52 protein-coding genes, 2 rRNA genes and 1 riboswitch (2 of these 55 only partly in view) are annotated in these 57,671 nt (G+C 36.6%); of the genes, 31 read left to right on the forward strand and 23 right to left on the reverse strand.

The genetic code is table 11. The features are described 5' to 3' along the window. Positions 1-593 (reverse strand): 23S ribosomal RNA (locus UFO1_RS22150) (it extends 2,339 nt beyond the left edge of the window). Positions 594-900: 307 nt separating this feature from the next. Then, a 16S ribosomal RNA gene (locus UFO1_RS22155) occupies positions 901-2,459 on the reverse strand. Together the 16S and 23S rRNA genes form the textbook arrangement of a ribosomal RNA operon. Before the next feature lie 468 nt (positions 2,460-2,927). Here UFO1_RS22155 and phnD point away from each other — a divergent pair. The 5 genes from phnD (at position 2,928) to UFO1_RS22180 (ending at position 8,737) form a co-directional block, all read left to right on the forward strand. Beyond that, a complete protein-coding gene (gene phnD, locus UFO1_RS22160) occupies positions 2,928-3,854 on the forward strand; it encodes a phosphate/phosphite/phosphonate ABC transporter substrate-binding protein (protein ID WP_038674282.1) in 927 nt (308 codons plus the stop codon). Then, positions 3,851-5,278, forward strand: coding sequence for an ATP-binding protein (locus UFO1_RS22165; RefSeq protein WP_038674284.1), 1,428 nt, complete (start codon positions 3,851-3,853; stop codon positions 5,276-5,278). The genes phnD and UFO1_RS22165 overlap by 4 nt, the downstream gene beginning before the upstream one ends. Before the next feature lie 6 nt (positions 5,279-5,284). After that, positions 5,285-5,950: a response regulator transcription factor gene (locus UFO1_RS22170; RefSeq protein WP_038674285.1), complete on the forward strand. Its 666-nt coding sequence runs from the start codon at positions 5,285-5,287 to the stop codon at positions 5,948-5,950. A 247-nt stretch (positions 5,951-6,197) separates the two neighbouring features. Then, positions 6,198-7,328: a glycerophosphodiester phosphodiesterase gene (locus UFO1_RS22175; RefSeq protein WP_038674286.1), complete on the forward strand. Its 1,131-nt coding sequence runs from the start codon at positions 6,198-6,200 to the stop codon at positions 7,326-7,328. 65 nt (positions 7,329-7,393) lie between these two features. Then, positions 7,394-8,737, forward strand: coding sequence for an MFS transporter (locus tag UFO1_RS22180; protein ID WP_038674288.1), 1,344 nt, complete (start codon positions 7,394-7,396; stop codon positions 8,735-8,737). 170 nt (positions 8,738-8,907) lie between these two features. On the opposite strand, the gene gyrA is transcribed toward UFO1_RS22180, so the two are convergent. After that, positions 8,908-11,343, reverse strand: coding sequence for a DNA gyrase subunit A (gene gyrA / locus UFO1_RS22185; protein WP_038674290.1), 2,436 nt, complete (start codon positions 11,341-11,343; stop codon positions 8,908-8,910). Positions 11,344-11,811: 468 nt separating this feature from the next. Between gyrA and UFO1_RS22190 the strand changes: the two genes are divergently transcribed. Both UFO1_RS22190 and UFO1_RS22195 read left to right on the forward strand, forming a co-directional pair. After that, positions 11,812-12,456 carry a manganese efflux pump gene (locus UFO1_RS22190; protein WP_038674292.1) on the forward strand — a complete coding sequence of 215 codons (645 nt, stop codon included), beginning with the start codon at positions 11,812-11,814 and terminating at the stop codon, positions 12,454-12,456. Between the two features lie 151 nt (positions 12,457-12,607). Further along, positions 12,608-14,167, forward strand: a complete 1,560-nt coding sequence (locus UFO1_RS22195; protein ID WP_038674293.1) for an ATP-binding protein — start codon at positions 12,608-12,610, stop codon at positions 14,165-14,167. On the opposite strand, the gene UFO1_RS22200 is transcribed toward UFO1_RS22195, so the two are convergent. Beyond that, positions 14,161-14,925 (reverse strand): TSUP family transporter, encoded by a 765-nt coding sequence (locus UFO1_RS22200; RefSeq protein ID WP_038674295.1) that lies wholly within the window; start codon positions 14,923-14,925, stop codon positions 14,161-14,163. The two genes, UFO1_RS22195 and UFO1_RS22200, sit on opposite strands and share 7 nt — an antisense overlap. A 107-nt stretch (positions 14,926-15,032) precedes the next feature. Beyond that, positions 15,033-15,464 carry a peptidylprolyl isomerase gene (locus UFO1_RS22205; protein ID WP_038674296.1) on the reverse strand — a complete coding sequence of 144 codons (432 nt, stop codon included), beginning with the start codon at positions 15,462-15,464 and terminating at the stop codon, positions 15,033-15,035. 225 nt (positions 15,465-15,689) lie between these two features. Between UFO1_RS22205 and UFO1_RS22210 the strand changes: the two genes are divergently transcribed. Continuing rightward, positions 15,690-16,589, forward strand: a complete 900-nt coding sequence (locus UFO1_RS22210; RefSeq protein ID WP_038674297.1) for a LysR family transcriptional regulator — start codon at positions 15,690-15,692, stop codon at positions 16,587-16,589. A 172-nt stretch (positions 16,590-16,761) separates the two neighbouring features. On the opposite strand, the gene corA is transcribed toward UFO1_RS22210, so the two are convergent. From corA to UFO1_RS22220, 3 genes are read right to left on the reverse strand one after another with little or no spacing between them, the layout of a single operon-like run. Next, positions 16,762-17,454: a magnesium/cobalt transporter CorA gene (gene corA / locus UFO1_RS25890; protein ID WP_371256736.1), complete on the reverse strand. Its 693-nt coding sequence runs from the start codon at positions 17,452-17,454 to the stop codon at positions 16,762-16,764. Then, the gene (locus tag UFO1_RS25895) at positions 17,451-17,819 is read right to left on the reverse strand and encodes a hypothetical protein (RefSeq protein WP_236639280.1); all 369 of its coding nucleotides are present in this window, start codon (positions 17,817-17,819) and stop codon (positions 17,451-17,453) included. Before UFO1_RS25895 ends, corA begins: the two co-directional genes overlap by 4 nt. Before the next feature lie 7 nt (positions 17,820-17,826). Beyond that, positions 17,827-20,172 carry a DNA translocase FtsK gene (locus UFO1_RS22220; RefSeq protein WP_038674299.1) on the reverse strand — a complete coding sequence of 782 codons (2,346 nt, stop codon included), beginning with the start codon at positions 20,170-20,172 and terminating at the stop codon, positions 17,827-17,829. A 187-nt stretch (positions 20,173-20,359) separates the two neighbouring features. Between UFO1_RS22220 and UFO1_RS22225 the strand changes: the two genes are divergently transcribed. Continuing rightward, positions 20,360-20,809 carry a QueT transporter family protein gene (locus UFO1_RS22225; protein WP_038674301.1) on the forward strand — a complete coding sequence of 150 codons (450 nt, stop codon included), beginning with the start codon at positions 20,360-20,362 and terminating at the stop codon, positions 20,807-20,809. Between the two features lie 59 nt (positions 20,810-20,868). Here UFO1_RS22225 and UFO1_RS25015 read toward each other — a convergent pair whose 3' ends face one another. From UFO1_RS25015 to dnaA, 11 genes are all read right to left on the reverse strand, one after another. After that, on the reverse strand, positions 20,869-21,186 hold the full coding sequence (locus UFO1_RS25015) for a PDGLE domain-containing protein (RefSeq protein WP_038674302.1): 318 nt from the start codon (positions 21,184-21,186) through the stop codon (positions 20,869-20,871). Between the two features lie 10 nt (positions 21,187-21,196). After that, on the reverse strand, positions 21,197-21,871 hold the full coding sequence (gene cbiM / locus UFO1_RS22235; protein ID WP_038674304.1) for a cobalt transporter CbiM: 675 nt from the start codon (positions 21,869-21,871) through the stop codon (positions 21,197-21,199). 265 nt (positions 21,872-22,136) lie between these two features. Further along, positions 22,137-22,328 (reverse strand): CooT family nickel-binding protein, encoded by a 192-nt coding sequence (locus tag UFO1_RS22240; RefSeq protein ID WP_038674306.1) that lies wholly within the window; start codon positions 22,326-22,328, stop codon positions 22,137-22,139. Continuing rightward, positions 22,321-22,746, reverse strand: a complete 426-nt coding sequence (locus UFO1_RS22245) for a DUF3842 family protein (protein ID WP_038674308.1) — start codon at positions 22,744-22,746, stop codon at positions 22,321-22,323. Before UFO1_RS22245 ends, UFO1_RS22240 begins: the two co-directional genes overlap by 8 nt. Before the next feature lie 109 nt (positions 22,747-22,855). Beyond that, complete coding sequence (gene gyrB / locus UFO1_RS22250) at positions 22,856-24,772, reverse strand: DNA topoisomerase (ATP-hydrolyzing) subunit B (protein WP_038674310.1); 1,917 nt, start codon at positions 24,770-24,772, stop codon at positions 22,856-22,858. Positions 24,773-24,837: 65 nt separating this feature from the next. Continuing rightward, complete coding sequence (remB, locus tag UFO1_RS22255; protein WP_038674311.1) at positions 24,838-25,092, reverse strand: extracellular matrix regulator RemB; 255 nt, start codon at positions 25,090-25,092, stop codon at positions 24,838-24,840. After that, on the reverse strand, positions 25,092-25,928 hold the full coding sequence (locus UFO1_RS22260) for a DUF721 domain-containing protein (protein WP_038674313.1): 837 nt from the start codon (positions 25,926-25,928) through the stop codon (positions 25,092-25,094). Before UFO1_RS22260 ends, remB begins: the two co-directional genes overlap by 1 nt. A gap of 5 nt (positions 25,929-25,933) precedes the next feature. After that, positions 25,934-27,031, reverse strand: a complete 1,098-nt coding sequence (recF, locus tag UFO1_RS22265; protein WP_038674315.1) for a DNA replication/repair protein RecF — start codon at positions 27,029-27,031, stop codon at positions 25,934-25,936. Positions 27,032-27,042: 11 nt separating this feature from the next. Further along, positions 27,043-27,258 (reverse strand): RNA-binding S4 domain-containing protein, encoded by a 216-nt coding sequence (locus UFO1_RS22270; protein ID WP_038674317.1) that lies wholly within the window; start codon positions 27,256-27,258, stop codon positions 27,043-27,045. After that, a complete protein-coding gene (dnaN, locus tag UFO1_RS22275) occupies positions 27,258-28,367 on the reverse strand; it encodes a DNA polymerase III subunit beta (protein ID WP_038674318.1) in 1,110 nt (369 codons plus the stop codon). The genes UFO1_RS22270 and dnaN overlap by 1 nt, the downstream gene beginning before the upstream one ends. Positions 28,368-28,687: 320 nt before the next feature. Then, entirely contained in the window at positions 28,688-30,184 is a 1,497-nt protein-coding gene (gene dnaA / locus UFO1_RS22280) for a chromosomal replication initiator protein DnaA (protein WP_038674320.1), read from the reverse strand. Positions 30,185-30,792: 608 nt separating this feature from the next. Here dnaA and rpmH point away from each other — a divergent pair. The 9 genes from rpmH to noc all read left to right on the forward strand — a co-directional run bounded on the left by rpmH (position 30,793) and on the right by noc (position 37,967). Continuing rightward, positions 30,793-30,927, forward strand: a complete 135-nt coding sequence (gene rpmH / locus UFO1_RS22285; protein WP_038674322.1) for a 50S ribosomal protein L34 — start codon at positions 30,793-30,795, stop codon at positions 30,925-30,927. A gap of 49 nt (positions 30,928-30,976) precedes the next feature. Next, the gene (rnpA, locus tag UFO1_RS22290) at positions 30,977-31,327 is read left to right on the forward strand and encodes a ribonuclease P protein component (RefSeq protein WP_038674324.1); all 351 of its coding nucleotides are present in this window, start codon (positions 30,977-30,979) and stop codon (positions 31,325-31,327) included. Between the two features lie 9 nt (positions 31,328-31,336). Continuing rightward, a complete protein-coding gene (gene yidD / locus UFO1_RS22295; RefSeq protein WP_038674326.1) occupies positions 31,337-31,543 on the forward strand; it encodes a membrane protein insertion efficiency factor YidD in 207 nt (68 codons plus the stop codon). 64 nt (positions 31,544-31,607) lie between these two features. Continuing rightward, positions 31,608-32,246: a YidC/Oxa1 family membrane protein insertase gene (locus UFO1_RS22300; RefSeq protein ID WP_038674327.1), complete on the forward strand. Its 639-nt coding sequence runs from the start codon at positions 31,608-31,610 to the stop codon at positions 32,244-32,246. Positions 32,247-32,263: 17 nt separating this feature from the next. After that, positions 32,264-32,887 (forward strand): RNA-binding cell elongation regulator Jag/EloR, encoded by a 624-nt coding sequence (gene jag, locus UFO1_RS22305; RefSeq protein ID WP_038674328.1) that lies wholly within the window; start codon positions 32,264-32,266, stop codon positions 32,885-32,887. 76 nt (positions 32,888-32,963) lie between these two features. Beyond that, the gene (mnmE, locus tag UFO1_RS22310; protein ID WP_038674329.1) at positions 32,964-34,349 is read left to right on the forward strand and encodes a tRNA uridine-5-carboxymethylaminomethyl(34) synthesis GTPase MnmE; all 1,386 of its coding nucleotides are present in this window, start codon (positions 32,964-32,966) and stop codon (positions 34,347-34,349) included. A gap of 14 nt (positions 34,350-34,363) precedes the next feature. Then, positions 34,364-36,244, forward strand: coding sequence for a tRNA uridine-5-carboxymethylaminomethyl(34) synthesis enzyme MnmG (mnmG, locus tag UFO1_RS22315; protein WP_038674331.1), 1,881 nt, complete (start codon positions 34,364-34,366; stop codon positions 36,242-36,244). After that, positions 36,241-36,957 (forward strand): 16S rRNA (guanine(527)-N(7))-methyltransferase RsmG, encoded by a 717-nt coding sequence (gene rsmG, locus UFO1_RS22320; RefSeq protein ID WP_038674333.1) that lies wholly within the window; start codon positions 36,241-36,243, stop codon positions 36,955-36,957. The genes mnmG and rsmG overlap by 4 nt, the downstream gene beginning before the upstream one ends. An 83-nt stretch (positions 36,958-37,040) precedes the next feature. Continuing rightward, on the forward strand, positions 37,041-37,967 hold the full coding sequence (noc, locus tag UFO1_RS22325) for a nucleoid occlusion protein (protein WP_084159896.1): 927 nt from the start codon (positions 37,041-37,043) through the stop codon (positions 37,965-37,967). A gap of 130 nt (positions 37,968-38,097) precedes the next feature. On the opposite strand, the gene UFO1_RS22330 is transcribed toward noc, so the two are convergent. The 4 genes from UFO1_RS22330 to metF all read right to left on the reverse strand — a co-directional run bounded on the left by UFO1_RS22330 (position 38,098) and on the right by metF (position 43,518). Continuing rightward, positions 38,098-39,402, reverse strand: a complete 1,305-nt coding sequence (locus tag UFO1_RS22330; RefSeq protein WP_038674335.1) for an ankyrin repeat domain-containing protein — start codon at positions 39,400-39,402, stop codon at positions 38,098-38,100. 152 nt (positions 39,403-39,554) lie between these two features. After that, the gene (locus UFO1_RS22335; RefSeq protein ID WP_038674337.1) at positions 39,555-41,936 is read right to left on the reverse strand and encodes a homocysteine S-methyltransferase family protein; all 2,382 of its coding nucleotides are present in this window, start codon (positions 41,934-41,936) and stop codon (positions 39,555-39,557) included. Positions 41,937-41,943: 7 nt separating this feature from the next. Beyond that, positions 41,944-42,624, reverse strand: a complete 681-nt coding sequence (locus UFO1_RS22340; protein WP_038674338.1) for a methionine synthase — start codon at positions 42,622-42,624, stop codon at positions 41,944-41,946. Positions 42,625-42,651: 27 nt separating this feature from the next. Then, positions 42,652-43,518 carry a methylenetetrahydrofolate reductase [NAD(P)H] gene (gene metF / locus UFO1_RS22345; protein WP_038674340.1) on the reverse strand — a complete coding sequence of 289 codons (867 nt, stop codon included), beginning with the start codon at positions 43,516-43,518 and terminating at the stop codon, positions 42,652-42,654. 170 nt (positions 43,519-43,688) lie between these two features. Beyond that, positions 43,689-43,791: riboswitch (SAM riboswitch) on the reverse strand. 314 nt (positions 43,792-44,105) lie between these two features. Between metF and UFO1_RS22350 the strand changes: the two genes are divergently transcribed. The 13 genes from UFO1_RS22350 to UFO1_RS22410 all read left to right on the forward strand — a co-directional run. Next, on the forward strand, positions 44,106-44,876 hold the full coding sequence (locus UFO1_RS22350; protein WP_038674342.1) for a ParA family protein: 771 nt from the start codon (positions 44,106-44,108) through the stop codon (positions 44,874-44,876). Continuing rightward, the gene (locus tag UFO1_RS22355) at positions 44,866-45,777 is read left to right on the forward strand and encodes a ParB/RepB/Spo0J family partition protein (protein ID WP_038674344.1); all 912 of its coding nucleotides are present in this window, start codon (positions 44,866-44,868) and stop codon (positions 45,775-45,777) included. The genes UFO1_RS22350 and UFO1_RS22355 overlap by 11 nt, the downstream gene beginning before the upstream one ends. A 221-nt stretch (positions 45,778-45,998) precedes the next feature. Next, entirely contained in the window at positions 45,999-47,222 is a 1,224-nt protein-coding gene (gene hydF, locus UFO1_RS22360) for a [FeFe] hydrogenase H-cluster maturation GTPase HydF (RefSeq protein WP_038674346.1), read from the forward strand. A gap of 181 nt (positions 47,223-47,403) precedes the next feature. Next, positions 47,404-48,084 carry a DUF554 domain-containing protein gene (locus tag UFO1_RS22365; protein ID WP_038674347.1) on the forward strand — a complete coding sequence of 227 codons (681 nt, stop codon included), beginning with the start codon at positions 47,404-47,406 and terminating at the stop codon, positions 48,082-48,084. 35 nt (positions 48,085-48,119) lie between these two features. Beyond that, complete coding sequence (locus UFO1_RS22370; RefSeq protein ID WP_038674349.1) at positions 48,120-48,626, forward strand: DUF4446 family protein; 507 nt, start codon at positions 48,120-48,122, stop codon at positions 48,624-48,626. 89 nt (positions 48,627-48,715) lie between these two features. Continuing rightward, the gene (locus UFO1_RS22375; protein ID WP_038674350.1) at positions 48,716-49,642 is read left to right on the forward strand and encodes a M23 family metallopeptidase; all 927 of its coding nucleotides are present in this window, start codon (positions 48,716-48,718) and stop codon (positions 49,640-49,642) included. A gap of 62 nt (positions 49,643-49,704) precedes the next feature. Continuing rightward, a complete protein-coding gene (locus UFO1_RS22380) occupies positions 49,705-50,094 on the forward strand; it encodes a polymer-forming cytoskeletal protein (protein WP_038674352.1) in 390 nt (129 codons plus the stop codon). Positions 50,095-50,439: 345 nt separating this feature from the next. After that, positions 50,440-53,322 carry a sigma 54-interacting transcriptional regulator gene (locus tag UFO1_RS22385; RefSeq protein ID WP_038674353.1) on the forward strand — a complete coding sequence of 961 codons (2,883 nt, stop codon included), beginning with the start codon at positions 50,440-50,442 and terminating at the stop codon, positions 53,320-53,322. A gap of 42 nt (positions 53,323-53,364) precedes the next feature. Then, complete coding sequence (locus UFO1_RS22390; protein WP_038674355.1) at positions 53,365-53,814, forward strand: PTS sugar transporter subunit IIA; 450 nt, start codon at positions 53,365-53,367, stop codon at positions 53,812-53,814. A 39-nt stretch (positions 53,815-53,853) separates the two neighbouring features. Then, positions 53,854-54,168, forward strand: coding sequence for a PTS sugar transporter subunit IIB (locus UFO1_RS22395; protein ID WP_038674356.1), 315 nt, complete (start codon positions 53,854-53,856; stop codon positions 54,166-54,168). A gap of 27 nt (positions 54,169-54,195) precedes the next feature. Beyond that, positions 54,196-55,620 carry a PTS galactitol transporter subunit IIC gene (locus UFO1_RS22400; protein ID WP_038674357.1) on the forward strand — a complete coding sequence of 475 codons (1,425 nt, stop codon included), beginning with the start codon at positions 54,196-54,198 and terminating at the stop codon, positions 55,618-55,620. Between the two features lie 183 nt (positions 55,621-55,803). Beyond that, on the forward strand, positions 55,804-57,159 hold the full coding sequence (locus UFO1_RS22405) for a sn-glycerol-1-phosphate dehydrogenase (protein WP_038674359.1): 1,356 nt from the start codon (positions 55,804-55,806) through the stop codon (positions 57,157-57,159). A gap of 58 nt (positions 57,160-57,217) precedes the next feature. Beyond that, on the forward strand, positions 57,218-57,671 hold the 5' portion of the coding sequence (locus UFO1_RS22410; protein ID WP_038674360.1) for an L-ribulose-5-phosphate 4-epimerase. Its footprint extends 245 nt past the window's final position; only the first 454 of its 699 coding nucleotides appear in the window; the start codon lies at positions 57,218-57,220; its stop codon lies off the right edge, out of view.

Consider the following 57,671-nt stretch of genomic DNA (forward strand, 5'->3'; position numbering starts at 1 on the left):
GGCACGCTGTTGACCACATAAGGGTCTTCAACTGCTTGTAGACATACGGTTTCAGGTTCTTTTTCACTCCCCTCCCGGGGTGCTTTTCACCTTTCCCTCACGGTACTATACGCTATCGGTCGCCAAGGAGTATTTTGCCTTGGAGGGTGGTCCCCCCTGCTTCCCACAAGGTTTCACGTGTCTCGTGGTACTCTGGAACTCGGCCATCTTGCTCTGCTTTTCGTCTACGGGACTGTTACCCCCTATGGTCTACCTTTCCAGGTAGTTCGACTAAGCCTGACTCGAATTATGCCGGTCCTCAACCCCGAATCAGTAAACTGACTCGGTTTGGGCTCTTCCCCGTTCGCTCGCCGCTACTTAGGGAATCTCACTTGATTACTTTTCCTCTGGGTACTTAGATGTTTCAGTTCCCCAGGTGCCCTCCTCATACTCTCAGGTATGGGTAACAGTGCATTACCACTGTTGGGTTTCCCCATTCGGAAATCTAGGGATCAAAACCTGCTTGCGATTCCCCCTAGCTTATCGGAGCTTACCCCGTCCTTCATCGGCTCTTGGCGCCAAGGCATCCACCGTATGCCCTTATTAGCTTGACTTATGTCTTGCTAATCGACTGCTCATAAATGAACAATCATTAGTGGTGTACAATCCCAAAGGATCATACGTTTTTTAAAAAATCCTAACATGCTCGGTAATCACCCTAATATTGCTATTAGAATTATTACTTTGCTTTCTTCTGTGCAGTTTTCAAAGAACATATAAGGTACTACATTTCTTATCACTACAATTTCTTGTAGCAACAAGGACGTATTCCCTCAAAACTAAGCAATGTAAGTAGATGAACAACCAGATGTGTCGACCTTGGATTAGAACCATGTATTTCAATGATTCAAATCTCCATAGAAAGGAGGTGATCCAGCCGCACCTTCCGATACGGCTACCTTGTTACGACTTCACCCCAATCACTGATCTCACCTTCGACGGCTGGTTCCATTGCTGGTTACCTCACCGGCTTCGGGTGCTCTCAACTTTCGTGGTGTGACGGGCGGTGTGTACAAGGCCCGGGAACGTATTCACCGCAGCATGCTGATCTGCGATTACTAGCGATTCCGACTTCATGCAGGCGAGTTGCAGCCTGCAATCCGAACTGAGAGCTTGTTTTTGGGTTTGGCTTCACCTCGCGGCTTCGCTACCCTCTATTAAAGCCCATTGTAGTACGTGTGTAGCCCAAGACATAAGGGGCATGATGACTTGACGTCATCCCCACCTTCCTCCGTGTTATCCACGGCAGTCTCCCATGAGTTCCCACCATTACGTGCTGGCAACATAGGATAAGGGTTGCGCTCGTTGCGGGACTTAACCCAACATCTCACGACACGAGCTGACGACAGCCATGCACCACCTGTCTATCTGTCTCCCGAAGGAGAACTCTCTATCTCTAGAGTCATCAGACGATGTCAAGCCTTGGTAAGGTTCTTCGCGTTGCGTCGAATTAAACCACATACTCCACCGCTTGTGCGGGCCCCCGTCAATTCCTTTGAGTTTCAACCTTGCGGCCGTACTCCCCAGGCGGGGTACTTATTGCGTTAACTCCGGCACTGGAGGGGTCGATACCCCCAACACCTAGTACCCATCGTTTACGGCCAGGATTACCGGGGTATCTAATCCCGTTCACTACCCTGGCTTTCGCGCCTCAGTGTCAGACACAGTCCAGAAAGTCGCCTTCGCCACTGGTGTTCCTCCTAATATCTACGCATTTCACCGCTACACTAGGAATTCCACTTTCCTCTCCTGCACTCAAGAATAACAGTATCCAAATGCTTCACGGGGTTGAGCCCCGAACTTTAACATCAGACTTATTATCCCACCTGCGCGCGCTTTACGCCCAATAATTCCGGACAACGCTTGCCACCTACGTATTACCGCGGCTGCTGGCACGTAGTTAGCCGTGGCTTTCTTGTCAGGTACCGTCATTACAACACATTATTCACATATCGCACATTCGTCCCTGAAAACAGAGTTTTACGATCCGAAAACCTTCTTCACTCACGCGGCGTTGCTCCGTCAGACTTTCGTCCATTGCGGAAGATTCCCCACTGCTGCCTCCCGTAGGAGTCTGGGCCGTGTCTCAGTCCCAGTGTGGCCGTTCATCCTCTCAGACCGGCTACTGATCGTCGCCTTGGTGAGCCATTACCTCACCAACTAGCTAATCAGACGCAGACCCATCTTCTAGTGGTAGCTTATAAATAGAGGCCACCTTTAGTATCTTAAATATGCATCTAAAATACAACATTCGGTATTAGCACCACTTTCGCAGTGTTGTCCCCATCTAGAAGGTAGGTTGTCTACGCGTTACTCACCCGTTCGCCACTAAGATTCCATTGCTGAAATCTCCGTTCGACTTGCATGTGTTAGGCACGCCGCCAGCGTTCGTCCTGAGCCAGGATCAAACTCTCCAATAAATTATATTAGAGAACCTTGATGGCTCTTTAAAAAACTAGCTTTTTGTCAATCTCACCGAAGTGGATTAACTTTGTTTTGTACTCAAACGAGTACCGCACATCTGGCTTATTTTAACCTTACTTACATTGTTTAGTTTTCAAGGAACACATTGCCGCTGTTTAAGGCGGATCTTTATGTTAACACGTTTCTAGCATCGTGTCAACATTTAGTTTTAATTACTTTCAATCAGTTGCTCTCGTGAGCTACTTAAAGTAGTATATCATAAACTAGTAGCTCCGTCAACCATCTTATTTAGCTATTGTTATCTATTGATTATAGACTCATGACTATTCTCTATAGAATAATAACCTTACTTTTCTACTACTGGAAAAATATCTATGTTATAATATTGACAATAAAAAAAATATTATACACAAAATTATTCATACTTTTATAAATAATCCCAAATAAGATAAAAGGTGATATATATGAAGCTAAATTTTCTAACGTCAAGTCTAATATGTATTTTACTGTTCTTTATAAGTGGCTGTAAAAGTAGTTCTACTCCCTATATCGACTTTAGCCAACCATCTGAGAATATCGCTCTACAGAATCATGCTAATTCAGATCAGCGTCCGATCCTTATTGCTTTAGCTTCGGTTGTATCTCCTCATGAAACAATTGGTGATTATCGTAAAATAGCTGACTATGTTTCTAAACAAACGGGGCGTCAGGCTATACTTATACAACGCAAAACTTATGCGGAGGTCAATATGCTATTGGCTAATGGTGACGTTGATATTGCGTTCTTATCTACAGGTGCATATAGCTCTTACCGAGGAATGAATGAAATTGAGTTATTTGTTATGGCAGAGCATGCCGGAAATTCCTTATATACTCCAGAAATAATTGTACATAAGGACAGTTCTATTTATAATATGAATGATCTTAAGGGTAAGGTTTTTGCCTTTACTGATCCCCTTAGTTATTCTGGTCATATGGTTATTGAGGAATACTTACTGCAAAAAAATACAATCCCCGAAAAATTCTTCAAACGTTATTTTTACACCTATAGTCATGACAAATCACTGTGGGCCGTAGCCACACAAGTTACAGATGCTGCTAGCTTTGACAGTCAAATTTATGAGTATGCGAAAGAAAAGACTCCTGAGATTGCAGCAAAAGTACGTATTATTGCTTCTATGGAACCTGCACCTACAGGTCCTGTTGTGATTAGTAAGAAACTCAAAGCTGAGCAAAAAGAACAATTACGTCATATTTTTCTTACTATGCATGAAGATTCTGAGGTAGCACCAGCTTTACAACATTTAGTTATTGATCGATTTATTCTTCCTACACCAGCCCTCTATGAGCCACTGCGCAAACTTTATGATAGGACGAGTACCCTCTTATGAAATGGTTAAGACAAGCAAGTATTTATTACAAAATTAATGGCATTATTATTAGTATGTTATTGTTGTTAAGTATTATTATTGGCATCATAGTTTTTGATACGACTACAAAACTGCTCGATCGGCAAATTGAAAAGCGTGGAGCCGAAATGGCTACGTATATTGCAGCCCTTAGTAGTAATGATATTTTATTAGATGATAACTATGCTTTGTTCGACCGAATTAATAAAACTAAAAATAATACAGAGGACGTTAGGTATATTATTATTACAGATTCTGCCGGTCGTATCTTAGCTCATACCTTCGCTGGTAATTTACCAAAAGGTTTACCAGTAGAATTGGTGTATAAAGCGAAGGAAGAAGATGGATATCAAACTATCAAATTTAATAGTAACGAAGGACCAATCCGGGAGATAATCGTTCCAATAGAAAATGGTGCAATCGGTTTCGTCCGGGTAGGTATGTCCGAGAAAAGCACCCAAGAGCTACTAAATACTAAGCTGCATGAATTTTTCCTTACTACTTTACTAGTGTGTTTATTGGCTGCCGTCGGATCTACCTATTTAGCCTATCTTATTATTCATCCCATGCGCAGCCTTACAAAAGCAGCCCAGCAAATCCAACAAGGTAATTTTTATGTTCAAACTGAAATAAAGACAGAAGATGAGGTAGGTCGCTTAGCCGGAGTATTTAATGAAATGATTACAAGTCTGCAGGAGAAAGATTTCGAAAATAATCGTTTACTGAAGGAACTAAGGGCGAAAGAAGACCTAAGAACTGTATTACTAAATAAGCTTTTTACAATTCAGGAGGAAGAAAGAAAACGTATTTCTCGTGAACTTCATGATGAAACCAGTCAATCCCTAGCATCATTGCTAGCGTATATGAAGGTTTTGCTATCAAAATTGACAGATGACAAACAAAAAGATTTGCTACTTAATGCCAGAGATGTAGCAATTAATGTCTTAGGCGGCTTACGGAAGATGGCAGTTGAACTTAGGCCCCCAGTATTAGATGACTTAGGAATCGTCGCAGCTATGGCTAAATATATTAATAATTTTAGTAATCAGCAACATCTTTCTGTAGCTTTCTCTTCTCCGGATGAAAAATTAATAGTTAATAATCAAATTTCCCTAACCTTATATCGTATTTTGCAGGAAAGTCTAACTAATATTTCTAAGCATGCCTGTGCTACAGAGGTAAATATTACACTTAGTCAAGACATAGGTAATATAACCTTAATTATTTACGATAATGGTTTAGGTATTCGTTCGGGAGCTTTAGAGGCAGCTCGTCAGAAAAACCGTCTAGGTATCTACGGAATGAAAGAACGTGTTGAGTTATTAGGTGGTACCTTTACCTTTCATTCCATTAGCGGGCAAGGAACAACCATTACAGTAATAATCCCTATAACATGTTTGGAGTGAGTGCACATGAAATCAAAAATTAAAATTATCCTGGCTGATGATCATTCGGTACTAAGGGCTGGTTTAAAATTACTCCTTAATAATGAAGCTGAATTTGTGGTAATTGGCGAGGCATCTGATGGTGAAAAAGTCCTCGGTTTACTTGAAAAGATAACTGCCGATGTTCTTATTATTGATTTATCAATGCCTAATATGGGTGGCCTTGAATGTATAAAGGAGATTAAAAGCCGAGGTTACCCTATTCGAATTTTGGTGCTTACCATGTATGAAGATGAACAGTATGTTAAGGAAGTAATGCGCTCTGGCGCTCTAGGTTATGTAGAAAAACACGCAGTTGATACTGAATTATTTGATGCTGTTAAAACAGTTTATATGGGTCAGCGTTACTTAAACCCTCGCAATTCACAACAATTATTGAATAGTCTCTTAACAGACACCCCAAAAGAAAATATTGATAATCCCTATACTCTTCTAAGCTCTCGCGAGCGTGAAGTGTTAAAATATATAGTTAGAGGATACTCGATGAGTCAAACGGGTAAAATACTATGTCTCAGCGTAAAAACTGTTGATACCTATAAAACACGTATGATGGAAAAACTAGGGGTAACTAAAAAAAGTCAATTAGTTGAATATGCACTCAAATATGATTTACTGCCAGTAAAAAGTGAGTAGGGAAAAACCCTACTCACTTTTTATATTCTCTCCTATTTATCAGGTAACAATTTAACTTTAGTTGTATACAAAAGCATGTAATTCCTCATATCTATTGAAAGATAATTTAGGTGTAAGAATTAATCTTACATGAATTTTCTGTATTTTTCTTACTACATAATCAGATGTTTTACTGATACAAAAATTGTCATTATAATGTGATAATTTAGATAAGATTTTTCCCTACAAAAGAGAAGGAGAGTGTAGTATGGAAAAGAAAAAAAAATGTTGGAAACGGTTTTTAATCGCAGGAGCGGCAGCAGCCGTTCTAGTATCTGGTCTGAACATGCCTGACGTATCTGCAAAGGCAACTGTAAGTGGCTTTGATCTACAAGCTCACCGTGGTGGTCGAGATGCTCGTCCAGAAAATACTCTTGCCGCATTTGCCTATGCTATGAACCTAGGGGTAAGTACATTGGAAATGGACCTCCAAATAACAAAAGATGGTTATCTGGTAATCAGCCACAATCCAAAATTGGAAACTCACCTTGCCAAAGATATTCATGGTAATTATGTAAAGCAAGGTCAACAACCTGACATGCGCAGTATGTCATTAGCAGAAATAAAATCTTATGACATGGGTACTATGAATCCGGAAGCTGGTGACTATTATGAAGGTCATGGGCGTACTCAGCTATCAGTACCTGGAACTCATGTTCCAACATTAGATGAAGTTTTTGAATTAGCAATTGCTTATGGCAATAAAGATGTAAAATTCAATATTGAAACGAAATCTTATGTAGACCCAGTTGATCCATTAAATCCTTCGCCCCAATATTTTGCTAAAAAAGTAATAGACGTAGTTAAAAAATATCATATGGAAGATCGTGTAACCGTGCAATCCTTCGACTGGAAGACACTTCAAGAAGTACGTAAACTCGATAAAGATATTACTCTAGTCGCGTTGACCTGCGAACAAGAGTCTTGGGGACCTGATGGATTATACAGGCAAGTTGGTAAACCTGGTGCTTCACCTTGGATGGGCGGCCTAGATATTGATACTTATAACGGTGACTATGTCAAAGCAGCAAAAGCCATAAACGCAGATGTTGTTTCCCCTTATTGGGAAGAGCTTACCCCTGAACTGGTAGCTGAAGCACATAAACTTGGTATGAAAGTAGTACCTTGGACAGTTAATAATGAAGCCGCCATGGAAAAATTGTTAACCATGGGTGTTGATGGTATGATTTCAGACAAACCTGAAGTACTTCGCAATTTCTTAATTAAAAAAGGCCTCAAGGTACCTGCTCCTACTCCAGGAATGTTATATTACACAGGTACTAAAATGGTTGATGCATCAACCAAAACATTATCAAATGGTGGAGATTCTGCCTATTAATTATCTCTAATAAATATCCATGTAAGAGCCTAATACTTAGGTAATAAATAAATAAGAGGTGCAATATGTTCGAAGAAGTCATTAAGTTTTTCATGACAGGAAAGGATCAGCCTTTAATGAAGGGTGATCAAAGTCAAATCGCATCAGCCTTTAATAAAATTCGCTGGCAAGTTTTTACGTCAATTACCTTAGGTTACGCATTATTTTATGTTATACGCCTTAGTTTCTCCGTTATCAAAAAACCTTTGATGGCAACAGGAGTGCTAGATGCTCAGCAACTTGGTGTAATGGGCTCTGTATTTTTTATCACCTACGGACTAGGTAAATTTACCAATAGCTTTTTAGCTGACAGATTAAATATTAAGCGTTTCTTTGCTCTCGGTCTTTTTCTATCATCTATTATTACCGTATTAATGGGTTTTACTAATGAATTTTTACCCCTAGTCGTATTATGGGGCATAAATGGTTGGTTCCAATCTTTTGGTGCAGGTCCTTGTATTGTTGCTTTAAACCAATGGTTTAGTAATAGAGAACGGGGTACTTTCTATGGTATTTGGTTCACCAGTCATAATCTAGGTGCAGCCTTCACTTACATGGCAACTGCAGCTGTCGTAGGAGCTTACAGCTGGAAGATGGGTTTCATTATGGCAGGTGTTGTTTGTACCATCGGTTCCATCCTAATTTATTTCTTTATGTCCGATCGGCCTGAAACTCGCGGTTTACCAAATGTTGCTGACTTTAAAAATGACCATGCCGCTATCGTTGAAAAAGATAAATCTGTTGGTAGTCTGCAGTGGGAAGTCGTAAAACGTCCTGCAGTCTGGATACTCGGTATGTCTAGCCTTTTCTGTTATATTACCCGCTATGCCGTAGAAAGCTGGGGAATTATCTACTTAACAGAAGCTAAAGGTTATACAACAATGGGTGCGAGTGGTGTTTTGTCTGTTATGCAGTTTGCAGGAATTTTTGGTGCTCTTACTTGCGGTCTTGTATCAGATAAGTTTTTTAACCACAAACGTAATATGCCTGCATTGATATATGGTTTATTATACGCTGCTGCCACCGCTGCATTTGTTTGGGCGCCTGCTAGTTATTGGATCGATATGGGCAGTATGGTCGTGTATGGTTTTACAATGGGAGCACTTGTTTGCTACCTTGGAGGTTTAATGGCTGTTGATATTTGCCCTAAACGTGCTACAGGCGCGGCAATGGGTATGATCGGTTTACTTAGTTATGGCGGAGCTGCTGCCCAAGAAGTTATAAGTGGTTATTTGATTAATTCACATATGACTGTCGTTAATGGGAAAAAACTTTATGATTTCGCCTTGGCTGCTGATTTTTGGGTAGGCTCTGCAGTCATTTCAATGATATTGGCTGCTTGCGTTTGGAATGCTAAAGTAAAAGATTAAGAAAGACTAATTTCGTTTTAAAAGTATATGTTACGTAAAAAGGTTGCCTTAGAATTAAGGCAACCTTTTTATTGTATGCATTATGGAAATTTTCTTCTAAATAATGAGGTAACACAAAAAAAGGACAGACCAGTATATATACCAGCCTGTCCTTTCCTTATCCAAATAAATTAGTCAATATCTGACTTTTTTTCTACAGAAGCTAGGGCAACAACTTTATCATTCTCACCAGTCTTCATTAATTTTACACCTTGTGTGTTTCGACTAATAACAGATATGGTATCGATATCAATTCGTATTACAATACCTTCACTACTAATTAACATCAATTCCTGTCCAGGACGTACTACCTTGATGCCAACTACCTTACCTGTCTTTTCCGTTACTTTCGTATTAATGACGCCCTTGCCACCACGTTTTTGGTTCCGATAATTATCAACTGGAGTACGCTTCCCATAACCTTCAGCAGTTACAGTTAATACTTCCCCATCTTGTTTTAAGGTGTCCATATCAACAACGCTATCACCATCATGCAGACGAATGCCTCTTACACCACGCGCTGTACGTCCCATATGACGAACATCCGTTTCTGGGAAGTAAATCGCTAAACCATCACTAGTTCCCATAAGAACATGTTGTTCACCATTTGTTAATTTAACACCAATTAAATCATCATCTTCATCTAAGGAAATAGCAATCAAGCCAGTTTTCCTAGCTGTATCAAATTCCATTAACTCCGTTTTCTTAACAATACCCTTTGCCGTAGCCATGAATAGATAACGAGTATTTGTAAATGCTCGAATCGGAATTACTGCAGTAATTCTTTCTTTTCCTTCTAGAGGTAACAAGTTCACGATAGATGTACCTTTTGAAGTACGGCTAGCCTCTGGTATTTCATAGCCTTTCATGCGATAAACTCGTCCTCGATTTGTAAAGAATAAAATATTGTGATGCGTAGTTGTTACAAATAAATGTTCCACAAAATCTTCTTCTTTTGTTCCCATACCAGCTACGCCACGGCCACCTCGTTTCTGATTCCGATAGGTATCGACGGGCAGGCGTTTCACATAACTAGAGCGGGTCAAAGTCAGCACAATATCCTCTTCTGCAATTAAATCTTCCACTGCCATATTTGATAGATCATCTGTAATGATAGTACGACGATCATCACCGAAACGTTTTCTAACATCTTGTAACTCTTCTTTTATAATATTTAGGACTTTTTGATCATCTGCCAAAACGGATTCCAACCATTCAATCGTCTCTAAGACGTCTTTGTATTCATTTTCAATTTTTTCTCGTTCTAAGCCCGTTAAGCGCTGTAAACGTAAGTCTAGAATTGCTTGCGCTTGTTTATCACTAAGATTAAATCCATCGATCAACGCTGCACGAGCAACATCCACTGTTTTAGATTGGCGAATTGCAGTAATTACTGCATCAATATGATCAAGTGCAATTTTAAGACCCTCTAAAATATGAGCTCTTGCTTTCGCTTTTGCTAACTCATAAGCAGTCCTGCGTACAATTACTACCTTTTGATGCTCTATGTAGTAATGCAATACTTCCTTTAAGTTAAGCACCCTAGGGCGCCCTTCCACTAAAGCCAGCATAATAATACCAAAAGTATCCTGCAATTGGGTATGTTTATATAATTGATTTAAAATAACATCTGCATTGGAATCTCTCCTTAGTTCAATCACAATGCGCATGCCATTCCGATCACTTTCATCGCGAAGATCTGTAATACCATCAATCACTTTGTCTCGAACTAATTCTGCTATTTTTTCAATTAATCTAGCCTTGTTCACTTGGTAAGGAATTTCGGTAACAATAATACGTGGTTTCCCATTGGCCATTTTGTCAACACGAGCCTGAGCTCGCATTTTCACAACACCACGGCCCGTAGAATACGCCGAATAAATCCCTTCTTTTCCTAAAATAAGACCACCTGTTGGAAAATCAGGTCCTTTTATTGCTGACATCAGTTCAGGAATAGTTACCTCAGCATTGTCAATCATCATAATTAAGGCATCAATTACTTCCCGTAAATTATGAGGAGGAATGTTGGTAGCCATACCTACTGCAATACCAGAAGAACCGTTTACTAAAAGGTTGGGAACCTTAGCAGGTAATACCGTTGGTTCTTGTAAGGATTCATCATAGTTAGGTGTGAAATCTACAGTATCTTTTTCAATATCCGATACCATTGCTTCCGCAATGCGAGACATCCTAACCTCTGTATAACGCATAGCAGCAGCCGAGTCACCATCCACGGAACCAAAGTTACCATGGCCATCTACCATTAAATAGCGGGTAGAGAAATCTTGAGCCAAACGTACAATGGCATCATACACAGAAGTATCACCATGAGGATGATATTTACCTAGTACTTCACCGACAATACGTGCCGATTTTTTATAAGGCTTATTGGCGGCCATTCCAGCTTCATGCATGGCGTATAAAATGCGACGATGCACGGGTTTTAGACCATCACGAACATCAGGCAACGCTCGCATGGTAATAACACTCATGGCATAATCAATATAAGAACTCTTCATTTCTTGTTCTATACTACGGGCTAATACTTTACCTAAACCAAAATCCACACTCTCACCTCAAACACAATTTTAATTGTGATAATCCCTAAAATAATCTTTCATTCATAATATAGAGCCATAATACAATAAAAGCATATGACTACAATACATATATCATTTAATTCCAATTACTTATTATAACATAAATTTTCCTATATATAAAGAAGACTTGATTCAGATGGAGTTTTAACTCCATCTGAATCTTAGTCGCACTTATCCAGGGACTTAGCCGCTCTTAACTCCCACTTATAGAAAATGGGAGTCTTAGAGCGGTTTAGTCATCGGATAAAGAAAACTTGGCTTGCGCCAAGCCCATGTTATCTTTATTAAAATTAGAAAGTGTTATATGTGCGGATTCCATCTAAAATCCTCTTAAATCCTTAGGCAAGCAAAACAACCATATATCGTCACCAAAAATTAGCCTCTGCCATATATTATTTCAGACTACTCTATAACCCTACCATAGGAGGCTAGATAATGACCTTATGTTATGTATTACTATTAGGCTTTGCCGTAAGTATTGATGGATTCGTTGCTGGTATTGCTTATGGGCTAAAAAAAATCATTATACCAAATATTTCACTCTTTATTATAGGAATAGCAACTACTCTTTGCACAGGGTTTGCCATGGGGACTGCTTATCTCTTAGGAGCATATATCAATACAAAACTTGCAATAATAGTAGGTGCGTTTTTGCTTACTGCCATGGGGTTGTATAGTATGATTCAAGAATATCTTAGGGCAATTAATAAGGATAAGGATCACCCATTAGAGGCAATAGTAACTTCAGAGTCTAAACCTTACTCGGCCAGCCAATTATTGATTACGATCATAAATAAGCCAGAATCTGCTGACGTTGATCATTCCCAAACCATTAGCCCGCTAGAGGCAATACTTCTGGGATTAGCCCTCGGTGTTGATAATATGCTAGCCATTTTTGCCGCAGTATTAGTAAGCCCTCTACCCTTATATACCCCTCTTTCTATGGGCTTTATTCAAATTGTAGTAATTACTTTAGGAATTTATGTCTCAAATCATCTAATTTCAGACCAGCTTAAAAAACGCATCCCTTATTTGTCAGGTTTTATTTTAATTCTTCTAGGCCTCATCCGATTGCTGTAATACAACAAAATACTTCTATATTAGAAAATATATTTAGAATTATCCTAAATTTCGACATTATCTTGAAAGGTAATTTTATTTTAAATCTTGAATTCTTTTATATGTTGATTCGTGCATACTTACTTAGTTAGATGGAGAGGATTTGAAATAGATGAGTAGTGAAATAAATACTAAGGAAAACATTCTTACCGAAATGCAAGAGCTACGTAAAGAACTTCACCGTTTCGAAAATTCTCAAGTCCAGCATCTACAATACCAGCAAATTATTCGCCAAAGTCAAAAAGAATATAAAACGCTTATAGAACACTTACCTGTCATTGTAGCCCGCGTTAACCTATTGAGCCAGCATATCTATATCAATCCAATCATTACCTCTGACACCAACATACCAGCTCAAGATTTTATTGGTAAAACCTTTAGAGATGTTGGCCTGCCTAATAATTTTTGTACCTTATGGGAAGCTACCTTCTCTTATATTTTTGCAACAGGTAAAGAAGTTGTCTTTGAGTCTGATTTTATCAATTATCAAGGTAAACATTGCTTCTATCATTGTAAAGCGGTGCCAGAATATGACCAAGAACATACCATTCAATCTGCCTTATATACCTTAATGAATATTACGGATCTCAAATTAATGGAAGCTAAAATATACCAACAACACCAAGAGTTCCAGGCCCTCATTGAAAATACACCTGATATTATTTCACGCATTGATAAAGATATGCGCATTTCCTTTATCAACCCTGCTATCAAGGATTTAACTGGTGTCTCTGTTGAAGAATATCTTGATAAAACCTTAGATGAAATTCCACATTTCGATAAAGATTTTATCGAAATGTGGAAGAAAAAAAACCAGGAAGTTTTTCATACCAAAGAGCCAAATGTCTTTGAATATGAATTTCCAGGTATACATGGAAACCACCATTTTCATGCTCGTATCATGCCAGAATTTAGAGCAGATGGCACTGTAGAATATGCTTTATCTAACTCTCGGGATATTACAGCTCATAAAAACATGACTGCTGAAATGGCTCGCCTAGATAGACTAAATTTAGTAGGAGAAATGGCGGCCAGTATTGGTCATGAAGTACGTAATCCTATGACAACAGTACGTGGTTTTTTGCAAATGATATCCCTAAAAGCAGAATATAAAAAGCATAGTGAATTTTTCAGTATAATGATTGAAGAGCTCGACAGAGCCAATACAATTATTACTGAATTTTTATCCTTAGCAAAAGACAAGTCCGTTGATTTAAAAGAATTAAATCTCAACGACATCGTTATAACCTTAATGCCTTTAATGCAAGCAAATGGTATCGTTGACAATAAATACATCTACAGTGATTTAAAACAAATACCTAATTTACTCCTCGATGAAAAAGAAATTCGTCAACTTATTCTTAATATTGTACACAATGGTTTTGAAGCTATGGAACCAGGAGGTAATATCTACATAAAAACCTTCACCTATGATGATACAGTTGTGTTAGCAATACAGGATGAAGGCAATGGAATACCTACCGATGTGATTAAAAAACTTGGTACCCCTTTTTTTACTACCAAGGATACTGGCACCGGCTTAGGGCTGGCTGTATGTTATAGTATTGCAAATCGGCACAATGCTACGATACAGCCTATTACAGGACCAAACGGCACTACTTTCTATATTGTATTTCAAATAACGAAGAAGGAAAGCAATATTCTTCAGTGAAGAACATCCCATAATTGTTTACTTATCAAAACAACTGACATAAATAAAAACAGTGGGCGCACATAAGATGCCCCTTTTTTTATAGCCAATGTAGAACCTGCAATTGCTCCAAAAATCATGGCAATCCCCATAGGTATCGCATAATAATAATTTATCGAGCCAAAATAAATAAAAGTAATCACAGCAGCAATATTACTGGCAAAATTTAAAGCTTTAGAATTACCAGCTGCCATTACAAAATCAAAACCAATCATTAAAAAAGCAAAGATAAAAAAGGACCCTGCACCAGGACCAAAAAAACCATCATAGAAACCAATGGACAAAGCTACTATGCCACTTAAATAGGCCGTCCTTTTTGTCATGCCATTATAGGTTGATATATCTCCCCATTCTTTTTTTGTAAAGGTATAAATCGTAACAATAACTAACATAACCACTACTAATGGTTTTAGAAATGCGGAAGGTATTTGTTGTACTGCAATTACCCCTAAGATAGATCCTAGAAATGAAAGTGGAAATAAATATTTTATAATTCCTAGATCAATTTTTCCTGACCGCATAAAAGAAATGGTACTGGTACAACTCCCCATAACACTAGCCATCTTATTTGTACCTAATGCCATAGTTGGCGGTAAACCAGTTAGTAACAATGCTGGCAAAGAAATTAAGCCGCCACCACCTACTACAGAATCAATAAAAGATGCAATAAAACCTGCGCCCATTAAAAATAAAATCATATCTACACTTATCTGTTCCACAAGTTACCTCCTAATCATTAGTTCCAATATAAATTAAATAAAGAGTGAGATTTCATCTTATTGATGTTCCCACCCCCTATACGATTACTTACTATAAGTGTTGCGTATTATTCTTCAACAACTGTAACCTTATTCATAATATCACCTTGCTGAATTTGATCAACAACATCCATACCCTCAATAACTTTACCAAACACTGTATGTACACCATTCAAATGGGGTTGAGGTTCAAAGACAATGAAAAATTGGCTGCCACCTGTGTTGGGTCCACGATGTGCCATCGATAAAGATCCACGTTGATGAATATGAGGATTATCCTTTGTTTCACAAGGAATAGTATAACCTGGACCACCAGTACCAGTTCCATTTGGACATCCACCTTGTGCTACAAATCCTTTTATTACACGGTGAAAAGAGATTCCGTTATAAAATCCTTCTGTAATTAATTTTTCGAAATTTGCCACTGTCTTAGGCGCATCTTTTTCAAATAATTCAATTACAATGTTACCTTTATCCATTTCAATGATTGCTTTTTTCAAAAAAATTCCCTCACTTTAATAATTTTATGTATATTATACCATAGTATTATGCTACATTTATAATATTTTAAACGAAAATTGACTTAGTATTCTTACTATAATAGACAATATAGCTATTTACTGCTTCCACTAGCTACCATACCTTCTAAATATAGACTATAATACTTATATCAGCAGAATTTTACATTATTAATAAATTAAATAGTATAAAAGGAGATATATTTTATGGATGTTCGCCATTTAACTTATTTTATTGAAGTAGCTAAAAATCGTAGTTTTACTAAGGCAGCCCGCTCACTACATATAACACAGCCATCAATTAGCAAAATGATTAAAATTTTAGAAGATGAATTAGGAACAACTTTATTTTATCGTTCCGCTAAGCAAATTGAGCTAACCGATGCAGGTAAAGCAGTCCTTCATCAATCTGAACAAATTGTAACCGCTTTTCAAAATCTTACTTCAGAACTTGCTGATGTTATTAATTTGAAAAAAGGTACCCTCGTTATTGGCTTACCCCCTATGGTAGGTGCTAGCTTTTTTTCCAAAATTATCGCTGATTTCACTAAAATTTATCCTCATATTGATATCAACCTAATCGAGGTAGGTTCAAGGAAAGTAAAAGATGGTATTGAAGATGGCAGCTTAGATATCGGTATGGTATTACTACCAGTAAATGAAAATACCTTTGAAATGTTTCCTTTTGTAAAAGAGCCTCTTATGTTAATTGTACATCCAGAACACGAATTAGCAGAGCAATCAAATGTTGAGCTCATCCAGTTAAAAGATGAATCTTTTATTTTACTAAGAGAAGATTTTGTCCTTCATGAACGTATTATCAATCGCTGTATACAAAGTGGCTTTGATCCCAAAGTCATTTGCCAAAGTTCTCAATGGGATTTTATCTCTGAGATGGTTGCCACAAAACTTGGAATTGCTTTATTACCTAAAACAATTTGCGAATATCTTGATCCTACACGAATTAAAACAGTATCGTTAGCTGAACCTATGATTCCTTGGCATTTAGGTATGATTTGGAAAAAAGATCGTTACCTTTCTTTTGCTGCTAAAGAATGGCTTAAATTTACTAGTGAACGCTTTGGGGTTAAATTGCAGTTATCCTAAAATCTTACTTCCCATTATTATTTATTTTATATTCATAAAATAAAAAGTCATACCTTATTATAGGTATGACTTTTTTTACGGAATCAGAAAGTATAGCACTTTCTTGATTCCAAGTAAGAACGACTAAGGCTTCTGCCTGCGTCCGAGGACTTGGTACAAGCCAAGTCTTTTCTTATAGCCATTTCTTTTTACGAAAGTAATGTATCATACCTAAACTAATCAAAGCCATAATACATAAAATAGCTGGATAACCCCATTCCCATTCTAATTCGGGCATATATTTAAAATTCATGCCATATAAACCTACAATAAAAGTAAGAGGAATAAAAATAGTAGCTATAATAGTTAGAACTTTCATAACTTCGTTGGTCCGATAACTGATACTGGAAATATAAATGTCAAGCATTCCAGTAACCATATCACGATACATTTCTATACTATCAATTACTTGAATCATGTGATCATAAATATCCCTAAGGTAAATAAGAGTATCCTTTTGGAATAGAGTTGAATCTCCTCGAGCCAAGGCATTGATAATTTCTCTTAGTGGCCAAACAGCCTTTCTAACAAATAACATTTCATTTTTTAACCCATGTATTTCCTTTAAAACCTCAGGTTTAGGATCTAACATGACTTGATCTTCTAATACTTCAATCCTTTCTCCTAGGTATTCAAGTGCTACATAATAATAATCAACAATACAATCTAATAAGGCATAAGCCAGATAATCGGCACCTTTCGCTCTAATCTTACCTGGAGTGCTCTTTATTCTATCTCTAATTTGTTTAAATATATCATTATCATTTTCTTGAAAGGATAAAATATAATTCTTACCAACTATAATACTAACTTGTTCAAACTCTATTTTTTTATTCTATCACAATGAATCATTTTCAATATAACATATACATAATCTTCATTCTCTTCCAATTTTGGATGTTGATTGGTATTTACGATATCTTCTAAAACTAAAGGATGAATCTTAAATATAGTTCCAATTTTTTCTATTATCTTAACAATATGAACACCACTACTATGAATCCAGCAAATATTTTCTGTATCTTGATAGTTTATTATATCATCTATACTATCAATTTCAGTTTCCGACCAATCGTTACAATTATAGCATAACATTTTAATTTTTATTTGTTCACTTCTTACTGATCCAATATGTAATAATGTACCTGGAGGCAGACCTACTTTTTTAATAATTTGCTTATTCTTATTCAAAATATCATCACACCTCTTCAGCAGGTTTATCTTCTTTCGAAAAATACCGCTCACATACCTGATCATAGGTCATTATAATATCTCGAGGTTTGCTGCCCATATTAGGACCAATAATCTTCATTTCTTCCATGGTATCAATTAATCGGGAAGCGCGAGTATAGCCAATCCGAAACTTTCTTTGCAGCATCGATGCGGATGCTTGGTTTAACTCCATGATAATACGTACTGCTTCCTCAAATAATTCATCTTCAAAAATACTTGGGCTGCTTTCCCCTTTAGTAGTACCTTCACAAGCCGTAATTCCCTCCATATATTCTGGAGGCTCTATTTGTTTTTTTATATACTCAGTAAGCTGCTCTACCTCACTATCAGCAATAAAGGCTCCTTGCACCCTGAGAGGTTTGGACATACCTATCGGATAAAACAACATGTCCCCTTTACCTAATAATTTTTCTGCCCCTGCCATATCAAGAATGGTACGAGAGTCAATTTGAGATGATACTGCAAAGGCTATTCTTGAAGGAACATTAGCCTTAATTAAGCCAGTGATAACATCTACAGAAGGTCTTTGTGTAGCCAGTACCATATGAATACCAGCCGCACGAGCTTTTTGTGCTAACCGAATAATGGCATCTTCTACGTCCACTGGTGAAACCATCATTAAGTCAGCTAACTCATCAATAATAATCAATATATAGGGAATCTTTTCACCACTTGAGCCTTCTCCAATAGGAAAAGTATCAATTAACTCATTATAGCGACCAATATCCCGAACTCCAGCAGCGGCAAACATTTCATAGCGACGTTCCATTTCTTGTACAGCCCATCGTAAAGCAGCAGCAGCTTTTTGAGCATCCGTCACTACAGGTGTTAGTAAATGAGGCAAACCATTATAACTGGTTAGCTCAACTACTTTAGGATCCACCAATATTAGCCGTACTTCCTCAGGAGTAGCTTTAAATAAAATACTCGTTAATAATGTATTAATACATACACTTTTACCAGAACCAGTAGAACCAGCAACTAATAAATGAGGCATTTTACCTAAATCTGCCGTTATGGTTTGCCCTGCAATATCTTTACCTAAAGCAACGATTAGCTTTGATTTGGACTTTAAAAATTCATCTGTTTCTAATACGTCTCTTAGTGGGACACTTGCTAAAACCTTATTAGGAACCTCAATACCAATTGCTGCCTTGCCAGGTATCGGCGCTTCGATACGCACTCCTGAAGCAGCTAAGCTTAAGGCTATATCATCTGCTAAATTAACAATCTTACTAACCTTGACCCCTGGGGCAGGTTCTAATTCATAACGAGTGACAGTAGGTCCTTGGCTAATATGAATCATTTTGGCTTTAACATTAAAACTTTCCAAGGTATTTTCCAAAATTTTAGCATTATTGGCTACTTCTTTTGCTCTTTTACTATCTGTTTGATTCGTTGATTTTTGTAGTAGAGATAGTGGTGGCAATATATAACCCGCAAAAGGCTTAGTTTCAGGCTCTAATACCGAATGATCATTTTCAATTTTTCCTTTAGCAACCTGTTTTGCTTTTATTTCTATATTACTTTCTTGTACTTGATGAATAGGCTCTTCCGTCCGTGCTTTAGAACGAGATTCTTCTTGTTCTTGTAAAGCTGCTTGCTCTAATAAACGATCTAATAATGGTTTTTCAGCTAAACTTGCCGCTTGTTCTAGTACTACTGTCTCTTGCGGGCTTTCTTGTTTATTATTTATTTTAGCGAACTTTCGATCCTTTTCTTGATTATAAAATTTACCGACCTTCTCAATTTGTTCAATGGCAGTAGATAATCCTTGCTGCGTTTTTTCTTTTGCAGAAACAAAAGTCTGATATAATGACCAAGTTGTTGCAATTAAGATACCACATAAACTAGATGATATTAATAAGACAAAGGATCCATAAAAACCAAAAAATTTACGTAAGATAAATAGTAACATACCACCAACAACACCACCGCCACTGACTAAACTTTCTGGAAGTATTTCTTTATTTTCACTGATTAAAAAATGATGTGCTAAGCCCAATAAGGAAATATACAATAAAGATAATCCCCAAAAGCGAACACTATATATAATTCCATGATCTGTTTTTATATAGAAGCCACCAATAATCATCATAAGCAAAGGAATTACAAAAGCCCCTACACCAAAAGTATACTTCAGAAATTTAGATATATACAATCCAATAGAACCCGTATTAAAATCCAATATACTAATAATCGAAATAATACCTGCTGACAGAAGAAATATACCCACTACTTCAGAGCGAAGCCTTGGATTTATATTGCATCTATGTTCTGATTGTCGATTTTTACTGCTTTTATTAGACAATATGTACCACCTAATTCTTTCTATTATTCTAATCCGTATTATACCATCTCTTAGAGGTACTCTACAAATATTTTAGGAACGTATGTTTGTTTTTTATTATTAATACTATATCTCTTTTGAAAAAACTTTCCTAGTAAATTTTAACTCGCTATAATATAAGTACAATTAATATTACTTGGAGGTAATTATGGATACTCGCTATCTCCTTCGTGCTGCAATGATTGCCGTTTTATATACAAGCCTAACTTATGCTCTAGCACCTATCTCCTATGGTCCCTTACAATTTCGCCTAAGCGAAGCCCTTACCTTGCTCCCTATTCTCTTCCCCGAGGCTATCTATGGATTATTTATCGGTACATTAGCCGCTAATATATCCGGCGGATTAGGTCTGTGGGACATTGTAGGCGGCAGCCTTGCTACGCTGCTGGCAGCTTGGTGCACTTATCGATTTAGAATGAATTTTTTTGCCTACCTGTCTCCCATCATTATTAATGCTCTTATTGTAGGCAGCTATCTTTCTATATTATATGCCATGCCTTATTGGTTTACAATATTATCCATTTGTGTAAGTGAAGCAATTATTGTCTTTGCTATTGGTTATCCGCTTATCATAATACTAAAAAAATATAGGATTTAATAGTTCCTTTTTTTAAAAATGACTCTATAGAGTTTTTACTCTATAGAGTCTCATTTTTATTACATCGTAGAAGCTTTCTTAATTATCATTTTTCCATAGAGAGCTACTAATCCATAAATTAATCCAGAGCCAATCAGTGCAGAACATACATAGCTAATACTCTCAACTACTTTTCCTTCTCCTAAAATAGGAATTGTATAATCAGGAAAAATAGCAGCCCACCACTCCTGCGCCTGTTCAAATCCTTGAGGTACATACCCTACTAATTCAGTAAGATCTTCTAAACCCCATTCACCCCAAGCCGTTCCTTCAGCGATTAAACCCAAGGGTGATAGCAATGCCATAATAAGTAATATAATTCCATATTTTTGTTTCATCTTATCATCCCTACCCCTTTAGAACTAATTCAGGTGAATTTTTTGTTATATATCGTATTCCTATAGCAGTAAAAATACCTTCCACTACGCCTGCAACAGTAAGATGCACCATCATCATTGCTGGAACCGTAACATTTAAATCATAAGGACAATAAAGGGGCGTTCCATCAGCAGCCGTAAATAATAAAGGTTGAATCCCAAATTCAATTGCTGCCAGAAGTGCTGCCATATTAAGCCCAATGTAACCAGCAATACCAGCAGCTATTATGTATCTTTTAGAACCAACCTCAGCGCCCTTGGCAAGTACGTTAAATATATAATATCCTACAAAAGGCATGACAAAAGCCATATTAAATGCATTCACACCAAATGCCAATATACCTCCATCGCCAAAAACAATAGCTTGAATAAATAGTGCCACACTGACCCCAATTACAGCGACCCAAGGCCCTAAGGCAATTGCAATCATTACACCACCAATTGCATGGGCTGTCGTTCCATTAGGAATAGGAATATTAAACATCATAATTAAAAATGAAAAAACCGCCCCCATCGCCATATAAGGAACTTGGGATATATCTAAATTCTTTTTAATTACAGAAGATGCTTTGTACCAAACAGGCAACATAACAATACTAATCGACAAACAGGTAGAAGGACTTAAATAACCATCAGGTATATGCATAGAGAACCTCCATTTTCATATCTTACTTTTCTATTTTACTATCTATACCAACTTAATTATATAACACCTCCTACTAAAAAAGTAAACCATGAAGTTAGCGATAGTTCTTATCGCCATTCCCTTCATGGTTTGTTGTTCACATATTAATTTATAAAGCACCATCGGTGAACTAAGCTTCTACTTAGCATTATTAAACTACAACCGATTTTTCATATACATATAATACCATATACTCTATCTTTTCTAAATACATTTTATAATATTTTTATACTATTCTCTCTAACAGAATTCTATGATCAACTAAATGGAGCTCTTTTATCCGAGCAGCTATTGTTTTACGTTGTCCAAAAATATTTTCAAGGTAAATTTCTCCGTCTTTAGGTATTATTTTATCTACTCTTTCAAGCAATAATTCTTCTACTTCATTATTAAGTAAATACACGTTAGCTTCACACATGTTCTAGCCCCCTTACGTATTGTCTTATTTGTATTATTAAGCTATCCACTAAGTGAGGAAGTGGATCTGCTGACATTCCTATAATATCAACATTCCCTCGATAAATAGGTATTAATAATTTACGTGCCTTGCTATTCGTTATTACTTCAGCCATCTTGGGTGTAAGTTCACCTAACATGGAATTCGCCATAATAATATTTAATGAACCTATAATTAAATCAACTTCCTGACTGTTATAGACAATTGCATTCTCGCCCGTAGCTCCTTCATTTGCTCCTGCCTTTAACATAGACGAAGTCGCTAAAGCATTTGTCCCTAAAGCAAGGATTTCTATTTGTTCTTTAAACTCTTTTCTTATTTTTTCTATAACAAACTTTCCCATACCTCCACCCTGTCCGTCAACCACTGCAATACGCATAGATTCCTCCTGTAATAGAAACATTTATATTACTTCCATACTTACTATTATATTCCTTCACTTTTATCACTAGAAAAAAATCTCCCAGCTTAAAGCTGGGAGACAATTATCAAGTATCTAAATTCCTTACATCATGAGCATGATCTTCGATAAATTTACGCCTAGGCTCTACTTTATCCCCCATCAGGACACAAAACATTTCATCTGCGGCCATGGCATCACCAAGTTCTACTTGTAAAAGGGTTCTACCTTCTGGATTCATTGTAGTTTCCCATAATTGCTCTGGGTTCATTTCACCAAGACCTTTATATCGCTGGACATTAATATTATCTCGTCCAATACGAGTTAATAATTTGTCCATTTCATCATCACTGTATAAATACCAGCTTTCCCTACCTTTTTTAATTAAGTACAAAGGCGGTTGCGCTATGTAAATACGACCTGCTTCAATTAAAGGCTTCATGTAACGATAGAAGAAGGTTAACAATAACGTACGAATATGAGCACCATCTACGTCCGCATCTGTCATGATAATAATTTTACCATAACGACTTTTTTCTAAATCAAAATCTTCTGCAATACCGTTACCAAAAGCAGTAATCATAATACGAATTTCTTCGCTATTTAGAATTTTATCTAAACGGGCTTTCTCTACATTCAATATTTTACCCCGTAGTGGCAATATAGCTTGAAAGCGACGATCCCGTCCTTGTTTGGCCGAGCCGCCTGCTGAATCACCTTCTACTAGATAAATTTCAGTCTGCATTGGATCTTTTAATGAGCAATCTGCCAATTTACCAGGTAAAGAACTGATTTCTAAAGCATTTTTTCTTCTTGTAAGTTCTCTAGCCTTGCGAGCCGCGTCTCTAGCTCTTGCAGACATTACGGATTTTTCAATTATCTTTTTCGTAATCGCTGGATTTTCTTCAAAAAATTCACTTAATCGATCAGAAACAATACTATCAACAACACCTCGTACTTCACTATTACCCAACTTAGTTTTTGTCTGACCTTCAAATTGTGGCTCTTCAATTTTTAAGCTAATAACCGCAGTTAAACCTTCTCGTACATCTTCACCACTTAAATTTTCGTCATTTTCTTTTAAAATATTCAGTTTACGAGCGTAATCATTAACAGTTCTTGTTAACGCTATTTTAAAACCACTAAGATGAGTTCCCCCTTCTTGGGTATTAATATTATTAACAAAACTGAAAATATTCTCTACATAACTTTCGTTATATTGCAGAGCAATTTCCACAATACTAGTTTCTCTAATTCCAGTTACAAAAATAGGAATTGGATGCAATACCGTCTTATTTTTGTTTAAATGTTCAACAAATGAAGAAATACCTCCTTCATAGAAAAATGTTTCATGAGTTTCAGTACGTTCATCTGTCAAATTTATAGTAATCCCTTTATTTAGAAAGGCAAGTTCTCTTAAGCGTTGTTTTAAAGTATCATAACTATATACTAGTTCTTCAAATATTTCACCGTCAGGTTTAAAAGTTACTTTAGTGCCTGTCTCTTCTGTTTCGCCGACTATAGATAAAGGCCTTGCTGTATAACCGCGTTCAAAGCGAATCTGATGTATTTTTCCATCTACTTTTACTTCTACTTCTAAATAAGTACTAAGAGCATTTACTACAGATATACCTACACCATGAAGACCGCCAGAAACTTTATAACCGCCGCCGCCAAATTTACCACCGGCATGTAATACAGTTAAAACTACTTCTACAGCAGGTTTTCCTGTTTCATGCATACCAACTGGAATACCACGGCCATTATCCGCTACAATAATACTATTATCATGGCAAATAGTAACATCTACTTTATCACAATACCCAGCTAAAGCTTCATCAATACTATTATCAACAACCTCATATACTAAATGATGTAAACCTCTAGCTGATGTACTACCTATATACATTCCTGGACGTTTACGAACAGCCTCTAACCCTTCTAATACTTGTATTTGCTCCGCCCCATAATTACCATTACCTATAACTTCATCCTCAATGCTCATTGTTAACCTCCAACTTAAAATCAACGATAAGAGATTGCAATTTTACAATCTCAGCGTATATATCTTTAAATATTTTCATATATTTGAAAATGACCAGCTCTCTTTTTTAATGTTAATGATGAAATAGCTGATAAATACACCTTATTGGTGGTAATAATAAAACTCTTTGGATCATTTTCTGAAATATCAAAAATTCTTTTTTCATCCCGCATCTTCTTGAGAAACTCACTATTAATGCCTGATTGTGCTGACTTTAAATCAGTAATGGAAATAACATCACGCAAAGGAACAACCATATCAGCTCCTAGATGTAAAAACATTACTTATTCCTCCTGAATTTTTCCAAAGTTTTATTAATAATTGCATCATTAACCGCCTCAATTTTTGCTCCTGTAGTTAGCATAATAAAACTCATAATTTTAAATTTATCGTTATCGCCTTCTTGCAGATCCCTACTGATGGAAGCTGTTAGCGTATATTTAGCTTGTCGAAATTCGTCTTCTGTACAGGTAATATGATTATTTAATTCAGCATAACGTATCCAAGGAATTTCTTTTAATGTATTAATAATAGTATAGAGTAATGTGTGTTTTTTAGCCAGTGTGCAAGCAGTACACTGCATTTCACCTGGAGGACATAAAACAGTACAACTGGCACACTGGTGCCAGTTATGCTGTTTTTTTATTTTATTTAAGGCAAAATTTTTGCGCATCATCCGCAATATTTTTTGCTTTAAATATTTATCACTAATATAAGCAGCAGTATCTTGCATAATTTGTATATCAGATTCATCTAATTTAATTTTACTTAATTTATATTTTGTAGGTGTTACGACATTTTCATCCGTATTTCCTTCATTCTGTAAATTACTAAAATATCCTGCTTGAAAACGAATATCAAAAATAAGTTTCTCACCAACGTAGCTATTAATTTTATCGATAATGCTTTCTTTCATCATCGATAAATGATGAGACCAAACAGAACTATTAACTCCTACCATTAACGTTCCTTGCTGTACTACACGTGGATAAGTATTTGCGGCAATATCATCACCAACTATTTCTTTCCAGTGATAAATAATGGACTGGGCATTGTATTTCCGTTGAAGTCCCATATTTTTTATCGTATGAGAAAGGATATCATCCACTTTTTGCATAGTATTCACTCCACTATTGTGCCATTTGCAACATGGTAGTATTTACCAAATTCCCAATTAGGAAAATACTTTTCTTCTGTAGCGGTAATGATTGTTTGTACACGATCTTTAATAAAAGCTAATAAATGCTCACGACGAGAGGCATCTAACTCACTCATAACATCGTCTAATAACAAAATAGGATATTCCCCTGTTTCAGACTTAATAAATTCTAATTCTGCCAGTTTTAATGAAAGTACCCCTGTACGCTGCTGACCTTGTGATCCAAAAGTTCTTAAATTAATACCATTTACTGTAAGAATTAAATCGTCTTTATGGGGGCCTATACTCGTACTACCACGCCAAATATCATTTTGCCTAAATTGTAATAGTTTGTTTTTATATTCAATTTTAAGCTTTTCCATTTCGGTTTCTTGTATCTCATGTTTTTGGTAAACAAGCGTTAAATTCTCTTTACTTGCCGTTATTTTACGATGCATTAAATTAGCTAACATTGCTAATTTTTTCACAGCGTCTTGCCTTTTAGTTACAATTTTACTTGCCGTTACTGCCAATTGATCATCCCATGCATCTAGCATATCTGGTTTTTCTTTGTTTTCTCTAATCTTTTTCAGCAAATTATTCCTTTGAGTAACAATACGATTGTACTTTAATAATTGCTGATAATAAGTAGGGTTTGCTTGTGATATTTCTATATCTAAAAAGCGCCTGCGCATAGCAGGCATACCTTTTATAAGCATTAAATCTTCGGGTGAAAATAATACTACATTTAGTAAGCCAATCAATTCCCGTGGTTTAATTCCATAATGATTTGAGATTATTTCTTTTTTTTGATGATTACTTAATTTAATAACCAAGCTATTTTCAATATTCATCCGGGAAAATAAAATAGTGATACTTCCATTTTCTTGCTGCCAGCGAATTAGTTCTGCATCTACATTTGTGCGATGAGAACGTCCCATAGCTCCATAATAAATTGATTCTAGAATATTGGTTTTACCCTGAGCATTTTGACCAATAAAGATATTAATTCCTTGGGTAAAATCTAACGAAAGATCAACATAATTTCGATAATTTCGTAATACTATTTTATTTACTTTCATGGTAACACCTTTTATTCAGCCGTTACTTTCCATATTCCGATTTCTTTGATTTCTACAATATCACCAGGCTGCAATTTCTTACGACGTTCGCTAATTTGTACGTCATTAACAAAAACTAATCCATCTTCAATAAATAATTTAACTTGTCCACCACTTTCAACAATACCAGCCCATTTTAGAAATTGATCTAATTGAATCGTAGTTGTTGTTATCCCTATTTCATCCATTAATTCGTCCTCACAGGTGTAATAATATAATTATAGGTTTCATCATCAATCGGCTTAACACTAGCCGGGCTAAGAGGCGTATTTAGTGAAAAAATTAGTTTTTCACTATTAATATTTTTCAAAATATCGGTAACATATTTGGCATTAAATGCAATTTCTACTTCATTACCTTGCATAATTGTTGAAACTGTCTCACATGCCTTACCAATATCGGGATTATTAGATGTAATAATAACACAATCATTTTTAAAAGCCAATTTAATAATATTATAATCTCCATCTCTAGCTAATAAGGAGACACGTTCTACTGCATCCATAAAGGAATGAGTGTCAATGGTGATGCTTGTAGCAAAATTAGCAGGAATGACCTTATTATAATCGGGAAATTGTCCCTCAATTAACCGAGAAATAATATATACATTATCAAAGCCAAAAGAAACTTGGTTTTTCTGATAATAAATAGTTACATCCATAGGAATATCTGAAATCATAATACGTGCTAATTCATTTAAAATTTTAGCAGGAATAATCATTTTAACATTATCTGTATTATGACCAATATGGTCTTTTTTTATTGCCAATCGATGAGTATTTGTCGCAACCATATTAATTTCATGTTGATTTATTTCTAATAAGGCACCTGTAAAGATAGGACGAGACTCGTCATTTGCACAGGCAAACACTGTTTTTTTGATAAGTTCTCTTAAAATATTATCTTTGACAGTTATAATCGTGTCACTTGTTGGTTTTTTTAATACAGGAAATTCTTCTGCTGGTAAGCTTAATAAATTAAATTGTGCTTGATTGGAAGTAATTTGTATTGTTCTATCTTCAAGATTAGAAGCAATTTCAATTGTATCACCAGGTAGTTTTCTAACTAACTCTTGAAAATAACGTCCTGAAATAACAATGTTTCCTGGTTCTTCAACAATCGCATCAATTGTACAACTTATGCCAATTTCGTAATTGGTTGCTTGTAATTCGATTTTATTGTCAAAAGCTGTTAAATAGATTCCTGTTAGTATTGGCATAGGCGTTTTTGTGGCAATTGCTTTTTGTACCGTTTGAACAGCGTGATTAAGCTGATCTTTTGTGCAGGATATTTTCATTATTTGGCCTCCGTTCGGTATATTAATACTAAATAATATATATATTAATAAAATAGTCGTAATAGTAGTAGGGGCTGTAGATATGTTAGTAACTCTAAAATTGCCTTATTAACAGTACTCAAATGGATGTTAATAAGGTGTCAGTAAGTACTATAGGGGTTATCCACAAATCCACAGGTTTTTACTGTTAGTATTTTATCAACAATTAATCTACAGGCTCGTCCTAAGGTTACTAACAGAGTTATACACTTATTTGTCAAAGGACAGTGCATCGTGTTAGTAAAATAGCGGATTTTGCAATACAAAAGAGGTTATACTTATCAAGTGTTTTCAATGCGTTTAATTAATTCTTTGATGGTATTACTTAATTTAATATCCGCATTTCGTTCACGGCTAATTTTGTCATAGGCATGAATGACTGTTGTATGATCACGACCACCAAACATTTCTCCTAAACGAGGGAGGGAGGTTTCGGTTAATTCTCTCGACAAATACATAGCAATTTGCCTTGGATAGGCTACATTACGAGTACGCTTTTTAGCTAATAACTCATCAATTTTAAGCTTGAAGTAAGAAGCAATTGTCTCTTGTATCAGTTCAACCGTAATTTGTTTTGGTTTACCATGAGGGAAGATATCTTTTAATGCTTCTGTTGCTAAATCAATATCAATGTTTTGGTTAGTTAAAGAAGCATAAGCCATTACTCTGATAAGAGCGCCTTCTAGCTCCCGTATATTATTATCAATACGGCTAGCGATATATACCATGACATCATTGGATACATTTAAATGTTCCATAAGCGCTTTTTTACGTAAAATAGCAATCCGTGTTTCCAAGTCAGGAGGCTGAATATCTGTAATCAGGCCCATTTCAAAGCGAGAACGTAATCTGTCTTCTAATGTTTGAATTTCACGAGGGGGCCTATCACTAGACATGATAATTTGTTTATTAGCCTCATGAAGTGTGTTAAATGTATGGAAAAATTCTTCTTGCGTATGTTCTTTTTTTGCTAAGAATTGAATATCGTCAACTAAGAGCACATCAATATTACGATATTTTTGACGAAAACTTTCTGGGTTCCCATCTCGAATTGAATTAATTAGTTCATTTGTGAATTTTTCACTAGAAATATATAGTAATTTAAGATGAGGATGATTTTTCAGAATACGGTGGCCAATCGCGTGCATAAGATGTGTTTTACCAAGACCAACACCACCATAAACGAAAAAAGGGTTATAAGCATTAGCTGGCGCTTCGGCAACAGCTAATGATGCTGCATGAGCTAAACGATTTGAATTGCCGATAACAAAGGTTTCAAAAATGTATTTAGGATTTAAAACGGCCATAGATTCTTCTGCAGGATTCAAGGTTAAAGAAAAATTTTGATCTGATTCTGAGGAGGGTTTGTAGATATGAGGCTGTTTAGAGGTAGATAGGGTGGTTTGTAGCTGGTCAGCTTTATTCTCAAGGCCTAACTCTACAACTTCTGAGGGAGAGACGATTGGTTGTACTGGTGGGACGGTTTCTTTAGCGGTAGGATTCACAGTTACTTCATCATCGATATCCAAATTAACAAAAATAACAGTTAAAGGTTTATTCGTAATGTATTGGACCGTTGATGAAATAATTGGAAGATACCTAGATTCGAGCCACTCTTTAATAATTTGTTTAGGCGTTCCAATTTCTAAAGTAGTATCCGTAAGTTTTAAGGGGATCGTTGGTTTTAACCAAGTATCAATCATTAGATTTGATAATTCTTGCTCTAATTTTTTTAATACCTGCTCCCATACGATTGTGGCTTGTAGGGTGTCGTCCATACATTCAATCCTTTCTGTTTATACAAATAATATAAATAAAACAAAATGTATCCTATTTAGAAGTAGACATGTAATATAGCAAAAGCATTCCTGCACTAATAAGGATGTAATGAGGGTTTGTATCCTTAATTAAGGATATATCAACAAATTTTACTAACACGAGGATAAGTTATCCACACACTTATCAACACATGTGTATAACTTATTTTAAAAAAGAATGGTTTAGACGAAAAAAAAATACAACAGCAAAATAAAAAGTATTTCGCAGTCTTGTATTTATCAAGTATAATAGAGTTATTAAGTGGTGTGGATAAAAGTGTGCATAAAGCCATGTTTTTGTGAATAACTTTAACTTTATGTAGATAAATAATCAATTTAAAAGTATATGTGGATATCTTGTTAAGCTTTATATTATCAAAAAGTATATAAGTTATCAACAGGTTTTTACGAAATAGGACATTCTATCTACAAATTTATCCACAATAGTCCTAAACTATAAATGCGTATATTTCTTGACACTGAGGCATTGCCTAGTCTATAATCTTTAGTGTTAAAATATAGGCATTTTAACATGATAGCTTGGGCTTTTTGTAAGGAGGTGTAAATAGATGAAACGTACTTATCAACCAAACAATTTATGGAGAAAAAGAACACATGGCTTTCGTGAGCGTATGAAAACCAGAGGTGGTCAGCTAGTTCTAAAGAGAAGACGTGCTAGAGGCAGAAAGATAATCTCTGCATAGTAGGTCGCTGAGTAGAAAGCCGATTTTCCATATGGCGGGATGATAAACTGTGATATATAAGTTATCGAAACAAGGTATGTTACACAAAAATAAAAACTTCCAGGCTGTATATAAAGCTGGCAAATCATATGCGAATAAAATGGTGGTTCTTTATGTTCTACCTAATCGCAGCGATGTGCGCCACGTCGGATTTGCTGCAGGTAAAAGATTGGGGGGAGCGGTAGTGCGCAATCGCGTAAAACGCCTTTTGCGGGACTCCTATCGTTTAAACCAATTTCGCTTAATTAATGGCATTGACTTACTATTAGTTGGCAGACAAGCTGCAGTAAAATCTGACCGGATGGCCGTGGCTAAAGCTTTTATTCATTTGTGTGAGAAGGCAAAAATATTGGCTAAGTAGGTAGTTAGGATGAAAAAAATGGCTATACTGTTTATTAAAGGTTATCGTTTATTTATTTCACCGTTAAAACCACCTACTTGCCGATTTGTGCCGACTTGTTCAGAATATGCATTACAGGCAATTGAGAAACATGGGATTGTTCGTGGAGGATTGATGGCAGTTCGCCGAATTTTGCGTTGTCATCCATTCCATCCTGGTGGTTACGATCCTGTTTAATATATATAATATAGGGTAAGATTATAATTGGCTTATGCCAAATTAGTATTGAGGACGTGAGATATTGGCTTTATTCGATTCAGCAATCGGACTGTTACAAGATATATTAACCTTTTTTTACAATATGACGGCAAGCTTGGGTATACCAAACTATGGTGTAGCGATAATTTTATTAACATTGGCAATAAAATTAATATTATATCCTTTAACAGTAAAACAAGTTAAGGGTATGAAAGCTATGCAAGATTTACAGCCTAAAATGAAAGAAATGCAAGAAAAATATAAAGGTAATCCCGAAAAGTTAAATAAAGAAATGGCACTTTTATATAAAGAATCAGGAGTTAATCCCTTATCAGGATGTTTACCTCTTCTCGTTCAAATGCCAATTCTCATGGGAATTTTTTATGCGATTCGTGATTATCATTATGCACAATTGCCTAGTTTCTTTTGGATAGCTGATTTGTCCCTACCTGATCCGTTATATATTTTACCGGTTTTATCAGCAGCCACTACGTATATTCAACAAAAACAAACAAGTTCTGATGCAAATCAGCAAGCGAAAATGATGATGAATTTTATGCCATTATTTATCGGCTATATTAGTATTACTTTTCCTGGTGGGCTAGTATTATATTGGGTAATGAGTAATCTTTTCCAAATTATTCAACAGTGGTGGATGTACCGTGGCGAGGCTCAAAAATAAGGAGGCTAATTAACACGATGACTTCTGTGGAAACTACTGGTAAAACCATCGAAGAGGCGGTACGTCTAGCTTTAAGTGAGCTTGGAGTGGGAGAAGACCGCATTGAGTATGAAGTGTTAGAAGCACCAAGTAAAGGCTTTTTAGGTATTATTGGCTGCAAACCTGCGAAAATCCGAGCGTCAGTTAAGCCAATTGATCCTGCAAAAGTTGCATATGATTTCTTGGAGAATGTTTTTGTATTAATGAAACTAGAAGTACAAATTGAAAGAGTAGAGCAAGGGGATTTTATTAGTTTTAATATTCGTGGTAATAATTTAGGGATATTAATAGGGAAACATGGTCAAACTTTGGATGCACTGCAATATTTGACGAATTTAGCGGCTAATCGGGATGCAGATAGCAAGGTGCGGATTGTTCTTGATGTCGAAGATTATCGTCAGCGGCGTACGGATACCTTAAATCGTTTGGCTGCTCGCTTAGCAGATACGGTAAAACGACGAGGGGAAAAAGTAGTGCTAGAACCGATGAGTCCGAATGAACGCAAAATTATTCATATGGCCTTACAAAATGATCATCGAATTATCACCTATAGCGAAGGGGAAGAACCTTATCGCAAAATTGTTATTGCATTAAAAAGATAGATATTATACATATTAAAACCCAGTAATAATTATTTTATTACTGGGTTTTGCTACTAATTAGTAAGGAGGGAGTTTGGTGTTCATAGAGGAAACGATTAGCGGAATTGCTACAGCTCCAGGGGAAGGAGGGATTGGCATTATCCGCATGAGTGGATCATTAGCGATTCAGATAGCCAATCAAATTTTTTCTGGTGTAAAAGGAAAAAAAGCAGTTGATGTTGCATCTAGACAAGTAGCATATGGAAATATTATAGAACCAGATACGATGAAGATTGTGGATGAAGTATTACTCATTATTATGCATGGACCTAAGTCATATACTCGTGAAGATGTAGTAGAAATTCACTGTCATGGAGGACCGATCCCCATGAAGAAGATTCTAGAACTTTCTCTACAATACGGTGCTAGAATGGCTGAACCTGGTGAATTTACCAAAAGAGCATTTCTTAACGGTAGACTAGACTTGTCCCAAGCAGAAGCTGTAATTGATATTATTAGAGCAAAAACCGATGCTTCTCTACGTATGGCCCTTGGACATTTGAAAGGAAACTTGTCGGAAAAGATCAGGGAAATGAGACATGGCATTTTAACTATGATTGCTCATTTAGAAGCGGCTATCGATTTTCCTGAAGAAGATATAGAAGTAATGACCGCCCAAGAAGTAAAAGTATCTGTTGAAACTTTATTAAAAGAAATGCAGGAATTGTTAGCAACGAAAGAAACAGGTCGAATCTTAAGGGAAGGACTCGAAACTGTAATTATTGGTAAACCTAATGTAGGTAAATCGAGTTTGCTAAATGCATTATTAAAAGAAAAAAGAGCAATTGTTACAGATATTCCTGGAACAACGAGAGATAGTATTGAGGAATTTGTTAATATTCGTGGTGTACCATTAAAGATTGTGGATACTGCAGGAATTCGTGAAACGGCAGATTTGGTTGAGCGGTTGGGTGTGGAAAAGGCACGAGAGTTTGTTGCCACAGCAGATCTGATTTTATTACTGTTAGATGCTTCGATGGAGTTGTCCACAGAGGATAGAGAAGTACTTACTATGCTGGCGAATAAAGAAGCAATTGTGATTGTGAATAAAAGTGACTTGCCAGTAAAACTCGAGATGGATGAAGTTTATACTTATGTTTCTAATAAAAAGGTAATAAAAGTATCCGTAACAGAAGGTACTGGTTTAGAAGAGTTAGAAAAGAGTATTGTGGATTTAGTGTATAGTGGAAAGGTTGAGCAAAAAGAGGGAGCATTTGTTACGAATTTACGTCAGTCGACTCTTTTGGAACAGGCTAAAGAACACTTGGAGGCAAGCTTATTAACGATTGACCAAGATATGCCTTCTGATTGTATTGTAGTAGATTTAAGGGATGCATGGGACAAGTTAGGTGAAATTACAGGAGATACAGTGGGCGAGGATATTATTCATGAGATTTTCACTCAGTTTTGTATTGGTAAATAGAGGAGTGACATATTTTGTTTATTGCTGAAGATTATGATGTAATTATTATTGGTTCCGGTCATTCTGGTTGTGAAGCAGCGTTAGCAGCCGCTCGTATGGGCTGCAAAACTTTGCTTACAACTCTCAATTTAGATAATATTGCCTTTATGCCATGTAATCCTTCTGTAGGTGGACCAGCAAAAGGACATTTAGTTAGAGAATTAGATGCTTTGGGTGGGCAAATGGGTATTAATACTGATAAGACCAGCTTGCAGATGCGGATGCTCAATACTGGTAAAGGTCCAGCTGTACATGCTTTAAGGGCGCAAGCTGATAAAGGCCTATATCATACTACAATGAAGGAAACTATTGAAAATCAACAGAATTTGGATGTAAAGCAAGTACTAGTTGAGAAGATTTTATCTAAGGATAATCTGGTGTATGGTATAGAAGTCGAGACTGGTGAAGTGTATCATGCAAAGTGTATTGTATTAGCCACTGGTACATATCTCGGAGGAAAGATCATTATTGGTGAGTTGGCTTACAAAGGTGGTCCTAACGGACAACGTGCTGCCGAAAATTTAACGAATTCATTGCGTGAAATGAATATTCGTTTAATGCGTTTTAAAACAGGTACGCCTGCTAGAGTGGACCGAAGATCTTTAGATTTTTCTAAAATGATAATTCAGCCTGGTGATGAACAGGTTCATAACTTTTCCTTTTTAAGTGATATCACAACTAGGGAGCAATTACCTTGCTGGCTAACGTATACAAATGAAAAAACTCATGAGATTATTCGTAATAATTTACATAGAGCTCCGATGTATACTGGTATCGTTGAAGGGGTGGGGCCTAGGTATTGTCCATCTATCGAATCGAAAATTGTCCGATTTGCAGATAAAGATGCTCATCAGTTGTTTATTGAACCGGAAGGATATCAGACTAATGAAATGTATGTACAAGGGATGTCTACCAGCTTACCAATCGATGTGCAATATGAATTTTTAAGAACAATTGCAGGTATGGAAAATGTTAAGATTATGCGTCCAGGTTATGCAATTGATTATGATTGTATTGATTCTACCCAGCTAAAACCCTCTTTGGAGTTTAAACATATTCATGGCTTATTTTCTGCAGGACAGATTAATGGGACTTCTGGTTACGAAGAAGCAGCTGCTCAAGGGCTAATTGCTGGTATTAATGCAGCTTTATTAGTGATGGGGCGTGAACCGCTTATTTTATCTCGCTCTGATGGCTATATTGGTGTACTAATTGATGATTTAGTAACTAAGGGCACAAGTGAACCTTATCGTATTATGACTTCTAGGGCTGAATTTCGTCTGATTCTGCGCCAAGATAATGCTGATCTGCGTTTAACAGAAAAGGGGCGGAAAATTGGCTTAGTCAGTGACGAACGATATGCGAGATTTGTTAGTAAAAGAGATGCTATTGAGGAAACTCTTGCGTTATTGCGTAGTACAATGATTACTCCTATACCGGAAGTGCAGCTTAAAATGTCAGCCATGGGTACTGCTGAACTTAGAACAGGTATCATGCTTTATGATTTATTGCGTAGAACGGAGATTAGTTATGATATGATTCGTGAGCATTTTGATGTGCCTGCTTTGGAGCTCTCGGTTAAGCAGCAAGTAGAGATTGCTGCCAAATATGAAGGATATATTAGTAAACAACTTGAACAGGTAGAGCGGGCCAGCAAATTAGAAGAAAAATTGCTACCAGAAGATGTTAATTATATGGAACTACACGGTTTAGCTGTGGAGGCTAGAGAAAAGCTAAATGAGATTCGCCCCTTATCCATTGGACAAGCAGCACGTATTTCAGGAGTTTCACCTGCTGATATTTCTATTTTAATGATTTATTTAGAGCAACGTCGCAGGAGGGAAGTAGTAAATTGATATTTAATGATGTATTAGCACAAGTTGCTGAAGAATACTCTTTAACCTTGACAGAGGAACAATTAGAAAAATTTTCCATATATTTCGAGACATTAATTGAGTGGAATGAAAAAATAAATTTAACTGCGATTACGGATCCTACCGAAGTAGCTGTTAAGCATATGATTGATTCTTTGTCATGTTATGATGAAGCTATTTTTAAAAAAGGCGCAAAAATAATTGATGTAGGAACAGGAGCAGGTTTCCCTGGATTGCCGTTAAAAGTTTTTCGTCCTGATTTGAAACTGACATTATTTGATTCGTTAAACAAAAGAATTTTATTTTTAAAAGCGGCTGCTGAAAAAATGGGTATATCTGACATAGAGTATATTCATAGTCGCGCAGAGGATGGGGGAAAAAATAAACTATATAGAGAACAATATGATATTGCCGTTTCTCGAGCAGTTGCAAGATTGAATGTTCTCTGTGAATTGTGTCTTCCATTTGTCGCCGTAGGAGGTTTTTTTATTGCCCTTAAAGGGTCTAGGTACAATGAGGAAATAAAAGAGTCTACAGAGGCTCTGAGGCTGCTAGGCGGCGAAATCCTGAAAATAGAAAATATAAAGCTACCAAGAATCGATGATGTGCGAGCAGTTGTGTATATTAAAAAAGTAAGGAAGACTTCACCTAGTTATCCAAGGCGTCCAGGCGTAGCTGAAAAAAATCCATTATAAACCATTCATGGTAAAGAGGAACTTGTAGGGAAATGCCGAATATTACCTATTGACAAACCTATTATTGGTAAGGCGGTGTATAGATGAAAAACTTGGCCAGATTATTAGGCCTGACTTCAGATAATGCAGAAATAGCTAGCCAGGCTAAAGAGCAAACAGATGTTACAGATAATATAGATAATAGGGAAGCTTGCATTATAGATGATACGAGTTCTGTAGAAGGTAATGTAAAGCATGTGCAGATTACGGACATTGTTCCGAATCCGTTTCAACCTCGAAAAATATTTACGGAAGAATCCCTTCAGGAGCTAGCATCCTCCATTGGAGAGTATGGTGTTATTCAACCACTCATCGTAAGGGCCATTGCTGATGGCTTTGAATTAGTGGCAGGAGAACGTCGGCTAAGAGCTTCAAAATTGGCTGGATTGCAGCAAGTTCCAGTCATTGTGAAGGAGTTTACGGATAAAGAAGTGGCTGAATTAGCCATGATTGAAAATTTACAACGTGAAGATTTACACTTTTTAGAAGAGGCCGAAGGCTTTCAACAATTAATTACGAGTTTTGGTTTTACCCAGGAAGAGTTAGCGAAACGTATGGGAAAAAATCAATCTACGATTGCCAATAAATTACGTTTATTAAAACTGATACCAGAAGTTCGGGCTGTAGTAGCTAACGAAAAATTAACAGAACGTCATGCCCGTTCTTTGCTTAAAATAGATGATTCTAGATTGCAATTAGAAGTGTTGGAGCTTATTAGTGAAAAGAATTTAAATGTTCGTGAAACAGAAGAACTTATTGAAGAATTTTTGGAAGATATTGCGAAACAAGTAGAAGCTAAGAACGCACCTAAGCGTAATGTTGTAAAAATCATTCGAGATGTGCGGATTTTTATTAATACAATTAATAACGTTGTAGGTGAAATGAAAAAAACAGGTCTCAAGATTAAAGTCAAGCAAGAGCAAGATGAAGAATTTATTCATATTAACTTACGAATCCCTAAGCGGAAATAGAAAAAAGGCTAACAATTTTTGTTAGCCTTTTTTTTACGGAATCAGAAAGTATAACACTTTCTTGATTCCAAGTAAGAGCGACTAAGGCTTCTGCCTGCGTCTGAGGACTTGGCACAAGCCAAGTCTTTTCTTAATAGGTAATTATTCGCGTTATCTTTGTGTCAGGGGAGATTGAATTCGGGTTATTCGTTTCTAGCCATTTTATCGGAATGTCTGCATTTTTAGTATCCAGTTCAAATAACATTCTCATGCTTTTTACTAGGAGAAATAAAGAATTATTAATGATTCTAACTTCCGTATTTGAATATTGCTTTTGAATGTCGCCAACAGTAGAATTTATTGTAATATTTTTGTCAGTTACAAAACGAGGATCATAAGTGCTAATTGTAGAAACTAATTTGATTTTACCATTAGTAAGGTCTAGTTTTAGAGAGGGAATAGAGCTGTTAGGTAAATTTATAATAGCAGTAGTTTTCTTTTCACCATCGAAATACTCTTCTCGCAGGGCATAGTTAGGATAAATTTTTTGTAAATCATCTAATGACATACCAATATGTATAAGGCCAACCTTGTTAACGGTGAGCCGAATTTCCTCGGGAGTTGTTGATACGGATGCGGTGGCAGGTAATTTTTCTGTAGTTTTGGCTACTGGCGATAGTGTTGGCTTTTCTTCGACTTTAGGTATGGGCTGGATGCCTGGGTCAGCCCCAGCATTTTTAAGGATTTCAGCGATTTTTGCCTGCTTTTTTGAATAGGCTTCCATAAGTGAAGTACGGCCTTGCTTATCTTGTAAATTAGGGTTTGCCCCAGCTTCTAGTAGCATAGTAACAATATCTTCAGCGCCCATTGCAGAGGCGTAATGTAAGGAAGTTCTGCCTTGTTTATCTTGAATATTAACAGCAGCCTGCCTTTCTAATAATAAGTGGACTAAATCTGTTTTTTTGTAAAAGGAGGCTGATAATAAGGCTGTCCATCCATCTGTATTCCGGGTTGCATTGATATTCATACCGGCATCCAGAAAGGCCGTAACTATTTCTTTATCACCACGTCCTGCATAAGAGACCAGATTTTTGTCTTCAAAAGTAATGCCAAGCTGTACAATTTTATCAAGGGGAGTATTTGCTGTTACAGCTTCATGAGAAGCTCTGTATCCCAGAAAACCACTAGTAATAATTACGAAACAAAAAAGTATTAAAATTGCAGCGATTTTAATTTGATAAATGTACTTTTGTAGTAATTCAAGATTAGAAAAACTTTGGTCTGATTGTACTGTAGATTCCGAATTTGTAAGCAAGGGGCCCTCTTTAATGAGGACTGTTTCAGGGGAATTTATACTATCTGCCTGTAGATCAACTTCAGAAATGTGCAATTCTTTCTCTGCACTTGCTAATAATTCTTCTATATCTATTTGGTCAATCGCTTCTTCATCTGCCATAAACTACCACCTATTATTTAATCAATCCATACTTCCTTTAAATCGACATATTATCATAAAAAATTCCATACTGATGGAGAGAATTCCTGCATTAAAAAAAATAAAAGCATCTTACTTTCATAATTTAAATGAAAGTAAGATGCTTTATATTTTTAGTAAATTGCCAGTAGTTTCTTGGCAATTGTGACAGCTTCGACACCATTTTCCGCATAGGCATCAGCTTCTGCTTGCATTGCATAATCTTGGGTTAGTACAGCACCGCCTACAATCGTCTTGGCACTGGCATTTCCAGCTTTTAGCGCAGCAATTGTAAGGTCAATTTGAGGCATTGTGGTTGTCATTAGGGCACAGAGGCCTACGATATCAGCCTTATGTTTTAAAGCACCTTCTACAACTGCTTCCGGTGTAACATCTTTACCCAAATCAATTACGGTAAAGCCATTGTTTTCTAGAAGGGCAGCAACAATATTTTTTCCAAGATCATGAATGTCACCTTTTACGGTAGCCAAAACAATAGTGCCAAGACTCTTCGATTCATGAGCAGGTAAAACTTTTTTTATCGTAAGAAAAGCAGCACGCATAGTTTCTGCGGCAAGTAATACCTGTGGTAAGAAACAGCGCCCACTGCCAAAATCAGTACCAATTTCATTCATGGCAGCTGTTAAGGCTTGTTCGCTAATTGTAATAGAACTGATTCCTTCATCCAGTGCTTGCTGTACTAAAGGAACAACAGCCTCTTTTTCTCCCGAGGTTATAGCTTGACGAATTTGATCAATGATATTTTTTGGTATATTTCTAATTTCTTCTTCCTCTGTCTGCTTATTGGGTGCATACTGCATACTGTAAGATCTTCCATTGGCGTCATGACCGAGAAGTAGGGCAGAGGCTGCTAAAGTATGTTGCATAAGCGGGTCATAAGGATTTAGTATAGGAGCATCTAAGCCTGCATCTAGAGCCATGGCGCAGAAGGTTGCATTAATGGCGTCCCTACGAGGAAGCCCAAAAGATATATTACTAAGTCCCATCGTCGTTGGGTATCCTAAATGCTCTCGGTAAAGTTTTAAAGCTGTTAATGCTTCCATGCCGGCATGGGCATCCGCAGCTGCTGTCAGAATTAAGGCATCTAAAACAAAATCACATGGTCTAAGACCTGCTGCAAATGCAGCATGAATAATTTGTTTTGTAACTTGTAGACGCTCATGGGCTGTCTTAGGCACACCCTTAGGGCTAATTGGTAAACATAAGATTGCAGCGCCATATTTCTTGGCTAAAGGTAGGAATATTTCCAAACGCTCAGGTTCTGCGCTGATAGAGTTTATGAGTGCTCTGCCAGGGTAGGCCTTAAGGCCAGCTTCTAAAGCCTTAGAATCGGTGGTATCAATGACTAGGGGAGCATCTACAAGCATGGATAACTCTTGAACTACGTATTCCATAGCTTCCGCTTGGTTAATACCAGGAACCCCCATATTAACATCAAGAATATGCGCTCCAGCTCGAATTTGGGCTAAGGCTTCTTTTTTAACAGAGATAAATTGACCTGAGGCAATATCAGCAGCTAGTTGTTTGCGGCCTGTAGGATTAATACGTTCCCCAATAATAACTGTGGGATGGTTAGCACCAAGATAAATTGTTTTACTACGGCTGGTTAAGGCTGTTGTTTTATTAAGCTGTTGCTTAGTAGACAAGGGTGTTATCGAGAGGTGACTGACTGCTTCGTGAATTGCTTTAATATGATTAGGGGTAGTACCGCAGCAACCTCCAATATACTGAGCACCTGCGGCAACTAATTTTTGCGCCCATTGTCCCATTTCTTCTGGCCCCATAGGGAAAACAGTTTGTTTGTTTATAAGACTTGGCATACCAGCATTCGATTGGATACTAATAGGACAACTGGTGGTTTGGGCCAATTGTTCAACAATCGGCAATAGTTGAGCTGGTCCTAAGGAGCAATTGGCACCAATCACATCTGCACCCATAGCTTCTAAAATGATAGCAGCTGTAACTGGGTCTGTACCTGTTACAGTGCGTCCATCTGCGCCGTAAGACATCTGACAAATCACTGGTTTAGTAGAAGCTGCTTTGGCAGCTAACAGGGCTGCGCGCATTTCTTGGATATCAATGATAGTTTCAATCAAAATCATATCTACGCCAGCTTGATCTAATGCACAAATTTGTTCATAAAAAACGTCATAAGCGGAGTCAAAGGCTAAATCTCCTAGCGGGGAAATTAATTTTCCGGTAGGTCCTACAGAACCTGCTATCTTGGTTGTTGGCCCGCAAGCGGCCCGTGCTGCTTTTACGGCTGCGGTATTTAGTGCTTGTACTTTATCTTGTAAGCCATAATGTGTTAATTTTATCCGGTTTGCACCGAAGGTATTTGTTTCAATAATGTCTGCACCATTATCAATATAACTTTTATGTATGCTAGTAATAACATCAGACTGCTCTATATTCCATAACTCGGGGCAAGATCCAGCTGGTAATCCAGCATTTTGTAACATAGTTCCCATGGCACCATCAAAAATATAAATCATAAATAGTTCAATCCTTTCTCGCTAAGCAGTTTACTTGCTGACATTGTTGACAGCTTTTATTTTTAGCAGGTGAAGTAGGGGCACTCTGACACGCATTAGGGGTTAGTCCGATTACAGCAGTAATGGATTTTCGTGGTAATAACATGCAAGAGGGTGTCGCGGTTACATTGATTTCATAGGCATGAGCCAAAGATAGAATTTGGGGTTGTACGGTAATATCCCATTGACCGTAACCAGGACTGAAGCGGAAGAGGGTCGAATAACCCTTTTGATTTGCTTGTTGTCTAATTAAGTCACATGCTTGGTCCGCCGCCACTTCGACAGCTGTTGTACCAGCTGCATCTAGTAATAATCCTAGGGTATACTCGTCTTTTGTAAAGTATTCACTTACCATTTCCTCTAATCTAGATCCTATTGTAACAGCAATTACGATTACTTGTAGGCAGTTTTTCAAGTGTTCACTTATTTTTGTTGATGACAGGGTTAGTGGCTCTGGACTCATTATCGTAGCAGTGTTTGGATTATAGTCATAAATTTGCCATACTACTTTAGGCTGTGATATTATTTGTGCCTCAGTGCAAGCTTGCTCTAGTAAATGGGGCGGAAACTCGGAAGCCTTGGTTAGTCCAGAATAGCGCTTGATTTCTTTCATATCTAGATTTTTCAATGCTGGATTGTAGATTGGCATAACACTCCTCCTTAGGTAGTCTGCTAGTTAGCGTAGCCCTGTTTCTTGAATGATAGTTTTAGACTGTTCTAGTTTGTTCATAGTATATAGATGTATGCCATCTACTTTATGGGCAATTAAATCGGTAATTTGATTACAAGCATATTCTATTCCGGCTTTTTCAAAATCATTTGGCGAGTTTTGATACTTTTCAATAATGCTTTGCAAAGGTTTTGGAATGGATGCCCCGCATAGACTATGAATTCTAGCCACTTGCCTACTATTTAGTAGGGGCATAATCCCCGCGCAAACGGGGACGGTAATATTGGCTTGTCTGATTCGATCCAGGAAGTTATAAAGGACAGCATTGTCAAAAAATATTTGGGTAATGAGAAAATCGGTACCACTATCTACTTTTTCTTTCAGATGAACGGTGTCTTCTGCAAGGTTAGGACATTCTAAATGACCTTCTGGATAAGCAGCAGCCGCAATACAAAAATCATGTTGGGATTTTATGTGGGCAATTAGATTTTTTGCATAAGGAAAGGTTGTTGTCATCTTCTTTAGGGAACCTTTATCCAGGGGATAATCGCCGCGCATGGCTAATATGTTTTGAATATTATGGGCTTGTAATTGGTTAAGCACTGTATCAATATCATCTTTTTGCGAATTGATACAAGTTAAATGTGCTAGAGCTTCTACATGATAGGTATTTTTGACTTTATCTGCAGTTTCAAGAGTGCGATCCGAAGCGCTACCGCCGGCACCATAGGTAATACTTATGAAGTCTGGGTTTAATGTTTGTAATCCTTCGGTAGTTTTAAAAATCGATTCTAAAGTAACTGTTTGTTTTGGTGGAAATATTTCAAAAGAGACAAGGGGTTTTTCTCGATCAAATAGATCACATAGTTTCATAATTAACCTCACATTATTATAAGTTATTGAGAAGCAACAGGCGTATCTAAAATTTTGGCTTCACCATAAGAAAAACTATAACTGTTATTAGATTGGTATATTCTAATAGGATAAAAAAACAGCCCTTTTCCTTGTTGAGGAAAGAGGCTGTTTTTTTTATCCGTTCTTTCCTCTTATCTTTCAGAATTGAATTCTGCTGGATTTAGCACCATTTGCATTACTGCCGGTTGCTGGGTGTCATAGGGCCAGTCCCTCGACCACTCTAGATAAGAGTATTTATTAAATTGGATATTATGATAAATTAAAAATAAAGACTTGTCAATATTTTTAATTTATCATATTGATATTTGTATCGTAGCATTTATACACTAAAGGTATAAAATACCTATTTTAACGAAGATGATTGTAGATTAGCCATTTTACTTTACTATTTTATTATAAGTTACTTAAATAATAGTGCTTTTGCTTAAGAGGACGGTTTTTTTGCAGGAAATATTCTTAAGAATGTGGAATGAATTAGCATTATAGAAATTAGCAGCGAAAGTGCCGTTTCGTAGTCTTTCTTAAAATATAAATGAGAATATGGGGTGAACTATTTGGTAAAGGTAATTGCAATTGCCAACCAAAAAGGAGGCGTTGGGAAAACAACAACTTCTGTAAATTTGAGTGCATGTTTAGCAGACTTAGGTAAAAAAGTTCTATTAGTTGATCTGGATCCACAAGGAAATTCTACTAGCGGCTTTGGTTTTGATAAAACCAAAATTAAACAATCTATTTATGATGTGTTAGTAAATGATACTCCAGTAGAAGGCGTTATTTTAAAAACAAAAATTGAAAATCTAATGGTATTACCCGCTACAATACAATTGGCAGGGGCTGAAATAGAATTAGTTTCCATCATGTCGCGAGAAACAAAACTAAAAAGGGTATTGGATAAAATTAAATATAATTATGATTATATTATTATCGACTGTCCACCATCCCTAGGATTATTAACAATAAACTCTTTAACAGCCGCTAATTCAGTATTAGTACCAATTCAGTGTGAGTTTTATGCACTAGAAGGATTATCTCAATTAATGAACACCATAACTTTAGTACAGAAAAACTTGAATCCTGCATTATCCTTAGAAGGTGTAGTTCTAACCATGTTTGATGCTCGGACGAATTTATCCATTCAAGTTGTAGATGAAGTTAAAAGCCATTTTCGTCACAAGGTATATCAAACAATTATTCCTCGTAATGTTCGCCTTAGTGAGGCTCCAAGTCATGGACAACCTATAACTCGATATGATCCTAAATCTAAAGGTGCAGAAGTATACACTGATTTGGCGAAAGAGGTGATTGATGATGAGTAATAACTCACAGAGAGGATTAGGGCGCGGTCTCGATGCACTATTTTCTGGCTCTAATTCTGTAGAGGAGCAGCCTCTTGTCAGCAATATTTCTATCAATCAGATTATTCCCAATAAGTTTCAACCCCGCAGGGTATTTGACGAGGAGGCACTCGCCGAACTCGTGTCCTCTATAAAACAATATGGGGTATTGCAGCCCATTGTAGTACGCAAAAGTAATAATTTTTATGAATTAGTGGCTGGAGAAAGACGTTGGCGCGCTTCACAAAAAGCTGGTCTGCAAGAAGTTCCTGCTATTATAAAAGAATACACTGATGGAGAAATGACTGAGATTGCCTTAATTGAAAATATTCAACGAGAAGATTTAAATGCGATAGAAGAAGCGTTAGCCTACCGCCGTTTAATGGATGATTTTAATTTAACACAAGAGGAAGTTGCTAGGAGAATTGGGCGTAGTCGCTCTGTAATTGCCAATATGGTGCGATTATTAAATTTACACCCAATTGTGCAAGATTATGTTTCACGTGGAACATTATCTATGGGGCAAGCGAGACCTTTATTAGGTTTAGAAACACTAGACTTACAATTAGAAGCAGCTGAAATCATCATTGATGATGATTTATCAGCTCGTGACGCAGAAGAATTAGTAAAGCGATTGACAGAAAAACCAAAACAGGCAAAGCAGCAAACAAAAACAGTGGAAGAAAAAGATTTTTTTGTATCAGAAGCAGAAGATCGGTTAAAAATGATCTTAGGTACAAAAGTAAAAATTAAACCAGGTAAGTTGAAAAGTAAAATTGAGATTGAATTTTATTCTACTGAAGACTTAGATCGTATTATCGAAACATTAAGTGGAGATGAAGCCCCTGTATCAAATAAGCCTCGCGGCACGTTTGCTGTATAAAAAGTAAAAGTGTCAAATTATGTTTCACGTGAAACATAATTTGACACTTTTTGTAAAGCTCCATTGTAAGCTTTTGGGATGCTATGTCGGATTGTAAATAGGAGATGTGCTAATTCATTTGCAAGAGTTCCTTTATTCATTGCCTTGTGATTTACTATTTGCAATAGATAGGTATCAAATTTAGTATTACCTCATTATTAACTTGAAGAAGGAGAATAAATATGGAAGAAACGCCAAAAGCATCCCGTTTACATATTGCAATTCTAGGGCGTCGTAATGCAGGGAAATCTAGTTTAATCAATGCTCTAACGAATCAAAAGGTAGCCTTAGTTTCTGACATTCCAGGAACGACAACGGATCCTGTATATAAAGCGATGGAAATTTTACCGATTGGTCCTGTTATGATAATCGATACGGCTGGTGTTGATGATGCGGGCCATCTCGGCACACTTCGTGTTGAACGTACAATGCAAGTTCTGAACAAAGCTGATTTGGTAATCATCGTTTTGGAAGCTGAGACCGGAGTTACTCAGTATGAAAAGGCCTTAATTGAAGGTATTAAAGTAAAAAGGATTCCTATTATTGGAGCGATTAATAAAAGCGATATAATGGAGTTATCCCAAGAAAAGATAAAAAGCTGGAGTGAAGATTTCAAGATACCTCTACTGCCGATTAGTGTAAAAAACAGGAAGGGGATCGAGGCGCTAAAACAACTTATCGTTGCCTATGCACCTAGCGATTGGCAGGGGCCACCCGTGATTGGTGATTTAATTAAAAAAGGTGATACAGTTATTTTGGTTACCCCAATTGATTCAGCTGCACCTAAAGGAAGGTTGATTTTACCCCAAGTACAAACGATAAGAGATATTCTTGATCATGATGGTTTGACGATTGTTGTGAAGGAAACTGAATTAAAGCAGGCCTTTGCAAACTTACGCCAGCTACCTCAACTAGTAGTCACAGATTCACAGGCTTTTGCTAGTGTTGCAGCCGATACCCCTCCAGAAGTTATGCTGACATCCTTTTCTATCTTATTTGCTAGACATAAAGGAGATTTGGAAGTCTTAGTATCTGGAGTAAAGAGTATTGACCATTTAAAACCAGGAGATAAAGTACTAATTGCCGAAGCTTGTACACACCACCGCCAGAAAGATGATATTGGAACAGTTAAGATACCTAGGTGGTTGCAGGAAAAAGTAGGAGGAAACTTAGAGTTTGAATGGGTTGCAGGCAGTCATTTCCCCGAGGATTTGAGTAAATATAGTTTGATTATCCATTGTGGAGCGTGCATGTTAAATCGCCGGGATATGTTACATCGTCTTTCAGAAGTATCTGATAAAGAAGTGCCGGTTGTTAACTATGGAATATTAATCGCTCATATTCATGGGGTTTTGAAACAGGCATTAGAACCATTCCCCCATATTCAAAGAATATTGGGTGAATAAAAATCAATAATATGATAAAATGTATTGTCACTTAGTAGTATTGGAATTGACAGAATTACATAAATGAGAATATGGCGCAAAGGGACGTTTAGGACTAGCTTCAGCCTTGCGTACCTTTGCGTTCTTCGTACTTTTTACGGAAAGTTCAAACAGAATATTATAGGGGAAGGGGGGAAAATCGATGAAAGGAACCTTAGTGAATGCAGCAGCAGTTCTCGGCGGCTCGCTAATAGGTTTACTATTAAAACAAAAACTTTCAACCCAATACCAGCAAACGGTAATGCATGGATTAGCTTTGGCTGTAGGATTAATTGGTTTACAAATGGCATTTAAAACACAAAATATACTCATAGTGATACTAAGCGTAGTAATTGGTGGGTTAATTGGTGAGTTTATTGCAATTGATAACTGGCTAACACGTTTCGGCGATTGGCTAAATTTGCAGGTAGGTAGCAAATTTGGTCGTGTGGGCGAGGGCTTCATCACTGGAAGCCTTGTATTTTGTGTGGGAGCAATGGCGATTGTTGGTTCCATACAGGATGGCTTAACAGGTGATGCGAGTACTTTATATGCGAAGTCTATGTTAGATGCTGTTGCATCTGCTGTGTTTGCAGCCGGAATGGGGATTGGGGTAGCCTTGTCCAGTATTTCTGTTTTAGTTTATCAAGGTGCGATTACGTTATTGGCTAGTAGTCTTAGTGGTATAATAGCTGATGGAATGATTATCGAAATGACAGCTGTTGGTGGTTTACTTATTATGGGAATTAGTTTACTCATGTTAGAAATAAAAACAATAAAAGTAGCTAATTTACTCCCAGCAATTCCAGTAGCTGCAGTACTTGCGTCTCTATGGCCGACATAAAAAATTAAGTGTAAGTTGAAAGGTATGATATAAAAATGGATTATGTAGCACAACTTTCTAGCTTGGTAATGAATAATTTACAATATGTGTTATTAGGAATGACAATTATGATACTACTAGCATTAGTAGTATTTGTCAGTATCAATATGAAATTAGCTAAGATGAATAAACGATACCGGACAATGATGCAGGGGATGGAAGGCCAAAATTTAGAGACACTTCTAATTTCACACATTGAAGATGTAAAGAAAGTTGTTCACAAAGTGGATGATTTATCAGTAGTGTGTAGACGTTTAGAAGGCATTTCCAAGGAATGTATTCAGAAGGTAGCATTAGTTAGATTTAATGCCTTTGAAGATGTGGGGAGTGATCTAAGTTTTGCAATTGCTATTTTGGACTCACATAACAATGGTATAGTTATTTCGAGTATTTATGGTCGTAATGAATTTCGTACTTATGCAAAACCAGTTGTTTCAGGAGACTCCTCTTATCTTTTAACAGAAGAAGAAAAACAAGCGTTAACACAGGCTATGAAAAAATAACAAAAATGTAGCAGGATATTTTACATTTAGGGCGAATAATAGATGTGTTTCAAGATATAGAAAAAATTTCCAACGTGGGAGGAAACTTTTTGATAAAAAAAGAAAATAAACCAGATAGAAGAGAATACACTCTAATGGTTGTACCTCACCAAGGGCAGGCGGTTCGTAAAATTCGGATACCGATTTTAGCCGTAAAAGGAGCCCTATGTTTAATATGTTTACTTGCTATAGTTATGGCAGGGAGTTTTATTAACTTTCGTCATAGCGCCACTATCGCAAGTGCCGAAAAGGCTGAATTAGAAAATCTGCGAAAGAGCAATGGAGATCAGGTTACGGAAATCGAAAAATTGGCAAAAGAAACGGCCAAATTACAATCAGATATGGAGCGGCTAAATTCCCTCGATGCAGAAATAAGGCGTATTGTTAATAATGAGGATACGACAAATACATCTCGGGCTGGCTTGGTGCGTCCTTCTGCCACTTACAGTGGACAAGGTGGGCCTCGAGTACAATCCGATATTGATAATATTAAAGTAGCAGTAAATGATTTGCAGGCAGCAGTTACAATACGTGAGCAAAGTTTAGTTGAATTAAAGCAAGAATTGTTGGCAAAACAAGCTAGACTTGCAGTTACTCCCTCCATTTGGCCAACAAGTGGCGATGTTACATCTCGTTTTGGCTGGCGCAGCTCACCATGGGGCGGTGGTGGTGACTATCACCCAGGCATTGACATAGCCAATAGCGTAGGGACTCCCATTGTTGCTACGGCAGACGGTGAGGTCGTACAGAGTGAATGGTATGGTGGGTACGGTAATATGGTACAAATCAATCATGGAAATGGTATTGCCACCATTTATGGACATAATTCTCAATTACTCGTACATACTGGTCAAGTCGTAAAGAAAGGACAAGTCATTGCATATCTTGGTAACACAGGAGCAAGCACGGGACCGCACTGTCATTATGAAATTAGGGTAAATGGTACTGCTGTTAATCCTGCAAGTTTCCTAAATTAATCAAGTTGAGTAGATAACTAGAAGCAGTAGATAAAGCTGACAACAATACAGGAGCGTGCAATATGTTTGGTAGTAATAAAAAAACGACTTACGTAGGTGAGGTTGAGACTATTATTGGTAAGGATACCATAATGAAGGGGAATATTAGTGGTAAGGGTACCATCCGGATTGACGGACAATTTGAAGGCGATATCAATACAACTGGTAATATAGTGATCGGAGAAAATGCAAAAGTTACTGCCCAATGCAAAGCTGTTAATGCTACGATTGCTGGTACTATTTATGGTAATGTGGATATTACTGAAAAATTAGAGTTACTTCCTAGTGCGCAAATTATTGGAGATATTAAGGCAGGTATCTTAGGTATTAGTGAAGGTGCTGTTTTTAAAGGGGCATGTGAAATGCGTCATACTAGTGAAGAACTTGTCACAAAGAAAAATTCAGCAAAATAATAGAAATCATTGCCTCGGCATTAGAAATAATGAACGAGGCATTATTTTTTAAAATAAGTATATAAACATGCTGAACAAAAGAGATAAGGCAGTAAATTATAAGCATTTAAATAAGTAGAAAAGATATAAGCTAGGCGTCAAACTGGCTTATATCTTTTTTTATTATTTAAGATGCTAAAAATGATAAGTTTGTAGCTGAGTACTCTAGGTAAATGTACAAAATATTCATGAAATGGTAAAATCTGATAGGTAGTAGCAGAATTACTGGCTTTTAAGACAAATATAAATTATTTTTTTGTATGGCATGGTAATTGCGTAGTATAGAAGCAGAAGAGGGGTTTTGTAATGGATTTAAAAGAAAAGATGTTAGGTGTTATAAGAACTGAGAACATAAAAGATCCGTTTACAGATGTAAGGCTAGCAAAAATGTTATCGACCACAAGAGAGCAAATTACAATTTTACGTAAAGAGTTAGGAATTGGTAACTCAAGAGAACGACGCAAACCATATTTAAAGAAAACAATAGAAACCATAGTCAAAGGAAATAGTAAGCTGAATATTACTGAAATTACCAAAAAATTAATGGAATCAGGTTTTGATATATCTAGACATGTAGTGGAAGAATTCTTTAGTGAATCTAGTATGGATAACATACCCGATGAAGAAGAAATAGTCGTGCAGCAAGATCCCTTTGCCAACTTAGTAGGTCATAATGGTAGTCTGGAAAACAATGTGATCCAATCAAAATCTGCAATCTTATACCCTCCCTTTGGCCTAGCAACCCTTATTATTGGTGAAAGCGGCGTTGGCAAGACACAGTTCGCTGAATGTATGTACAATTTTGCGAAGCAGAAGAAAGTTATAGGGGAAACAATACCTTTTATCGTTTTTAACTGTGCAGACTACAGTGATAATCCTCAACTGCTATTGTCTTTATTGTATGGTTATAAAAAAGGTGCTTTTACTGGTGCTGATAGCGATACAGAAGGAATAGTGGAACATGCGAATAATGGCATTCTTTTTTTAGATGAAATTCATAGGTTACCGCCAAAGGGGCAAGAAATTCTTTTTTCTATCTTAGATAGAGGACAGTTTAGAAGATTAGGTGAGACAAAAGATGAAAGAAAAGTAAAAATTATGTTTATCGGCGCAACTACAGAGAATATAGAGTCCAATTTACTATTAAGTTTTAGAAGACGTATACCAATGATTATTTCGATCCCTTCTTTACATGAGAGAGCTTTTGTTGAAAAGGTTGAGATTATATATGACTTTTTTCAAAAAGAATGCAACCGGATTAATGTGAAAATTTTTGTAGAGTCTAAAGTGATAGAGATACTGACACTAAAAAGGTTTAACGGTAATATTGGTCAACTAAAAAGTACAATACAAGTCGTTTGTGCTAGAGCCTTCATGAAAAATATAGGAAAAGATAGTGAAATTATTAGTATAGGGTATGAGGATATTTTAGAAACCAATAGTATTCAGCGAGATTTTATCTTGGAAGACATTAACATAATAGAGATTAGAAATCACATTCAGGATATGTTATTTATACCATTTATTAAAAATCGTGCTAGCTTTATTAAAGATATTCAAAATAATGAATATTCAGTGCCGGAAGATTTCTATCGGCAAATTGAAAAAAAATATTATGACTTAATTAAGCTAAATATAAATTTTTCGGAAGTAGAGGAAATTTTATGGACTTTTATTAGTAATAAGTTCAGTAATCTTGAGCCGAGTCTTACTGCTAAGAATAAATACTTTTCCTTAACAGAATTAGTAAGTATAGCAGATAAAGATATTATTGATTTAGTGAAGAAAGTAAGGCTGCAATTAATAAAAGAGCACATGTACAATGAAATTAACGAAAATATATTTATTTACTTAGCCATTCATTTAGATGAAACAGTCAAAAGAATACGCCTAAAACAGCCCATTATAAATATTAACCTATCTAAAATAAAAAAAGATTTCGCGAAAGAGTATAACATAGCTCTTCAAGTTGGTAACTGGCTGAAAGAATTGAAAGACGTGGAGATACCAGAAGATGAAATTGGCTTTATTGCAATGTATATTAAGGCTGCTATTCAAAATAGGACGCCGAAGAACCGGGTAGGAGTGGTGGTGGTATCCCATGGAAAAATTGCTACTGAAATTATTAATGTAGTAAGGGAATTACTTAATGTGACTTTCCCCGTAGCGATTGACATGCCTTTAGATGAAAGCCCAGCTATGATTTATGAAAAAATCATTGGCATTTCTAAGATTGTGGATGAAGGAAGAGGCATATTATTTTTGGTAGACATGGGCTCACTTGTTAACGTAGGTAAAATCGTTACTGAAAAATTAGGGATACAAACTCAGACTCTTGATCGAGTAGATTTGCTTACTGTGATAGAAGCGGTACGCAAAGCCTCTATCCCTGAGAATAACTTAAATGAAATATATGCAAGCTTAGTAAAAAACCGCTACAATTATCCCTTATTAAGCATAGAGGAAACTAGTAAACCAATCGCGATTGTTGCCTTATGCCTTACAGGTGAAGGGACAGCTTATCATATTAGACAAGCTATTGAAAAAAAATACCCAAATGTTACTGTCTTTCAGGTAGGAGTGATGGACGATCATCTAAGGGATAAAATACAAGAAATCCAAGAAAAGTTTAAAATATTAGCGATTATCGGAACCATTAATCCTGAAATTGAAGGAATTAATTTTGTCGTATATGATCCTTATTTACTTAATAACGGCATAAGAGAATTTGACGTTATTTTAAATAGTGAAAAAGGAAACGATTTAGCTAGCTTTTCAAAGGAGGATTTATTTGTTTTTGAATCCCCAATTACTGCTCAGAAAGAATTAATTGAGGTTATGTGTCTACTCCTAATCAATAAAGGCTATGTAAAAAAAGAATTTTTGCAGTCAGTTTTAAGAAGAGAAGAAATGTCTCCAACCTTTATGAAAGGGGGCATGGCAATTCCTCATGGGGAATCTAACATAGTAAATAAATCAGCCATTGTGGTGGTTAAGTTAAAGCAACCAATGACTTGGGGTTGTGGTAAAGCAAATATTGTTTGCTTACCAGCATTTAAAATTAATGATAAGAAAATTGTCAAAGGCCTCTTAAAACCATTTTTAAACTTAGATTTTGTAGAAGGGCTGAAAGATCTAACAGACATAAATCAATTTAGAGAGATTCTTTTTGCTAAAATGAAAGATTGATCAAGATAGAATGCAGTTAACTAACGTAAGGAGTGGTTCTATATGTTGGATTTAGATTTAGTGGTATTAAATATGGAAGCAAACTCGTCAAAGGATATTATTGAAAAGCTAGGGGACTTAATGTTAACCAAAGGGTACGTAAAAGATAGCTATGTCCAAGCGGTGTTAGAAAGAGAAAAAAATCTTCCAACAGGACTTTCAATTGGTGATTTTTGCGTGGCAATTCCACATACTGATTCAGGTCATGTAAATCAATCAAATATTGCCATTGCAACGCTAAAGAAAGCTTCTATCTTTCATTCTATGGTAAATCCAGATGAAGAATTAAGTGTAGAATTGGTTTTTTTACTAGCTGTTAAAGATCCAAATCTACAGATCCAGTTACTAAAAAACCTTATGTCCGTATTTCAAAATAAAGAGTTGTTAGTCAAATTGAAAAATGTTACATCCAAGGAAGAGGCATCTGGGTTATTAAGTTGTCTTGATCAGTAACAGGACAATGCAATAAATTAATTGGAAAGGAGTAATGCTATGAGAAAGTTTAACGTTCTGTCAGTTTGTGGATCAGGTACAGTCACTTCATCGATGATTGCGGAAAAATTGAAGGAAGCGATGGAAGAAAGGGGGATTAAAATTACGGCAACGGAGGCGAAACCAACGGAAGCGCTTAATTTAGCAGAAGGAGGTAGGTTTGATTTTATCACCCATACCAGTCCACTGCCCTCCGCAGACTATGGCATTCCAACGATAAATGCCGTTGGTTTTCTTACCGGCTTCGGTGAAGATGAGTTTTTGGAAGAAATCATGGGTGTAATTAAAAAGCTAGAAAAGGATAACGGAAAATAATACTAAATAAGTTTAGGGGGAATATCTATGTTTTTACAAGCATTAAAAGAGATCTTTCAAACTTTCGGTTCACCTGTTTTTGTTCCAGTTATCATTTTTGTTATTGCTAAAATATTAAAGGTTAACACGAAGAAGGCATTCTTTTCTGCCTTATATGCGGGGGTTGGTTTAGAAGGGTTTACGCTGCTCTTAAATGCTTTTACGCCTATTATCACACCTGTAGTAAAAAGTATGGTTGAGAACACGGGAATACAACTTCCTGTATTTGATGTAGGCTGGCAGGCGACTGCATTAGTGGCTTATTCCACAGAGGCTGGTATGGTTTTCTTAGGAGTTGGCTTATTGGTTCAAACAGTACTATTTTTATGTAAATGGACAGATGTTTTCCAACCAGGTGACTTATGGAATAACTACTCTTATATGGTATGGGGTTCTATGGTTTACCTTGCAACTCAAAATATGTTGCTATCTTTAGGATGTATGATCTTATTAAATATGTACAGCTTGTTAATTGCAGAAATACTGGCTAAAAGATGGTCAACTTATTATAACTATCCAAATTGCACAATCATTGCTATGCATAATATCGAAGTTGCTATTTTTACGGTACTCTTTGACCCTCTACTAAATGCTCTTGGTTTAAATAAAATTAAATTGAGTCCAGAGCAGTTGCAAAAGAAACTGGGATTCTTCGGTGAACCTGTATCCTTAGGTTTATTACTTGGTATCTTTATTGGCATTATGGGGAATTTTAAAAGTTTAAATACTTTGCCAGCATGGGGGCAAGTGATGACAATGGGTATTGCTACCAGTGCTATTATGGCAATTTTCCCAAGAGTGGCAGGTTTATTTGCGCAAGCTTTTCTCCCAATAACGGAAGCTGCGAGAAAAGCAGTTAAGAAAGATAGTAAAGCACGTCAATGGTATTTGGGGGTAAATGATGCAACTGGCTACGGCGAACCTGCAACGTTAATTTCAGGAATTATACTAATCCCCATTATGGTTTTCCTAGCAATTGTATTACCAGGGAACCAAGTACTACCGGTAGTTGATTTGCTAGCATTACCTTTCATGGTGCAAGGGATTGTTCCACTAGTAAATGGCAATATATTTAAAGTACTCATTACTGGTGCGATTTGGTTTAGTGCAGGATTATATATGTGTACATATACGGCACCTATGTTTACCGAAATTTGTGCTTCAGTTGGAGTTCATTTACCAGTTGGTGCATTGTTAATTACCAGTTTCAATATTTTAGGTAAGCCTCTTATGGGATTGGTATTCTTGGCTTTCCTCAGCCAGTCTCCAATATTAATTGCTATTGCAGTAGGGGTCTATCTCATGGCATATCTCACCTTTAGAAAGAACAAAGAATCCATCTATAATTATTTAGATCAAAATGCCTTAAAAAATGTAATGGATGGTACGGAAGAATCTAATATCAGCGCATAGTAATTTCTTTAGCAACCTTACAAGAATAAAGTAATGTTACATTCGATCAGTCCAAACCTAACGTAATAAAGGAAATGAGCGTTGCAAGGAAAAAGATTTTCTTGCAACGGCCTTTTTTTACGGAAATCTTATGATACAATCAAAGAAAAACAGGAATAATTAGGAAACATGAGGTGGATTTATATGAACGAATTATTGCAAAAATCTCCGGAAGAGATGGCAGGTTTACAGTTTTCCTGTTCTTGCGGTAAAACCCATAGTATTGATATTAAAGGAGTTCGTATTGGTAGTAATATTCTTTCTGATATAAGGAATTATCTTAAGGAATTTGAAAAAGGCACATTATTATTTATTGCTGATAGTAATACCTATGAAGCAGGGGGTAGAGAGGTAGAATCAATTCTTAGCGAAGATTTTAAGCTAGAAAAAGTGATTTTCCCTAATCCTCATCTTCATCCCGATGAAGAAGCTTTGGGGCAATTGCAAGGTGCGATGAATTCCAATATTAAGGCTATTGTAGTAGTAGGTTCGGGAACACTTAATGATCTTGTGCGTTATTTGAGCTATGAAACAAAGATTCCTTATGTAGTGGTGTGTACTGCGCCGTCTATGGATGGTTATGCTTCCATGGTTTCGCCACTAATTACGAAAGGGGTTAAGGTTACTTATGACGCTGTGTATCCTTACTCTATCATTGCAGATTTGTCGATTATGAAAGAAGCACCTTTTCATATGCTTCATGCTGGCCTTGGGGACATTGTAGGTAAATATAGCGCCCTTGCAGATTGGAAATTAGCAAATATTCTTCATGGCGAGTATTATTGTGAAATTACAGCCCAGTTAGTAGAAAAAGCAGTTCAGCAATGTGTCGACAGTGCTTCTGGTATCATGGCAAGGAGCCCAGAGTCCATTCGTAGTATCATTGAAGGTTTAATTCTATCGGGTATGTGTATTGGTATGACAGGGAGCTCTAGACCCGCTTCAGGGGAAGAGCACTTACTATCTCATACGTGGGAAATGCTAGGCTTGATTCGTAAACAGGAAACGCACTTACATGGTAATCAAGTAGGAATTGGAACAGAAATTATACTTCATATTTACCAATACTTACTAACGTTAGATATTGATAAAGTATATGCTGATGGTAAGTTTAGGTCTTTTACGCGAGAAAAATGGGAGCAAAATATAAAAAGTCTATTTGGTAATGTGGCACCACAAATTATCCAAAAGAAAGCTCCGTTTATTAATTTTACTGCAGCTAAGCGAGAAAAAGCTGCCCAGCATATTGTCCAAAAATGGGATGAACTGAAAACAAATGTGTTTTTAACAATGCCATCGCCCATTTCTTATCTTAAAATGATGGAAGAAGCAGGTTCTAAGCTGACTCCTCTTGACCTTAAGCTTGATAGGGAGTCATTTCGGTTAAGTTTACTTACAGCCAAAGAAATTCGACAAAGATTCGGTGTAATGCAGATACTGGAGGACTTGGGGATCTTAGAAGAAACTGTTGAAAGAATAACGGATTTCTATTATTCATAAGAAAAATAAAGAAAACACGCAAGGAGTACGATAACATTTATAAAAGGAGTTGCTAACTTTGTTAGAAGAACTTAAACTAAAAGTATGGGAAGCGAATTTGGAACTGCAAAAAAAAGGGCTAGTTTTATACACATGGGGTAATGCTAGTGGTATTGATCGAGAAACAGGCTTAGTTGTTATTAAACCGAGTGGTGTAGAATATGACAAGCTGGAGCCGAAGGATATGGTAGTGGTAGACTTATCAGGTAAACAGGTAGAAGGAACTTTCCGTCCTTCATCGGATACTCCAACTCATTTAGTGTTATACAATAAGTTTCCTAGTGTTGGCGGGATTGTCCACACTCACTCTACCTTTGCTACGATTTGGGCCCAAGCAGGTAGACCGATTCCTGCATTTGGCACGACTCACGCAGATTATTTTTACGGCGAAGTTCCTTGTACGCGGAAGTTATCCGCAGAAGAAATCGAAGATAACTATGAAGTAGAGACCGGTAACGTCATTGTTGAAACTT

Origin of the sequence: Pelosinus sp. UFO1 (assembly GCF_000725345.1) — a bacterium.
Classification (GTDB): domain Bacteria; phylum Bacillota; class Negativicutes; order DSM-13327; family DSM-13327; genus Pelosinus.

What these genes read in the sequence shown, in the direction of transcription:
- phnD (WP_038674282.1), top strand. Translation starts at nt 2,928, where the DNA reads ATGAAGCTAAATTTTCTAACGTCAAGTCTAATATGTATTTTACTGTTC.
- UFO1_RS22165 (WP_038674284.1), top strand. Translation starts at nt 3,851, where the DNA reads ATGAAATGGTTAAGACAAGCAAGTATTTATTACAAAATTAATGGCATT.
- UFO1_RS22170 (WP_038674285.1), top strand. Translation starts at nt 5,285, where the DNA reads ATGAAATCAAAAATTAAAATTATCCTGGCTGATGATCATTCGGTACTA.
- UFO1_RS22175 (WP_038674286.1), top strand. Translation starts at nt 6,198, where the DNA reads ATGGAAAAGAAAAAAAAATGTTGGAAACGGTTTTTAATCGCAGGAGCG.
- UFO1_RS22180 (WP_038674288.1), top strand. Translation starts at nt 7,394, where the DNA reads ATGTTCGAAGAAGTCATTAAGTTTTTCATGACAGGAAAGGATCAGCCT.
- UFO1_RS22190 (WP_038674292.1), top strand. Translation starts at nt 11,812, where the DNA reads ATGACCTTATGTTATGTATTACTATTAGGCTTTGCCGTAAGTATTGAT.
- UFO1_RS22195 (WP_038674293.1), top strand. Translation starts at nt 12,608, where the DNA reads ATGAGTAGTGAAATAAATACTAAGGAAAACATTCTTACCGAAATGCAA.
- UFO1_RS22210 (WP_038674297.1), top strand. Translation starts at nt 15,690, where the DNA reads ATGGATGTTCGCCATTTAACTTATTTTATTGAAGTAGCTAAAAATCGT.
- UFO1_RS22225 (WP_038674301.1), top strand. Translation starts at nt 20,360, where the DNA reads ATGGATACTCGCTATCTCCTTCGTGCTGCAATGATTGCCGTTTTATAT.
- UFO1_RS25015 (WP_038674302.1), bottom strand. Translation starts at nt 21,186, where the DNA reads ATGAAACAAAAATATGGAATTATATTACTTATTATGGCATTGCTATCA.
- cbiM (WP_038674304.1), bottom strand. Translation starts at nt 21,871, where the DNA reads ATGCATATACCTGATGGTTATTTAAGTCCTTCTACCTGTTTGTCGATT.
- UFO1_RS22240 (WP_038674306.1), bottom strand. Translation starts at nt 22,328, where the DNA reads ATGTGTGAAGCTAACGTGTATTTACTTAATAATGAAGTAGAAGAATTA.
- UFO1_RS22245 (WP_038674308.1), bottom strand. Translation starts at nt 22,746, where the DNA reads ATGCGTATTGCAGTGGTTGACGGACAGGGTGGAGGTATGGGAAAGTTT.
- gyrB (WP_038674310.1), bottom strand. Translation starts at nt 24,772, where the DNA reads ATGAGCATTGAGGATGAAGTTATAGGTAATGGTAATTATGGGGCGGAG.
- remB (WP_038674311.1), bottom strand. Translation starts at nt 25,092, where the DNA reads ATGTTTTTACATCTAGGAGCTGATATGGTTGTTCCTTTGCGTGATGTT.
- UFO1_RS22260 (WP_038674313.1), bottom strand. Translation starts at nt 25,928, where the DNA reads ATGCAAAAAGTGGATGATATCCTTTCTCATACGATAAAAAATATGGGA.
- recF (WP_038674315.1), bottom strand. Translation starts at nt 27,031, where the DNA reads ATGAAAGTAAATAAAATAGTATTACGAAATTATCGAAATTATGTTGAT.
- UFO1_RS22270 (WP_038674317.1), bottom strand. Translation starts at nt 27,258, where the DNA reads ATGGATGAAATAGGGATAACAACAACTACGATTCAATTAGATCAATTT.
- dnaN (WP_038674318.1), bottom strand. Translation starts at nt 28,367, where the DNA reads ATGAAAATATCCTGCACAAAAGATCAGCTTAATCACGCTGTTCAAACG.
- dnaA (WP_038674320.1), bottom strand. Translation starts at nt 30,184, where the DNA reads ATGGACGACACCCTACAAGCCACAATCGTATGGGAGCAGGTATTAAAA.
- rpmH (WP_038674322.1), top strand. Translation starts at nt 30,793, where the DNA reads ATGAAACGTACTTATCAACCAAACAATTTATGGAGAAAAAGAACACAT.
- yidD (WP_038674326.1), top strand. Translation starts at nt 31,337, where the DNA reads ATGAAAAAAATGGCTATACTGTTTATTAAAGGTTATCGTTTATTTATT.
- jag (WP_038674328.1), top strand. Translation starts at nt 32,264, where the DNA reads ATGACTTCTGTGGAAACTACTGGTAAAACCATCGAAGAGGCGGTACGT.
- noc (WP_084159896.1), top strand. Translation starts at nt 37,041, where the DNA reads ATGAAAAACTTGGCCAGATTATTAGGCCTGACTTCAGATAATGCAGAA.
- UFO1_RS22330 (WP_038674335.1), bottom strand. Translation starts at nt 39,402, where the DNA reads ATGGCAGATGAAGAAGCGATTGACCAAATAGATATAGAAGAATTATTA.
- UFO1_RS22335 (WP_038674337.1), bottom strand. Translation starts at nt 41,936, where the DNA reads ATGATTTATATTTTTGATGGTGCCATGGGAACTATGTTACAAAATGCT.
- UFO1_RS22340 (WP_038674338.1), bottom strand. Translation starts at nt 42,624, where the DNA reads ATGCCAATCTACAATCCAGCATTGAAAAATCTAGATATGAAAGAAATC.
- metF (WP_038674340.1), bottom strand. Translation starts at nt 43,518, where the DNA reads ATGAAACTATGTGATCTATTTGATCGAGAAAAACCCCTTGTCTCTTTT.
- UFO1_RS22355 (WP_038674344.1), top strand. Translation starts at nt 44,866, where the DNA reads ATGATGAGTAATAACTCACAGAGAGGATTAGGGCGCGGTCTCGATGCA.
- hydF (WP_038674346.1), top strand. Translation starts at nt 45,999, where the DNA reads ATGGAAGAAACGCCAAAAGCATCCCGTTTACATATTGCAATTCTAGGG.
- UFO1_RS22365 (WP_038674347.1), top strand. Translation starts at nt 47,404, where the DNA reads ATGAAAGGAACCTTAGTGAATGCAGCAGCAGTTCTCGGCGGCTCGCTA.
- UFO1_RS22370 (WP_038674349.1), top strand. Translation starts at nt 48,120, where the DNA reads ATGGATTATGTAGCACAACTTTCTAGCTTGGTAATGAATAATTTACAA.
- UFO1_RS22380 (WP_038674352.1), top strand. Translation starts at nt 49,705, where the DNA reads ATGTTTGGTAGTAATAAAAAAACGACTTACGTAGGTGAGGTTGAGACT.
- UFO1_RS22385 (WP_038674353.1), top strand. Translation starts at nt 50,440, where the DNA reads ATGGATTTAAAAGAAAAGATGTTAGGTGTTATAAGAACTGAGAACATA.
- UFO1_RS22390 (WP_038674355.1), top strand. Translation starts at nt 53,365, where the DNA reads ATGTTGGATTTAGATTTAGTGGTATTAAATATGGAAGCAAACTCGTCA.
- UFO1_RS22395 (WP_038674356.1), top strand. Translation starts at nt 53,854, where the DNA reads ATGAGAAAGTTTAACGTTCTGTCAGTTTGTGGATCAGGTACAGTCACT.
- UFO1_RS22400 (WP_038674357.1), top strand. Translation starts at nt 54,196, where the DNA reads ATGTTTTTACAAGCATTAAAAGAGATCTTTCAAACTTTCGGTTCACCT.
- UFO1_RS22405 (WP_038674359.1), top strand. Translation starts at nt 55,804, where the DNA reads ATGAACGAATTATTGCAAAAATCTCCGGAAGAGATGGCAGGTTTACAG.